Source organism: Bacteroidia bacterium (assembly GCA_033391075.1).
GTDB lineage: Bacteria > Bacteroidota > Bacteroidia > J057 > J057 > JAWPMV01.
Map to the genome: position 1 here is coordinate 2,478,119 of JAWPMV010000001.1, position 57,671 is coordinate 2,535,789.

Below are 57,671 nucleotides of genomic sequence, written 5' to 3' on the forward strand. Positions count from 1 at the left end.
AATACCCCCTACAAATCCCTGCAAATTTCCTATGCTTCTTTTCCGATGTGTCCAGTTTCCTGCCAGAAGATCATTTCCATTCAAAATGCTCTTTTTCCCAAGCTTGTCAGTGAGTACTTTTTTAGACTGAAGCTTTCCATTTATAAAGAGATCAACTGCATTTGCTTTTCCGCTGCCAGCATAACTCATGAATACATGGTTCCACCTGCCGCGTTTTACAGAAGCTTGAGTTTCTACATCTATTCTTTGGTCTCTTGCATTGTGAATCAAGGAAAGCTTGAGCTTTCCTTTGGGGCTGATCAGTAATTGATGGCCTCCTCTTTTTTGTTCTCCGTTTCGCTTTACTAAAATAGCTGCATCCTTCTCAGGATATTGATCCAGCTTTATCCAGGCTCCATAGGAGAAATGTTCGTAATATTCTTTATCAGCCAGGTCCCCTAGATTCAGGAAATTCTCTCCATCAAACTTCAAAGCTTTCCCTGATTTACCTGCTAAAATTTCAGGCTTGGCCACCTCGCCAATAAGGCCTGTATTCATATTAGCAAGCAAATTAGCATGCTCATTTGGACTACTTAGTTCATTGTATGTATCTAGTTTGAAATGAGCCTTTAATTCTTTATCGATATTACCTATATCGGATTCCTTTTCTATATTCCAGGTTTTGAACCCTTCTTTCCCTGCTATTTTGATTTGTTCCTGTTTTTCCTCCCAGGCTACGGTAAGTGAATCGATATATCGAAGTTTCTTTTCATATTCAGCATCCTGCATTTTTATATGAGGTTTGGGCGAAAGATCAAAGTAATTGACTTGCCCTCTTTCCTCTATGGTGTTGAAAAATGCAAATAGTTGGTAGTAGTCCTTTTGTGATAAGGGATCATATTTATGATCATGGCATCGAGCACATTCCATGGTGAGTCCCAAAAATGTCGTAGAAAAAGTCTGGGTTCTATCCGCTACATATTCGGTTACATATTCTTCATTGACAACTCCCCCTTCTTGTGTAATGGCATGGTTTCGGTTAAAGGCTGTTGCCAGTTTATCCTCATAGGCAGCATTTGGAAGCAGGTCTCCAGCTACTTGTTTGATGAGAAAGCTGTCATAAGGAAGATTGCGATTGAAGGCATCTATTACCCAATCTCTCCAGGGCCACATTGTTCGGGGTCTGTCATCCTGATAGCCATGAGAGTCCGCATAACGAGCTGCGTCCAACCAGATCGAAGCCATCCTTTCTCCATAAGCCGGAGAAGCTAATAATGCATCAATCCTTTTCTCAATCGCATCTTCTGACTCATCCTCCTCAAATGCCTGTATGTCCTCCCAGGAAGGAGGCAAGCCTGTAAGATCGAAACTCATCCTCCGCAATAGTTTAGCTCGACTGGCAGCTGTATTGGGAGAAAAGCCTTGTTCTTCCATTTTATTCAAACTGAAATAGTCGATTTCATTTTGAACCCAGGAATCTTTTCGATCAGCTAAATCCGCTTTCTTAGGAGGAGTGAAGGCCCAATGGGTTTTCCATTTAGCTCCCTGCTCCACCCATTTTCTCAATAATTTGATTTCATATTCGCTGAGGCTAAGATTTGATTCTGGTGGAGGCATAATGCTTTCACTACTGCTACTCTCTATCCTTCTGATCAATAAACTTTTGTCTGGATCTCCCGGTACCAGGGCAAAGCGTCCTTCCCCTTCCTCTAAAGCTGCAAATGCTCCTTCTTCTGTATCCAGACGTAAATTTGCTTCCCTGACTTTCTCATCCGGACCATGACAGGTATAGCATCTGTCTGAAAGAATGGGACGGATGTGCCAATTGAAGTCAACGACTTCCGGTAGTGCCTGGATTTGGGTATCAGAATCTTCTGTTCCGCAAGCATTGCTTAGGAATAAAAAGAAGATCAGGATAATACCTCCTGTGAATAACAAGCCTTTGTACATTGGCCTTATTTGAGGATAGGTTTAAGTACAATATCTTTATACATGACCTCTCCATGATCCCCTTGCAAATAAATGGGTCCCGGAGAGAACTCATCTGCAGTAAGGGCTCCACCTGTAACCCCCATGATGGCCTGATTGTCGATAATCTTCGTACCATTTAAAATGACTGTCAAATGCCGGTCGCAAAGGGTTATATCAAGTTCTTGCCATTTTCCTGGCTTTCTCTCGGCTGAAGCAGATGGAGTGATCCTACTATATAAGGCACCCATATGGTGGCTATCACGTTTTTTGCCATAGCTATCAAACACCTGAATCTCATAAATGCCTCGTAAATAAATCCCGCTATTGTTTCCTTCCGGAACATTCACTTTTAGGCTGAGATTGAAATCTTCAAAAGTATCATTTGTTCTAAGGTTTCCATAGTTGATATGTTTTTCTCCTTTATGCTGAACGGGCTTATTCATCAATACGCCTTTCTCCACAGACCAGGCACTCTTACTATTAGGGTCGACCAAGTGCCATCCTTCAGTGCTGTTATTGTCCAGTAAGTTGATGGATTTTCCATATTTGAGTTCTGCCAAATTGGGGGCTGCTGGTAGGTCGGGAATTCGAGTTGCGAGGAATACCGTAGTCTTTGCACCCTGACCATTAGGATCAGGCTGGACCATTTTACCAATCAACTCATCTCCGCTTCCCTCCAAAACCATTTGATAAACGGGCCTGTGCTTCCTCCCATTCTCTCTTTGAGCACTTCTCCAGGCCAATTGATTGAGGAAGAGTTTCCCTTCATGTTTATAAACGTGGTTGACTGGTACCACACTTCCTCCGTACCAAAGTATATCCGCATCGAGGTAGTCTCCTTCATCTCTGACTTCCAACCAACCCGCTCCATCAGGTAGATGAAGTGCCCAGCGCCCTAGATAGGGATTATCTTCGCTCGTCCTTATCTCTTGAGGAGGACTAAAGGCAAAAAGGGAGGAAATACTTAATAGTGCTGCTCCAATTAGCAGGCTTATTGAATAGGAATAATTAATTCTCATGATTCAGTAGTAGTTATAATAAATCTTAAGGTACAAAAGACCATTAACTGCTCAAAGCTAAGTCAGGATATCTTTGACGACATGGCCATGAACATCGGTAAGTCGATATCTGCGCCCCTGATGTTTGAAAGTAAGTCGTTCGTGATCTATCCCCAATAAATGTAAAAGGGTAGCTTGAAAATCATGGACATGGACCGGATTTTCGATTACATTATATCCAAAGTCATCAGTTTTTCCGTAGCTGATTCCTTTTTTTACTCCGCCACCAGCCATCCAAATTGAAAAACAACGAGGATGATGATCTCTTCCATAATTGTCTTTGGTCAGTTTTCCCTGTGAATAATTGGTCCTGCCAAATTCACCGCCCCAAACTACAAGCGTATCATCAAGTAAACCTCTTTGTTTAAGATCGATAATGAGAGCTGCAGATGCCTGATCGGTTTCTCTGGATTGGTGGCGGATGCCTGGAGGAAGATTTCCATGATGGTCCCATCCCTGGTGATAAAGCTGCACGAATTTTACATCTCTTTCAATGAGCCTGCGCGCCAACAGGCAATTGGCGGCATAGGTGCCGGGATTATTTGAATCTGGTCCATAGAGATCATAAATATGGTCGGGTTCACCTGAAACATCCATGACTTCAGGAACAGAACTTTGCATCTTGTAAGCCATTTCATATTGCGCTATCCTGGAATTGAGCTCAGGATCACCAGTGGTTTCCAACTGGATTTGATGCAATTCAATGAGTTTGTCGAGCATTTTCCTTCTGCTCTTTCCACTCACACCAGCCGGATTATTAAGATAAAGTACCGGATCTTTTCCTGATCTAAATTGAACTCCCTGATGAAGGGAAGGCAAAAAACCATTTCCCCACAAACGAGAATATAAAGGCTGCCCACCTTTATCTTTACTCACCAGTACACAAAAGGAAGGAAGATTTTCATTATCGCTCCCTAGCCCATAACTCAACCAGGAACCAATAGATGGACGACCTGCTTGTTGAGATCCCGTTTGAAAGAAAGTAATAGCAGGATCATGGTTGATGGCTTCTGTATGCATAGAATGGATGTAGCAAAGTTCATCCGAAATCTCTGCGATATGAGGCATCAGTTCACTCACCCATGCACCACTTTTGCCATGCCTTTTAAACCGAAAGAAGGAACCGGCCAGAGGGAAACTGGATTGATTGACCGACATACCCGTAAGTCTCTGTCCTTTTCTTACCGAATCTGGCAATTCTTCTCCATGCATTTTGTTGAGAAGCGGTTTGTGGTCGAAAAGATCCATTTGAGAAGGACCACCACTTTGAAAGAGGTAGATGATCCTTTTGACTTTTGCAGAGAAATGGGGTTTGCTTAGGATTCCTCCTTTTCCATTTCCACTGATACCTGAATTGGCGAACATGGAAACCGGATTCATAAGAGATGCTAAAGCCGCTCCTCCCAGACCCAGACTCATTTTTGAGAAAAAATGCCTACGGTTCATGAGTAGGCCGGGATTATATATTTGATCTTTCTTTTTCATGGGATTATCTCAGCATTATACTTTCATCAAAATTCATAATGGCATTTGCTATAACAGTAGCTGTTGCCAGTTGTAAAGGGTCAAGAGACTCATCTACGGAAGAATCACCTTCACTTAAGAGTTCATGCGCTGCCTCAGGCCTTTCCTTGAACTCTGTCAATTGTTCTGCATACATTTCGTTCAATACCTGGCTTTCCTCCGTGCTGGGCTGGCGACAAGTGAGCAGACTGAAAGCCATCCTGATTTGTTCCTCTGGTTTTTCAGAGGTATGTAACATCCTTTCCCCCAACTTCCGAGATGCTTCTACAAATTGCACATCATTGAGTAATACGAGTGCCTGTAAAGGAGTACTGGTCGACTGCCTTTTTACAATACAGATATTTCGATCCGTAGCATCGAAGGTCATCATATTAGGCGGAGGAGATGTTCGTTTCCAAAAAGTATACAGGCTTTTTCTATACAGACCATCTCCTTTGTCGGCCAGGTATATTTTTCCGGATTTTTCTTTCCAGAGGCCCTCCGGTTGGTAAGGCTTTACACTTGGCCCTCCTACTTTTTCCACTAATAAGCCTGAGGTCGCCAGGGCTTGATCTCGTAACATTTCTGCACTCAACCTGAAAGCAGGTCCTCTTGCCAAAAGAACATTATCAGGATCCTTCTCTCTTAATTCGGCAGATGCATAAGAATCTTGTTGATAGGTAGCAGAGCTCAGAATAAGTTTATGCAAAGCTTTGATGTCCCAACCAGATTCTATAAAGCGAACAGCCAGAAAGTCCAGCAATTCCGGATGAGAGGGTAAAGCTCCCTGGTTGCCAAAATCTTCTGGTGTAGAGACCAGACCTTTGCCAAAATGCATTTGCCATATTCGATTGACCATGACTCGTGCAGTTAAGGGATTTTCTGCATCAAATAACCAATCTGCAAGGCCCAATCTATTCGGAGGGAGTTCTTCTGAAAAGGCCAGAACTTTCGAAGGAGTTCCTGCATATACTTCTTCGCCTGGTTGATCATAAGCTCCTCGGTTGAGGACAAAGGTCGGACGAGCCTGAGGCAGGTCTTTCATAATCATGATTTCAGGAACGGTATCAATCAGACTTCTTTCTTCATCTCTGAGCTTTCTGATTTCCTTTTCCCATTGCTGAAAGTCGGCATCGATATTTCGCAGGTAAAATTCTTTGAGTAATTCTCTTTCCTTTGGGGAAAGTTCCGCCATATTCTTTGCAGCAAGTTGATTCGCCAATCTTTTGCCCGCCAGTTCAGAGACTTCCAATTGACTTAGGCATCGATCAAACACCTTGAATTCATCGACTATGCCATTCTTAAATCCCTTCCCCCTAAACCTATAACCAATAGCGAGATGGACCTTTACCCTTTCGTATAGAATGTCTTTAGTCAGGTTGTCCTTAATTATGTCCATTTCAGTCTTTTCCCCATTGATAAAAAGAGATAGACCTCTGGCCTGGGAAGAACCATCATAAGTCATAGTCAGGTGGACCCATTCATTTATGGGAAATGCTTTTTTGCTGAGTTTCCTAATTTCATTGTGAGGCCACATATGGGTTAGTGCCAGGCTGATTTTTCCCTGATCAATCATTAATTCATAGCCCCGGCTTCCTGCATCCAATACTGCCTGGGTTCTATGAACTATTACAGCTCTGTCCAGTTCCTCTTCTGCTTTGACCCAAATAGATAGACTGAATGGATCACTCCGGCTAAAAACTCCTAAATCTTTGAAAGAGAGCCCATTCTCTCCACTTAGCTTAAGCCCTTTATTCTTATGCCCGGAAACCAGAATGGGATCATCTACAATGCTTGCTGCAAAGCGGGGCCTGGCAGCATTTGCCAGTTTTTTATTGCTAATTCTGTCAAAGCTAAAATCACCCACTTTCCCTTTAGTTAAATTAGGCTTGATATTGCCTGAACGTGCTAACCAGTTCTTAAATCGTTCCTCACTTTGAGGAATTTGAGATTCCATTTTTTCTATACTGGCACGTATTTCGGCAGCTTTGCTATCTGTGTTCTGAGCTGTAAGTTTTAATGCTGGTACAGGGACTGCATCCGTAAAAAAGGAAGTTTGTCCTGATTCATCCACACTATTGAAAAAACTGAAGAGTTGATAGAATTCCTTTTGAGAAATGGGATCGTATTTATGATCATGGCAGCGGGCACATTCCATCGTGAGACCGAGAAAGGCCCGTGAGGTAGTGATGGTTCTGTCAGCCACATACTCAGCTCGAAACTCCTCTTCTACACTTCCTCCTTCTTCAGTCTGCATATGGTTGCGATTAAATCCGGTTGCCAGAATTTGCTCTCTGCTGGGATTAGGCATCAGATCTCCGGCTAGTTGCCAGCGGCTAAATTCGTCATAGGGCATGTTGTTGTTGAAAGCCTTAATTACCCAATCTCGCCAGGGCCACATACGCCTTTCTCTGTCGGCCTGGTAGCCATGGGTATCTGCATAGCGAGCAACATCCAACCAGTCAATGGCCATTCTTTCTCCATAAGCCTCCGAAGCCAACATTTCATCTATAACTTTCTCCAGAGCATCTTCAGAATCGTCCGCTTTAAAGGCTTCAAGCTCTTCAACTTGTGGAGGAATCCCTCTTAAGCCAAAACTGATCCTGCGCATCAGCCTTTCTTTTGATGCTTTATCTGTGAAACTAGTTCCTTCCTGTTCCAGGCGGGCTAGTACAAATTGATCGATCTCATTCTGGATTTTCCCCTCTTCTTTTACAGAAGGGAAATTGGATTTTTTGGGAGGAATAAAGGACCAATGTTCCTTCCATTCGGCTCCCTGGTCTATCCATTTTCCAATAAGGGCTATCTCCTGATTATTGAGGCTAAGATTGGATTCAGGGGGAGGCATGATGAATTCCTCATCTTTGGATATAATTCGGTGCCAGACTTCACTGGCATCCAGATTACCCGCTTTGATAGCAAATCTTTTTTCAACTTCTCCTAATGCAGTGAAGGCGCCTTCTTCGGTATCCAGACGCAAATCTGCAGAACGTGCTTCTTCATCCGGTCCATGGCAGGCGAAACATCGATCCGAAAGAATAGGCTTAATATGGAAGTTGAAATCCACCCGATCCGGCAGACTTTTGTCTGCTGCATATTGGGTGTAGGATCCATTTTGGCATGCAGAGAGCATGGCCCCTACAAGGATTAACAGTAGGCAGTAGTTATAGCAATTCATAAGTCCTTTAAATTAAAAAAAGACTGCCGAATAAGAAACCAAAAATTAAGCTATATCGAAGAACTTATTATTTTGATCTACGTAATTCCAAATACAACAAGCACCACCAAAGACAATTTATCTAATCTTGAATTAGTATGAATTACCTCTAAACGTCTTTGGTACCATGAAAAGAAACACCTATTTATTAATTTCCTTAATTTTCCTTTTTCAATCTTGTGTAAGTTTCAAACCTTATGCCCAGTCTGAACTGGATTTTCCTTTAAAGCCCGTAACAGAAGTTGAAGTTTTCTTTCCCGGAGAACTTTTGCCCTATAAAGAATATATAGAAATTGGCAGCCTCGCTACCAATATGAGTGGGGCTACGAATAATCAGGCCTACGTCAGCCGACTTCAAAAAATAGCACGAGAAAATGGCGTTGATGCCCTTATGGATATCCAGGAAGATCAGGGATATTATGGCGGACGGATTTTAACCGCTTTGGGCATAAAGTATATCAAAAATCTGGATTATCTGGATGAGTATGTGAAGAAGGAATCCTTTTATAAGCTGGACAGCCTGGGGAAAAATAAAGAGTTGGTTGCAGTGATTGAAAGAAGCCCTATTGGGCGAACCTTGAGTAGTCGTTTTAGCAGTGATGAAGAAAAAGACTTTTATGAAACCTATATCCAAAATTATAGAGATCATCACCTAAGGGAAGAAAGAGATAATTGGACTTATAGAAAACATGCAAATACAGGGATGATTATTTCCCGGCAGTATTCCCGTTCGTCTCAATGGGTTGTCAAGACTTGTAGATTTAAATATGGAGAACAGGGATTGGAGAGAATTAAGATTTTCTACGAGGATGATTTTCGGCAAGAAGAAATCTTGTATATGTATGATGAAAAATCTCGTATCTCCGGACGGCAATTGGATCTACCTTTCGGTCGCCAATTAATTGAGGGCTATAAATACGATACAGAAGGCAAGCTGTCCCAAAAACTTTTCATCCTAAAAGTTCCCAATAAGGTTCAACCGCTGCAGTATGTGTCCGAGTTTGAGTATTATAAAAAGGAAGACATTCACGATTTCCTGACTCAGGAATAAGGGACAAGAATTGCTTCTATTTTAGGCAAGAAAAAATGTCTATTTTTAAGTAGAAATAGTCTCGAAAAAAGTTTGTGATCCGAAAACTACTCCTACTACTACTTTGCCTTTGGCCTATAATATCTCTGGGCCAAAGCCCTTCCTTTAATCTCGAATGGAAGGAATTAAGTCCTCTGATTCCTCCTCCGGAAGCAGCCAGACAAGCCGGTTTGGCGGGGCCTTTTGGCGGAGTTGTGGAAGAGTCGGTGATACTTGCAGGAGGAGCCAATTTTCCAGATGGCCCAGCCTGGGAGGGGGGGCAGAAAGTCTATCATCAGGACATCTATCTGCTGAATGATTCCCAATGGGAATTGTTGAATATTCAATTGCCCTATCCTATAGCTTATGGATTGAGCCTTTCTGGTCTGGATGCTATGTATTGGATAGGAGGGATGAATGGAGACTCTCTATGCCGAGCAGTTTTTAAAATAAAGCATAAAAAAAAGAAAGAGGATATTCAGATTGAATCTCTGCCTGCTTTGCCTATTGCTCTTGCAAATACGAGTGGAGGTATAATTGGCAATCAATTGTATGTCTTTGGGAGTAGGGAAGACTTAGGAGAAAGCTATTTCTTTAGGTTAAATCTGGCAGAAATAGAGAAAGGCTGGATAGCTTTGGCCGATTTGCCTGCTAGTCCCAGAACTCATGCCTATGGCAGTATCCAAAATGGGGGAGAAGGTCCAGCTTTTTATTTGTTCAAAGGACGTTGGAAAGGAGGAGGAGCACTGACCAAATTTCTTTCTGATGCCTGGGTTTATGAACCGCTGAAGGATGAATGGAAAGAACTCAAGCAAGACCAGGATTTTCCACTCGCTGCCGGAGGTGTCCTGGAGCTGGGAGCCAATCAAATTTTAATTTTTGGTGGGGATAGTGGAGAGAACTTTAACAGGATAGAGGAACTCAATCATAGGATAATTGAAACAGAAGCTGAGGGAAAGGAAAACTTGATCAAAGCGAGGGATTCCCTCATGAAGTTTCATCCTGGCTTCAGCTCTGAGATCTGGTCCTTTCATACCATCACTCAAAGTTGGCACTTACTTTCACAAATGCCAGCTTCCAGGGCATTGACTACACCCGTTTTTTACAGAGGAAAGGATATCATAATCCCCTCAGGAGAAGTTTCTCCTTGCATTCGAACGGATCAAGTTTGGAAAGGGGAAATAAGAGAAGAAAATTCTATTTCATCTTTGAACATTTGGGTACTCGCAAGCTATTTCATCTTGTTGTTGGGATTGGGGATTTATTTTTCTGTCCGCCAGAAAAGCACGGATGACTTCTTTATGGCGGGGAGGCGAATTCCAGCCTGGGCAGCGGGTATGAGTATCTTTGGCACACAACTAAGCGCCATAACCTTTATGGCCATTCCAGCTAAGACCTTTGCTACAGATTGGCTCTATGTCGTGCTAAATCTTTGCATCATTCTGGTTGCCCCCTTTATCATTCGAATTTTCCTTCCCTTTTACCGGAGGTTCAAATTGCGAACTGCCTATGAGTATCTGGAATTGCGTTTCAATTTAGCGACTCGTCTTGCTGGATCCCTGATGTATATCTTCCTTCAAATTGGTCGACTGGGAATCGTCTTGTTATTGCCTTCTTTGGCCCTATCTGTCTTGACGGGAATAGGGGTAGAGTGGTGCATTCTTTCTATGGGAATTCTGAGTATCCTGTATACCGTATTAGGAGGAATAGAAGCCGTAATCTGGACAGATGTATTGCAAGTATTTGTTCTATTGGGAGGAGCACTGCTATGCTTTGTTTTACTATTTCTCGATTTGGGGATGGGAGAAATCCTGCGAGTCGCTGGCGATTTTGACAAACTGAGGATGTTGGATGCAAGCCTGGATATTACGGAACCTACACTCTGGGTATTGCTCTTCGGGGGATTTGCCGTAAACTTCATTCAATATGGAAGTGATCAGACTGTAATCCAAAGATACCTGACCACCAAAGACGAAGCTGCTGCTGCCAAAAGTATAAGAATAGGTGCCTGGATGAGTCTTCCTGCAACGCTAATCTTCTTTTCATTGGGCACTTTATTGTTTGTCTTTTTCCGAAGCCAACCGGAAGCCATGCAGCCAACTTTAGCAAGTACCGATAGTATTTTCCCCTGGTACATCGTATCGCAATTGCCGGATGGAGTTTCAGGTCTTTTGCTGGCAGCTATCTTTGCAGCTTCTATGTCCAGTTTGGATAGTAGTATGAACTCCGTTTCTACGGTGATTAGTGTTGATTTTGTGGAAAGACTTATGCCGTTGAAAAATTCAGCTCAATATCTGAGCCTGGCAAGAATAGTTACGGTAATTATTGGAGGATTGGGAACAGCTCTTGCCTGGTTCATGGCCAGTTGGGGAATCAGTTCCTTATGGGATCAATTCAATATGATAATTGGACTATTCGCCGGAGGTCTGGGAGGAATTTTTCTTGCAGGAATTCTTATCCCCAAAGTCAATGGGCAAGCTGCAATTCTTGCCCTCATACTGAGTGGTATGATTCAGTATTTGGTGAAAAGCTTTACAAACATTCATTTGCTTTTATATACGTTTACCGGTATGCTTTCTGCCATATTATTGAGCGTCCTGTTCAGCCGGTTTTTCGGCCAAAACAAAGATTCATCTCAAGCATATACCTTTCGTCAACTTCCTCATCAATAACTCTCATGACTACCAGAACATTTAAGGGTCTTATCGCAGCTCCTATTAGCCCAATGAAGAAGAATGGAGAAATTGACCTGGCACGGGTTGAAAATCTGGCAAAGCTCTATCGAAAAAATGGGGTTAATGGAGCCTTTATCTGCGGTACAACCGGGGAGGGAAGTTCTCTGAGTGTTGAAGAAGTAAAAGCCTATGCTCAAGAATGGAAAAGAGTAGGAGAGGGCTTGACTAAAATTCTGTGTGTAGGAGGGGATAATGTGCAGGAAATGCAGGAGTTGGCTGCTTATGGAGGAGAGCTGGACCTGGATGGAATTTCTATGCTGAGTCCTTATTATTTCAAACCTAAATCAGAAGAGGATTTACTCGGACTTTGCAAAAGTGTTTCAGAAGCTGCTCCTGAAACTCCCTTATATTATTATCATATTCCGACTTTAACGGCTGGGTATTTTTCCATGAGAAAGTTTTTGGGCCTGGCAAATACAGAATTACCTCAATTGAAAGGGATTAAATTTACTTTCAATGATCTGTATGATTTTTACCGATGCAGAGCCTTTGAAGGGGAAAAGTATGAGATGTATTGGGGAACGGACGAAGTGCTTCTCTCTGCTTTGGTGGCAGGAGCAAATGGAGCGGTAGGTAGCACTTATAATTATGCTGCACCTTTATACAATCGAATCATCACTGCTTTTCAGAAAGGTGATATGGACAAAGCCAGAGAGTTGCAGGATAAAGCAGTTGAGATGGTTGAACTCCTAATTGCATATGGAGGCACGGGAGCGACCAAATCATTTATGAAGATCATAGGCCTGGATTGCGGAGAATACAGAGCACCCATTTCCAATCCCAATTCAAATGAGATCAAAGAACTAGAAGGGAAATTGAAGAAGATCGGATTCTTTGATTTCTGTAGTTCACCCACCTAAAACAAAAAAGGCCAGGCAATATTCTGCCTGACCTTTTATAAATGAGTATTATCTTTTTATATAGTCTTCAATTCTGAAACCAGTTTAGATAAACTGTCTTTGGCATCTCCAAAGAGCATGCGGGTTCCATTGGCAAAGAAAAGTTCATTTTCAATTCCAGCATAGCCTTTTCCCATACTTCTTTTCATGATGATGACATTCTTGGCATTGTGAACCTGAATGATAGGCATGCCATAAATCGAGCTACTGGGATCATTTTCTGCTGCAGGATTTACAACATCATTTGCTCCCACAACTATCGCTACATCTGTTGATCCCAGACTTTCATTTGCATCTTCCAGTTCTACCAGTTTGTCATAGGAAACATCCGCTTCGGCCAACAATACATTCATATGTCCGGGCATACGACCAGCAACCGGATGAATGGCATAGGTAACTTCCACTCCTCTATCCGTTAGTAGTTTATCGAAATCATTGCAAACATGCTGTGCCTGTGCGACAGCTAATCCATAGCCGGGAACTACACATACACGATTGGCATAAGCACAGAGGATAGCGGCATCTGATAAAGCAATTTCTTTGACTACCTTTTCCGCAGCATCTCCTTTTGAACCACTTGAAACCGTACTAAATGATCCAAAAATAACATTAGCCAAAGAGCGATTCATTGCCTGGCACATGAGTATGGTAAGGATGGTCCCTGCGGACCCAACGAGAATACCTCCCGTAAGCATCACTTGATTGTCATAGAGGAATCCTCCAAAAGCTGCTGCAACTCCGGTGAAGGAGTTAAGTAAAGAAATCACAACCGGCATATCTGCCCCACCGATGGGCATCACAAAGGTGATTCCATAAACGAGAGAAATGCCAAGTAGAAGCCATAGCAATCCATTGTCAAACAATTCAGGATTCATGACCCCATAAATTGTAAGCCCTGTAAGGGTCAAGGCAAATATCCCATTGATGATGGGCATGAGGTTATTGTAGATATCCTTGATCCTTCCTTCCAGTTTGCCATAGGCAATCATTGATCCACTAAAGGAAACGGAACCAATAATTAAACTCACAGCTACTACAGATAGGAAACCTGCTTCGTGGGAAGGATGGGTGTCAAATTCTATCAATGCAATCAGGGCTGCACAGGCACCTCCCATTCCATTGAAAAAAGAAACCATTTGAGGCATGGCAGTCATCTGGACTTTTACTGCCATGAGATAGCCAATCACAGTTCCCACTGCCATTGCTAATATGATCCAGACATGGTTTTGGATGCCATTTCCGGCATCGTCTTTATGAAAAAGTATAGTCGCTACAATGGCCAGGCCCATACCAAAAGCTGCAAGCAGATTTCCTTTTCTTGCACTTTCAGGGCTACCCAGCATTTTCAATCCCAAAATGAAGGTGATCGAAGCGACCAGATATGAGAGTTCTAATGTAAATTCCATAGCGATCAATCTTTCTTTTTAAACATTTCCAACATACGATTGGTGACCACGAAGCCGCCAACCACATTGAGGGTACCTAAAACCACAGCTAAAAAGCCCAAAACCAGGGCAAGAATATTATCCGGAGCAGCATGACCCATCACAATGATGGCTCCTATAATCACAACTCCGTGAATGGCATTGGCACCTGACATGAGCGGTGTATGCAGGATCGCTGGAACATTGGAGATGACTTCCACCCCCAGAAAAATGGAAAGAATGATTACATAAATGAATTCTTTATGCGCTAGAAATAGTTGAAATAGATCAGACATAGCAAGGGGGTTAAGAGGCGACAGAAGAAAATTTATCTAATACACGGGGACTAATGATGGCTCCGCCATGCGACACACAGGTGTGTTGTATGATTTCATTTTCGAAATCAAAACTGATCGCTCCATCGTTTATAACCTCCTTGAAAAAGTTGATCAGATTCTTCCCATACATCTTGGATGAATCCAAAGGTATACTGGAAGCCAGACTGGAGTCGCCTATAATGCTCACTCCATTTACAACTACGGTTTCATTATTTTTGGAGAACGCACAATTTCCTCCGCTGGAGGCAGCAAGATCTACCACCACAGAACCCGCTTTCATTTTATGAAGGGTTTCTTCCTGGATAAGCAGGGGGGCTTTACGACCCGGTATTTGTGCTGTACAAATAATAACATCGGACTTGGCTGCATGCTCCTGAATAAGGGCTGCTTGTCTCTGTTTATATTCTTCAGTTTGTTCAACTGCATATCCTCCCGCAGAAGTATCGTCAGTTGCTCCTTCCACTTCAACAAATTTAGCCCCTAAACTCAGGACCTCTTCTTTTGCTGCAGCTCGTACATCAAAAGCCTCGACGACAGCCCCCAACCTTTTTGCTGTTGAGATCGCCTGCAAGCCTGCTACACCTGCACCCAGGATCAAGACTTTAGCTGGTATAATCGTTCCAGCTGCCGTCATGAACATAGGGAAGAATTTGGGAAGATGAATTGCTGCTTGTAAAACTGCTTTGTATCCTGCCGAAGTCGCCATAGAAGAAAGGACATCCATAGCCTGGGCCTTGGTGGTACGAGGTACCATGTCCATACTAAAAACAGAAACTCCTTTTTTTGCAAAATCCTGAGCGGTTTGAGGATTGCTCAGGGGATTCATTTGAGTAATCAGAATTTTCTCCGGAGAGATTTCGGATTGGTTCGGGGTCTGGATGCAGAGAATTACCTGAGCATCTGCAAGAATGTCTTTTCTTGACTTAATTGAGGCTCCGGCATCTGAATAATTGCTGTCCTCTTGAAATGAAGCTTTGCCTGCACTAGTCTCCATCCATACTTCCGAATAACCAAGGTCCATGAGCTTTTTTACGTGCTCTGGAAGTATAGACACTCTTCGCTCAGGCTCTGCTTCTTTGAGTACGCCTAAGATCATGGTGCGATAGTATTTTTAGTCTATAAAATTTCTTTAAGGCAAAAGTTATAACTACCTGAAGCTCTGGTTGATATCTTCCAGTGCTTCAAGGCTTGGTGTTAGTTCTTTTTCCGTTAATTGATTCAATGCTGTATCCGATGTGTTCAGGATGTTGTGTAAATCCTGGGTTTTGGGATCCATATGGATTAAACCTGTAATAATTTCCCCTCTACTTTTTGCATCAAGTAGTTTATGCATGGCAGAATTCCTGTCATGAGGATCCCAACCCTGAACGGGTTTGCTTAGGCGAATTTTTGAGCCATCATGAAGTTCTACCTCTATACTGCTATCATCTTCATAGTCTACCAGGATTTCCTCTCTTTTGGGTACAAAGTCCATCTTGGAAGTAGCGGTCATATATTCCCGGGTAAATTCATAAGATTTGGTTGAACCTGCATTATTGTTAAAAGTAACACAAGGTGAAATCACATCTATGAAAGCGAAACCCGGATGAGCCATTGCGGCTTTGATTAGAGGGACCAATTGGGTTTTATCTCCCGAAAAGCTGCGAGCTACGAAACCAGCTCCTAATTCCAGAGCCAGACCAATAAGGTCAATGGCCTGATACATATTTTTGGAACCCGATTTACTTATTGAACCAAAATCTGCAGTAGCAGAGTCTTGTCCTTTGGTTAGGCCATAGCAGCCATTATTCATGACGATATAGGTCATGTTGAGGTTTCTCCTAATCGCATGAACATATTGTCCCATGCCTATTGAGGCAGTATCTCCATCCCCGGAAACTCCCAGATAAATGAGATGTTTATTGGCAAGATTGGCTCCCGTAGCAACGGAAGGCATACGTCCGTGAACCGAATTAAAGCCATGCGAATTGCTTAGGAAATAAGTCGGAGTTTTGGAGGAACAACCTATACCAGAAAGCTTAGCCAGTCTGTGTGGCTCAATGTTCATTTCATAGCAGGCCTGAACGATAGATCCACTAATGGAATCATGTCCACATCCTGCACAAAGGGTAGAAATTGCTCCTTCATAGTCAGCTTTTCTATAGCCGACCTCATTTTTGGGGAGCAGGGGGTGGCTGAATGTTGGTTTATAAAAACTCATGATGCATCCATTTTGGGATTTAACTCGGTCAGGTTATGCCTAACAGTCTTGAAAATTTTATCTGCAGTAATCGGCATGCCATCATAATTCAATACGGATAGCATCTTTTCTGGCCTAATGCCTAATTCCTGAATCAAAACAGAACGCATTTGTGCATCTCTGTTTTGTTCAACCACAAATACATAAGTATGTTGGTGGATAAAGTCCTCCACTTCATTATTAAATGGGAAGGCTCGAAGCCTCATTGAGTCCACACCGATTCCTTCTCCTTGCAATAAATCCATAGCTTCCAATGCCGCATAAGTTGTGGTTCCAAAGAAGAGCATTCCATAACTGGATTGATTCTTCTTGCCATAGAATTGAGGACTGGGAACCATGCTTTTTGCTGTCTCGAATTTGCGGCTAAGCCTATCTACATTTCTCACGTAGGCATCACCTTGTTCAGTATATCGAGCATATTCATCTCTGGAGGTACCTCTGGTAAAAAAGGAACCTTTTGTTGGGTGTGTACCTGGATAGGTTCTGTATGGAATACCATCCCCATCTACATCGAGGTATCTACCAAATTCTTTTACTTCCTCAAGGTCTTGAGCTGATAGAACTTTTCCTCTGTCATATTTTTTGCCTTCTTCCCATTTCAGGGGAGGAGAAACATGCTCATTCATCCCTATATCCAGGTCTGACATCAGGATGACAGGCGTTTGTAATCTATCTGCTAAATCCAGGGCTTTCGCTCCGAATTCAAAACACTCTGCAGGCGTACTTGGAAATAATAAAACATGTTTGGTATCGCCATGTGAAGCATAGGCCGATGATATAATGTCAGCCTGCTGAGTCCTGGTAGGCATGCCGGTAGAAGGGCCTCCTCTTTGTACATTGACCAGGGTAACGGGTATTTCCGCAAAATAGGCAAGGCCAATAAATTCATTCATCAAAGAAACTCCTGCTCCACTTGTAGCCGTAAATGCTCTTGCTCCATTCCAACAAGCACCGATAACCATACCGATAGCAGCCAGTTCATCTTCTGCCTGTACAATGGCGACATTCTTTTTACCAGTCTCCGGATCTACTCTTAGTTTCTTGGCATAATCTTCAAATGCCTTAGCAACAGATGTCGAAGGAGTAATGGGATACCAGGCAGCTACCGAGGCCCCACCATAGAGAAGTCCTAATGCCGTTGCAGTATTGCCATCCAGCATGATACTGTCTCCAATCTTGTCCCTTCTTTCTACTCGGATGTCCAGGGGGCAATCAAAGTGCTCTCTGGCATACTTTGCGCCCATATCCAGGGCCTCAAAGTTGGGAGGAACTAATTTAGGCTTTCTGGCAAATTGATCAGAGATGATTCCTTTAATCACTTCCATTTCGATATCCAAAAGAGCAGCAAGGGCACCCACATATACAACATTTTTGAATAGCTGTTGTTGACGGGGATTGCTATAGTGCTCCATACACATCTGCATCATCGGTATGCCGATGAAATTGATATCTTCTCTCAAGAAAGAATCATGGAGTTTCTTGGAATTATCATATACCAGGTAACCGCCGCTTTTTACACTGGCTATATCCTGTTTAAGGCTCTGGGGATTTACGGCAACCAGGATGTCAATTCCTTCGCGCCTTCCGAGATAAGCGTTTTCATTTACCCTTACTTCATACCAGGTAGGTAGGCCCTGGATGTTTGAAGGGAAAATATTCTTAGGTGAAATAGGAAGCCCCATTCTGAATAGAGCTTTGGCAAAGATACCATTTGCACTTGCCGATCCTGTCCCGTTAACGTTTGCAAATCGAACGACGAAATCGTTCACTCCACTCCCTAATGGCATACTTTAGTTGCTTTTGTGACACTGTAAAAGAATTGTTTCATATCCCAGGCGCTGGTTGGGCACCTTTCTGAACAAAGCCCGCAATGCAAACAAACATTTTCATCTTTGATCATTACCCGGCTAGTCGGGAGGGTATCTGAAACATAAAGATCCTGACTTTCTTCAGGAGCTGGGGCATTTAATCGCGACCGAAGGTCCTCTTCTTCTCCATTATCAGTGAAGGTGATACAGGAGGTTGGACAGACATCCACACAGGCATCACATTCAATACACAGATTGGTTGTGAAGACGGTTTGCACATCGCAATTAAGGCATCTTTGTGCCTCCTTAAATCCCAGCTGCTGGTCAAAGCCAAGTTCAACTTCTATTTTTCTATCCTTAAGGGATATTTCATTCTTTTCATGAGGCACCTGATATCGTTCATCCGAAACAACATCACTGTCATACATCCATTCATGTATGCCCATTTTCATGCTGGCGAGGTTGGTCATGGGATCAGGTCTTTCCATCAAATCTTTTCCACTGAGGTAAAGGTCTATGGAAATTGCTGCCTGATGTGCCTGAGCTACCGCAGTAATGATGTTTTCCGGACCAAATGCTGCATCTCCTGCAAAGAAAACTTTTGGAAGGCTGGATTGGAAAGTGGTTTTATCTAAAACCGGTAAATCCCATTTCCCAAACTCAATTCCTAAATCGCGTTCGATCCAGGGGAAAGCATTGTCCTGACCAATCGCAATGATTACGTCATCTGCTTCAATAAACTCATCCGGCTCACCGGTAGGAATCAATGAACGTCTTCCATTCTCATCATATTCGGCTCGAACTTTTTGAAATAATACCCCTTTGAGTTTGCCGTTTTCAACAACAAATTCTTTGGGGGGCATATTATTATGGATGGGAATTCCTTCCCTTTGAGCATCCTCTATTTCCCAGGGAGAAGCCTTCATGTTTTCAAAAGGACTTCGTACAACTACATGTACTTCTTCTCCGCCTATTCTCTTGGAGGTCCGACAGCAATCCATTGCGGTATTTCCCCCACCAAGAATTATGACCTTTTTCCCAATAGAATCTCTGTGCTCAAAAGCCACAGATTCCAGCCATTCAATCCCGATATGTACATTGGCATCCGCCTCCTGACGGCCAGGAAGTTTGCTTAGGTCTCTTCCTTTAGGAGCTCCAGTGCCTACGAGTACGGCATCATACTCCATTTCAAGAATCTCCTTCATGCTATTCACACGAGTCTTGAAATGGGTGTGAATTCCGAGATCAATGATGTAGTTGACCTCTTCATCCAGGACCTCTTCAGGAAGTCGGAAAGCAGGGATTTGTGTCCGCATCATTCCTCCTCCTTTATGCCATTCATCGTAGAGATGAATTTCATATCCCAATGGAGCCAGATCTCTCGCTACGGTTAGGGAAGCAGGGCCTCCACCAATAAGCGCAATCTTTTTGCCATTAGAAGGAAAAGGTCCCTGCGGCATACGACTTTTTACATTGTCGCCGGTTTTATTATCGGCGGCAACGCGTTTTAGTCGGCATATGGCAACGGGTTCTTCTTCTTCCAGTCGACCTCTTCGGCAGGCAGGCTCACAAGGGCGGTCACAGGTTCTCCCCAGAATACCAGGAAAAACATTGGACTCCCAATTGACCATATAGGCATCGTCATACCTTCCTGCGGCAATAAGGCGGATATATTCGGGAACGGGCGTATGAGCCGGGCAAGCATACTGGCAATCCACAACTTTGTGGAAGTATTCCGGATCGTTAATATTTGTAGGTTTCAACGTAGCAGCTTTAAAATGGAACCGTGTACCAATATAAAAATGTTTTTTAATTTAACCTTGACTCATATTTAGAAATGAAAATATTCTATTATGAGTGGATTATTATATCACTTGTAAAGGATCTGAATTTAGCTACCAAAATCTACAAAATACCCATTATGTTTAGTCGAAGAAGATTTTTAAGAAGATCTGTGGGGATGGGGTCTGCATTTGCTTTCTTGTCAAAGACTTATGCCAATCCGATTCCTCAAGATTTGCCTGCTGATTTGGGAACTTCCAGCGAAAAATACTGGAGATCCGTAAAATCCATGTTCCCCATGCCGATGGATGAGGCCTATTTCAATACAGGCACTATGGGCGCTCAACCAACTATGGTCTTGAATAAAGTGATTGAAAATCTTCGGTGGAATGCCGAGGCGATTGCTAGCTGTGATTATCAGGGGAATGGACCGCTTTTATTATCCGGCTATGAAGCATATCCTGAAATAAGGAAAAAGATTGCCAGTTTGGTGGGAGCTGATTTCAAAGAAATAGCTTTAACTCAAAATGCTACCGCTGGCATGAACTATATTTCCAATGGGCTGGATCTCAAGCCGGGAGATGAAATTGTAAATACCGATCAGGAACATGGGGGAGGAAGAGCAGGATGGCAAGTAGCGGCCAAGCGATATGGACTGGTCTATAAACAAGCCAAAATCGAAATTCCTGCCAATGATCCCCAAAAAGTAATTGATAGCATTTTTAAGGAAGTAACGGCCAAAACCCGGGTGATCGCAGTTCCACATTTAAGTTCTGTTTATGGGATTGTATTGCCGGTAAAGGAAATTTGTGCAGAAGCTCGTAAAAGAGGAATCTTTACGATATTGGATGGAGCACAGACCATTGGCCAAATTTCGGTGAACGTAAAAGAAATCGGATGCGATGCCTACTTTTCCAGTTTGCATAAATGGTTGCTGGCTCCTGCGGGCAATGGAATGCTCTACATCAACAAAGATTCCATTTCGGATATATGGACCACCCTGGCTAGTTATGCCTGGGAGAATGAAGAGGATCCGGGTTACAGGCTCACCCAAAGAGGAACAGGGAATCATTCTTTAGTAGTAGGCCTGGATGCTGCGCTTGATTTTCATCAGCAAGTAGGAGCAGGGCAGGTTGTAAGCCGAATCAAGGAATTGGGAGATTACCTCCGGGCAGGATTAAAAGAGATACCCGGAGTTAGCATCTATTCTTCCGTCCATCCGGATATGTGTGCAGGGATTACGACTTATGGAATAGAGGGCGTAAGTGGGAAAGACTTACAGAATACAATGTGGAAACGTAAAAAATTACAGCCACGAGCGGTTGGGGAACATATGATCCGACACAGTGTGCATATTTACAATCTAAAAAGCGAAATTGCAGCCGCTTTAGAAATTGTAAAAGAGCTCGCTGAGAGCTAACTGCATGGAATTAGTTTATAGCCTCGACCTGATCGGAACCTTTGTATTTGCCATTAGTGGTGCTTTGGCAGCCTCTGAAAAGAAGTTTGACATTTTTGGAGCCGCTATATTAGCCTTACTTACTGCAGTGGGGGGAGGTACTCTGCGTGATGTATTGATAGGAAGTACGCCTGTTGCCTGGCTGCAAGATCTCAACTACCTAATCCTGATCGCGATTGCTGTTCCAACAAGTTATTTCTTCAAAAGAATCATATTAAAGCTACGCCGAACCATGTTTCTTTTTGATACTATAGGAATTGGCTTGTTTACCATCATGGGTTTACAAAAAACCCTGAGTCTGGGACTTTCTCCAATAATAGCCGTCATGATGGGAGCGGTTTCTGCGGTTTTTGGGGGAGTCCTGAGGGATGTTTTTTCAAATGAAGTTCCTCTTATTTTTCGGAAAGAGATTTATGCTACCGCTTGCCTTTCTGGAGGTGCCCTTTTCATATTGCTTGAAAGCTTTCACGACTGGCAAGTCTTCAATATGATATTTTCTATCCTTTTTATTGTAGGAATCAGAATATTGGCGGTTTTGAAAAAGTGGTCCCTGCCTGTTCTCAAATGAGCATATTCATCGTTTAATGAATATTTTAAGCACATACCTAATGGTATTTAAATTCGAAATTATCAAGTCTTAATTTTCCTCAACAATTAATGTTTGTTCTACTTTTTTATCCCCCCATTCTAATACAAGCCGATAAGTTCCTGTCTCTATAAATTGGTCATAGTGGACGAAATATGGTTTAAGACTTTCTTCCTTTTTTGTGATAAGGTCCCATCGATATTGATTCAGGCCTTTCCTTCCCAGAAGTTCCTTTCTCCACATAATTCCATCTCTTTCATCTCTGATACTTAAACTTATTTCCCCTGCTTCCGGGAGGAAATAAGTAAAGCTTGTGGGTTCCAAACTTTTATAATCAATGTCTCTGTGTGTATCATTAAGCTTGGGACGGATCAAAGTTGCCGGATGAAATACTTGAGGGGCATTTCTATTTTTGCTTTCCAGGAATTCATATAGGGAGGAAAGATTTGTTTTGTAGATGCCTCGTCCATGCGTTGCTATGATCAGATCAGAACTTTCCTCCTGAATAATCATATCTGCTATGGCCATCGCCGCCAGATTATGCCCCATTAACTGCCAGCTTTTCCCTCTATCGATAGATATGTAGACTCCTCTGTATAAACCGGCATACAAAACATTTTCAAATCGGGGATCCTCTAGAATCACATTGGCTGTCTCATTGGGTAGGTTTGATCTAATGGATTTCCACTTCTTCCCATAATTATCCGAGACAAAAAGATATCCATTTAAGTCATCATAATTCATCCCATTTAGTGCAAGATAAAGTCGGGATTTTTTATGCCGGGAAGGATAAATGCTTCTGATGTATGCATTGGGAAGGCCTTCTGAAAATTCCCTCCAGTTTTCTCCATCGTCTTTACTGTTCCAAAAAGAACCTTTATCAGTCCCTACATACAAGAGACCTTCCTCAAGATGGGATTCCGCTATTGCGCCTGCAGCCAGAGCTTTCTTATCTGGAATAGCCGAAAGCGAAATATCTGGACTAATTCTTTTCCAATTATCTCCTCGATCCTCACTTTTCCAAAGATAATTCCCCCCTAAATACATTCTTTTTGAATTATGCGGAGATAGCAGATAAGGTGCTACGAAATTAAAATCCAGTTCCTCCTCAGATTCCTCGGGAAGTTTAGGGCGAATAGATACAGACTTATCGGCTTTCATATCCTTTCTTCTTAGGGCTCCATGCTGCATACTAAAGTAGACCGTATTAGGATCCTCGGGATCAACTTGGGTGTAACACCCATCTCCTCCGCTCCAGGCATCGATCCATAGATATTTCCAATGACCCTGAAAAGCCGGATTCCATTCCCTGGCTGTCCCCATTACCGTAGCATCATCTTGTGTGCCTGCGTAAATATTGTAAGGCTCTTGTTTGTCGACGGTTAGCTGGTAAAATTCACCGGTGGGGATATTGTTGAAATGGAACCAGCTCTTTCCTTTATCAAAACTTTGGTAGAGTCCTCCATCATTTCCCAAAAGTAGATGCTCTGGATTTTGAGGGTTGATCCAAAGCTCACAGTGGTCCAGATGTAAATGATCAGCTGCGCTGGGAAACATATGAAAAACATCTCCGCCCAGGTAGCTAAAATTTCTTCCTCCATCTGTACTATGTGCCAATCTGACGCCCAATGCAAATATCTCTTCATCATCTTTCGGATTGACATATATATCGGTGAAATACCATCCTATTCCTGGAAAAAAGAGCAATTCTTCTTCATGCATCTTTCTCCAGCTTTTTCCTCCATCTTCTGTACGATATACTTCTGCAGATCTTTGTTTATTCTTATTCAGGTTATCAATGAGCGCATAGGCTTTTTGGGGATTCTGATAAGAAACAGCTAAACCAGTTCTTCCGGTTTGTAATCCTTCAGGAAGTCCTATTGTGCATTTTTCCCAGTTTTTTCCTCCATCAGTACTACTATAAATGCCTGTGTTAGGTCCATATATGCCTGGATTGTTTTCCCACATACTGGCATACACATAATTGGGATCTGATGGGGAAATGACAATATCATTTGCAGCGGTTTTTTCATCAAGGTAAAGCACTTGCTCCCAATTTTCCCCACCATCCTCTGTTCGATAAATGCCTCTATTTTTATTCGTGGACCAAAAATGTCCCATTACGGCTACGAGCACGATATCCGGATTTTTGGGATGAACACTAATCTCTCCAATATGCCAGGAATCTGAAAGACCCAAATGCTTCCAGCTTTCGCCCCCATCACCTGACCGATACATACCTGTTCCCGGCATGGTAAAGTTTCTGGCCTTCTTCAAACTTTCCCCACTTCCTAGATAAATGATGTTCGGCTCAGAAGGGGCCAGAGCGATATCCCCAATTCCCAGGGCGGCCTGGTCCTCGAATATGGGATCCCAGTGATTTCCATTATTCGTGCTCTTCCATAGGTTACCAGAACCAAAAGCAGCATAGAGGGTGCCAGGCCTATTTGGGTCGGCCTGGACGGATTCGACTCTGGCAGAATTTACCACTGGGCCCAAAGAAATCCATTCTATTCCGAATTCAGTCTCTGCTTTCATTTCTTTATAGCGCTCAAATGACTTCAATAGAGGAGAGGGAGCCATTTCGGAAGATTGACTAAAACATTTTAGACAGAAAAAGGAAATTAATAGAAAAGATAAAGTGGCGAATTTGATAGTAGCTGAATGGCCGGGTATCTTGGCTAGGAACATAGGAGTGAAATTTTACCTAATATCCATTTTCAAGAAGAAATAAAAAAATGAGCATGAAAGCTGAACTTCTTTTGCATGTGCCTGATACAAAACTGGCTGAGGGACCTGTTTGGGATCATCGCTCTGGTCTTTTGCATTGGGTAGATATCCCAAATGGGCGCTTGCATACTTATGATCCTTCAAATGGAGAAAACCAATGGATTGAATTTGACCAGATGATTGGAGCTGCCGTCCCGTCTGAAAAGGGAGGATTTATTCTGGCCTTACAGCATGGGTTTTACAAGTTGAAGGAAGGAGGAGAATTAATGGCTTTGATGGATCCTGAAGCCAATGAACCCTTGAATCGATTTAATGATGGTAAATGTGATCCTGCGGGAAGATTCTGGGCGGGGAGTATGAGAATAGAGCTTCCACGCTTGCCGGTTTCAGCTTTGTATTGTTTGGATGAAAGAATGGGAGTAGAGAAAAAAGTAGCGGGAGTTCAGCTAAGCAATGGAATGGCCTGGACCCGGGATCATAGAACAATGTATTATATAGATACCCATTTATTGAGATTGGATGCTTTTGATTTTGAGTTGACAAGTGGAAAAATTGATAATAGAAGGACAGTTTTGGAATTCGCAGAAGATGAATTTCCTGATGGGATGTGTATAGATGAAGAAGATCATGTGTGGATTGCTTTTTATGGAAAAGGTAAGGTGGTATGTTTTGATGTAGAAAGGAAGGAAAGACTCCTGGAGATCGAAGTCCCGGCAGCACGAACTACTTCCTGTTGTTTTGGGGGAAGAGCATTCGATACCTTATTCATTACAACTGCTTCGGGAGATGGTAAACCTTATGAGGGAGCTTTATTTTACGTAAAACCGGGAGTAAAAGGCCGGCCTGCAAATTTTTTCAAAGCTTGATTTGATCCCGGTATCTTTCTGGAATGAATCCTGCTTCATATTCAGGATTCAAACTGTCCGGAACAGGAGCATTCATTTTGACTCTCCAGGCTTCCAACAGATCAAGTAGTTCCTGGGTTTTTGCTGGATTGCTTTCAGCCAAATTATTTCTTTCCCCTAAATCTTCTTCAAGATTATATAACTCCAAACCTCCATCTTCAAAGTATTGATGCAGTTTCCAGTTTCCACTTCTGATAACTGAACCGGGCCGAGTTCTAAATAAAGGGTCTCTGCCATCATCATCAAGAGGCCTGTAGGCTTGCAAATAGATAGGGAAATGCCAGTAGAAATTCCTTTCCGGGATATTTTTGCCTTTTAGTAAAGGGAAGATATTTTTCCCATCCAGTTCTCCATCTTTGACTTCTTTTCCTAAAATATGAGCCAGACTTGGGAAGATATCGAGGTTGACTATAGGGGTATTGCATTTGCTTGACTTAGCGATCTTCCCAGGCCAGGAAAATATATATGGAACTCGAATCCCTCCTTCATAATAAGAACCTTTCCCTGCCCTCAATGGGTCCTGATTTGAAATAGATCGAATCCCTCCATTATCCGAAGTAAAAATAATCAGGGTATTCTCTCTAAGTCTTAATTGATCCAATGTGGATAGGATACGCCCTATTTGAGTATCCATATTTTCTACCATTGCGGCATAAACGGGATTCTTTTGACCCTTAGATCCTGCTTTGTTTTGATATTTTTTGAGCAAACTATCCTTGGCAATCAGGGGAGTATGGACGGTGAAGTAGGGCAAATAGAGAAAGAATTTTTCAGCAGCATGGCTTTTTAAAAAATGGATTGCTTCAGTAGTAAGTCGATCCGTTAGGTATTCGCCTTCTGGAGCTTCTTTTAGACCGGGCAGATTGTTATAGGGAGCCAAGTAGCCTTCTCTGCCGGGCGAGCCGGCTTTGGTGCCCCCAAAATTTATATCGAAACCATCTCTTAAAGGATCTTCACTAATATGCCATTTGCCGAAAGTCGCAGTTTTATAGCCTTCAGCTTTTAAGAGCTCTGCCAGGGTAAATTCAGAGTCTTTGATGTGGAGGGTATTGCGAGTGGGAATGATCTTCCTCGTTTTTACATTTCCTCTTTCAGAAGCTGCGACCGTATAAACTCCATGTGCAGGGGTATTTTTTCCTGTCATAAGGCAGGCTCTACTTGGAGCGCAATTAGCCGCACCTGCATATCCCTGAGTGAAAATCATCCCACTGGCCGCCAGAGCATCCAGGTTTGGGGTTTCGTAGTAGTCACTGCCCATAAAAGCCAGATCTTTATATCCCAGATCATCTATTTGTATATAGACAATATTGGGTTTTTCGATCGCAGCCTTTTTTGATGCCTTTTCAGATTCGCAGGCAAGAAGGTTCAGGGATAAAAGCAATACTATAATTCTGTTCATGCTATTTCCTTAATTCATGGAATGATTCTTTATCTGCATATCTGCCCAGTGCTCCCAATCTCTACCATCATACCACCTGGGAGGAGCAAGACCAGACTCCCAGTTCTCCAAAGCTTGCAGGAGTTCATCTCTAATTTCCGGATGGGAGCTAGCATAGTTTCTTTCTTCGGCAGGATCTTCTTTCAGGTTTACCAGAATCAAAGGTGCCAGCAGTTCTCTTCCATTTTGTAAAGGGTCTTCGGCAATTCGTATCAATTTCCAATCTCCCTTTCTAACAGCTGCTGCTCTCCAAAGTCTCCAAAATAGATAAGGCCTTTCTTTTGCGACCTCATTGTCGTCTGCGAGTGCAAACAGATCACGACCATCCAAATTGTCCGGGATGTCTTCTGCACCTGCAGCCTGCAGGAAGCTGGGCATTAGGTCGAGGGTACTAATGGGAGTATGGATATCAGCAGCCTTGATTTTTTTGGGCCAATGGAGGAAAAAGGGAATGCGTATTCCCCCTTCCCAATAACTGCCTTTAAAACCTTTTAATGGGCTGTTTTGAGAAGCATTATTCCCGGCACCTCCATTGTCATTGATAAAAGCGATGAGAGTGTTATCCAATAAATTTATCGATTCAAGGTATTGGACAAGTTTCCCGACATTCTCATCCATATTCTGGGTCATTGCTGCATAAATTTTTCGCTTCTCTGATCCTTCAATAGATTGCTGTTCTATATCCTCTTCTTTCGCATGCATGGGAGTATGAACTGCATTATAGGATAGATAAATGAAAAAGGGATTTTCCTTGTTTTTTTCTATGAAATGAATGCTCTCCTCAGTGAGGTCATCGGTGAGGTATTGAATCTCCTTACTTTCATTTACTAAGTCCCGATTTCTATAAATTTTATGAGGCCTCGCGGGATCTTCCAGGGGCCAATAACTTCTGGATCCTCCCAGAAAGCCATAAAATTCGTCAAACCCTCGATCGAGGGGATGATATTTTGGCGCCAAACCCAAATGCCATTTCCCTGCAAGGAAAGTCTTATATCCCTGCTGCTGCAAAAGATTGCCCATTGTTTGCTCGTCTACATCCATTCCCAGATCTTGTTTGCTATAACCAGGTGTAGGAATAGTAGGTACATTGCATTCTGCCCCAAAACGTTGTTGATAGCGGCCACTCATAAGGCCCATGCGAGAGGGACAACAAACAGATGCTGTAACGTAGGCCTGTTTGTAATTCCATCCATTTTCGGCAAGTTGATCCAGATTAGGGGTATTCATTTCCTGACTACCCGTAAAACCAAAATCGGCATAGCCAGCATCATCTGAAATGATTAAGATGATATTAGGCTGTGGGGCATTTTTAACTTCCTGTATATCAGCTGCGGATTTACAGGAGCTCAGGATAGACAGCAATGCGAAAATTCTCAGAAGTTGCTTCATTGGGATTTTGCTTTGATCCTTTTTTGCCAATGCTCTAATGCCTGCTTCAAGTCTTCAGCCTGCTGACTTTCTACTTCACTATAATCTTCTTTTTCTCCTACATCTTCTTGTAAATTTCTCAAGTAGGCTCCCAGTTCCAGTTCTACCATTTCATAGATGGCACTTCTGTCATTGCTTGCTTCATGCCATTTCCAGTTCGAAGTTTTAATGGCTCTTTCGTGTCCGGTATCGAAGAAAAGGGTATCATGACCAATGCTCATATCTTCCCCCTTCAACAAAGGATAAAGGTCCAAACCGTCCAGAATCTTTGGCTTTTCGATACCTGTAAAACTGCAAATACTGGGAAGGATATCCATCGCACTCACCCAATTGGAAAGTACCTGATCTGCTGCTATTTGGCCCGGATAAGAAACAATCAACGGCACTTTAATTCCTCCTTCGTACAAAACATACTTAGAACCTCTCAGGGGAGTATTATTGGCATAGATTGGAGTAGAACCTCCATTATCAGCAATATAAATTACCAGGGTTTCTTCTCTCAGACCCAAGTCCTCGAGACTTTGCATTAGTTTGCCTATCTCCTGATCTAGATAGTATAATTGACCTAAATATTGTTCTCTTCCTTCTGGATTATTAGGATAGCGCCCTTTTTGGTACCAGTCATAATACTCTTCAGTATTTGGATCCCAGTCATGATAACCCTTTAGCCCTTTTTCTGCTAGATAGGATGCTGGGAGTTGATGGGTGAAATTGTGAACGGCATTAAAAGAGACCTGGAGAAAGAAAGGATCTTCCTGATGCTTTTCAATAAAGGCTCTGGCTTCATTGCCAATCATTTGGGTGCTGAAACTCATGGTATCTACCTTCTTTTTGTTTCTCCAAAATGATTGTTTTCTCAAGGTCTGTCCTTGACGGTTTAGTTCTTCTTTCAGCGCAATAAATGCCTCTTCCTCTTCATCACTATGTCGCAGATAATGTTTCCGGGCTGAAGTATGCCCAAAGAAATAATCGAAACCATGATTTAGGGGAAAATTCCTATGCTCAGGATCGGCATCAAATTGGCCGCTGCCGTAATGGACCTTTCCTATATAGCCGCTTGCATATCCTTTGGTTTTCAACAATTCTGCGATGGTGGGATATTGTTCATCATGGATGCCTTTCCCTCCATACCAATAGGTACCAAATCGCTGATGATGGACTCCTGTCATGATTGCCATGCGAGAAGGACTGCAGATAGGGGAACTTGCATGAGCTTCTGTAAAACGGATTCCACTTTGTGCAAGTTCATCCAAATGGGGCGTTTGAACATCAGCTAATCTTCCTAAAGAACTCATGTCAGCAGAACCATGATCGTCAGAAACAATCAAAAGGATATTAGGAGTAGAGTTCTGTTTTTGCTCTTGTTGTGAGCAGGATGAGATGAGGAAACAAAAGGAAAAAATCCACAAGAGACTTCTGAAAGCTTTCATTTGAAATGTTAGTAGTTAGTAGTAATTACAAATAAGGAAGCCTTTGTGCTTCTTCCAAATGCCAGGGCAAGTATCTTTCTCTGCATTTCCCTGATAGCCCATACTATTTATGGAATAATATGAAATTCTTACATTTGCTGGGAAACCTACACAAACGTATGCGAAAACTACTAGGACTCCTTTTTATAGCTTCGGTAATTTACCCATTGCAGCCAATTCAGGCCCAACAGAATGATCCTATTTCAGGTCTAAGTCAAAGGCCAGTTGTCAAAGCCCATGAAATCCAGGAGATTCCATTGATTGACGGGAATGTTTTAGAGGATGAGATTTGGCAAAATGTGCCTGCTTTTGATGAGCTGATACAACTTAGGCCCAATGCCGGAGAAAAATCTTCAGAACGAACGGAAATCCGAATCGCCTTAACTGCCACTACCTTTTACATGGCCGTCGTATGCCATGATGCGAATCCTGAGAAGTTGGTCGTTACTGATGCCCGTAGAGATGCTTCTTTGGACAATACAGATGCGGTCCTTTTTATTCTGGATACCTACCATGATGGGCAAAATGGGTTTGTATTTGGGACCAATTCGGTTGGGGTGCAATATGATGCTCAGGTAGATAATGAAGGGCAGGGAAATTTCAATCAGAATCGTCAGCAAGGAGGAATGATTGGAGGCTTCAATCTGAACTGGGATGCTTCCTGGAAAGTAGAGACGGAAGTAGGCAGCTATGGATGGAGTGCAGAATTTGAAATCCCTCTCAGAACCTTAAGATTCAAATCGGGTGAAAACCAAACCTGGGGATTTAACTTTCGCCGCAATATTCGCAAAACCAATGAGATAGTTTATTGGGCGCCGCTACCGATCCAATTTACCCTGAACAGACTTTCCCTGGCAGGAGATCTTACCGGATTAAAGCTGAAAAAACCAGGTAATCTTAAATTGATTCCCTATGTATTAGGGCAGGCTAGTTCAAATCATGAAGTGGATCCCACAGAAAATTCATTGCGAGGAGATGCCGGGGTGGACCTGAAATATAGTATCACTCCTGCTATTACCCTTGACTTAACCTATAATACAGACTTTGCCCAGGTTGAAGTTGATGACCAGCAGGTTAACCTTGATAGATTCAATCTTTTCTTTCCTGAGAAAAGGCCTTTCTTTTTGGAAAATGCAGGCCTCTTCAGCGTGGGAAGTCCCGGAGAAGTTGATCTCTTTTTTAGTAGGCGAATCGGAATTGGAGAGGGAGGAAAGGTAGTGCCTATAATTGGAGGAGGCAGAGTTTCTGGTAAAGTAAATCAAACCAATATCGGCTTCCTCAGCATGTTTACTGAAGGAATCGATGGAGAAGTTGATCCCAATAATTTTACCGTAGCCCGTGTCAACCATCAATTCAAGGGTACTCGATCAGCTTTAGGGGGAGCCTTCATTTCGCGGACAGCTACCAATGGAGAAGCTGATAATTACAATCGAGTTTTTGCTGCAGACGGTAGATGGGGCATTGGAAAGAAAGCCCAGGTCTTTGGGTTCTTTGCTAAATCCGAAACTCCAGGCATAGAAAGTGGGGATCACTCCTTTCATTTGAAGTCTGCCTATGAGTGGGATGGACTCATTTTGCAAGGAGCCTACACGGAAGTTGGAGAAGGCTTTAATCCGGAAGTTGGATTTCTTCAGAGAACCGCTTTCCGCAAACCTGAATTCTTAGTCCTGCAAAGAATAAGACCTAAAAATATGGGAGGTATCCTGGAACTCCGCCCTCACATATCCTATAGAGGCTACTGGGACTTCGAAGGCTTCAATGTAACCAGCTTCCTCCATATTGATAATCACTGGGAATGGAAAAATGGAATTGAATTGCATACCGGGATAAACTTTACCCGAGAGGGAGTAGTTCAGGATTTTGACATTGTTGATGATGTGACGGTCCCGGCCGGAACCTATGATCATAAGGAAGCGCAAATCGTATTTTTTACCAATCCCAGCAAGGCAGTATCTATTAGTATGCGTTCGGTTATGGGGGGATTTTTCGGAGGAAATAGATTGGCCAATTCCGGTACCCTTAGCCTTCGATTTGGAGATAAGTTCAATTCTTCTTTTACCCTCTTGAGGAATGATATCAGCTTTCCTACGGGGCCTCAGACTAATCCGGAGAATATTAAATTTAACACCAATGTCTTCATAGGTCGGGTAGCTTATGCATTCAAACCCAATATTTTCACCCAAAGCCTGATTCAATACAATAATGTGATTGATTTATGGTCCGCCAATATTCGTTTTGGTTGGCTACAAAAAGCAAATACAGGACTTTTTCTGGTTTACAATGAAAATAGAGGCTCGGGTGCACTCAGCAATCGGAGCTTTACCATCAAATATTCCTATGTGTTTGATATCCTGAAATAGAATTAGAGATGTTGGAATTGATTCAAAGAGCCTATAGCCATCCCACAGCTACGGCCATTATAGATACAAAGGGAAGTTACACCTATAGGGAGTTGTTGGATGCCTCAGCTTCTGTGGCGAATGAACTACTGGCAGGCAAAAAAGATCTGGAGGAGTCAAGAGTAGCATTTTTAGTTCCTCCAGGTTTCGACTATGTAAAGATTCAATGGGGAATTTGGCAGGCCGGAGGTATAGCTGTTCCTCTCTGCACCCTACATCCTTTGCCCTCCCTTACCTATGTGATAGAAAACAGCCGGGCGGATATGCTTATCCTTGCACCTGAATTCGAATCTCTGCTTGGCGAGTATGCCAATAAAAATGAGATTCGGTTAATTCGGACAGAAGAGATTAGGCATAATACAACTATCGATTTTCCTGAAATTGATATTTCTCGAAGAGCCATGATTCTCTACACCAGTGGGACAACCAATTTGCCCAAAGGAGTAGTTACAACTCATGCAAATATCCAGGCTCAAATTACAACCTTAGTAAAAGCCTGGGAATGGAGTTCAGCAGATCATATTCTTTGCATCCTGCCCCTACATCATGTGCATGGGATTATTAATGTAGTAGCTTGTGCTTTATGGTCAGGTGCAAAAGTTGAATTCTTGCCGAAATTTGAGGCGAAAGCGGTATACCAACTTTTTCTCAAAGGAGATATCAATCTCTTCATGGCCGTTCCGACCATTTATTACAAACTGATTTCCTATTGGGAAGGCCTGGGAGAAGATCAGCAGCAAGCTATTTCTGAAAGTTTGAAAGCTTTTCGTTTAATGGTTTCTGGTTCTGCCGCTCTACCTATTTCGGTGCTGGAAAAATGGAGAAGCATTAGTGGCCAAACCTTATTGGAAAGATATGGAATGACGGAAATAGGAATGGCAGTTTCAAATTCCTACAAGGGTGAAAGAAGAGCCGGGCATATTGGTCTTCCATTGCCGGGAGTCGAGCTGAGATTGGTGGATGAAGAGGATCGATTGATCGCTGATGGGGAACAAGGCGAAATACAGGTGAAGGGACCTAATATTTTTCTGGAATATTGGGAGAAACCAGAAGCTTCAGAGCATGCATTTACTCAGGATGGGTGGTTCCGAACGGGAGATATGGCGATTTACAATACAGGGAGCTACCGAATTTTGGGAAGAAACTCTGTAGATATCATCAAAAGTGGAGGCTACAAAATATCAGCCCTCGAGATCGAAGAAGTTTTGCGCAAACATCCCCTGATCAGAGATTGTGGAGTAGTGGGAATAGCCGATGAAGAATGGGGAGAAATTGTGGCCGCCAGTCTCATCGTCGAAGAGGAAAAACCGGATCTAGATGAACTGGGCAATTGGCTGAAAGAACGGATGCCTGCATACCGCATCCCCCGCAAATATATTTTTCAGGATGACTTGCCAAGAAATACCCTAGGCAAGGTTACCAAGAATGAACTCAAGAAATTGTTTTAAACTTCTCCTTCATATCCCGCCCAGGCTACATGGGATTCTCCCAGTGTAACATAGATTTTTCCTGAGAAAAAACCGGATACCTTTGCCGCAACTTTGTCAAAAATGTATTTGGCCAAAAACTCTGTAGTAGTCAGTTTTCCCTGCATCTCCGGATGCTCATCAAGATTTTGATAGGATAGAGGAGCAAGTACCTCTTTAGCTACTTCATGTGCTTTACCAATGTCGATCACTACATTATGGGGATCTAATTCCTTTGAAGAAAATTGGACATCTACCACATAGGTTGCTCCGTGCATATTTTGTGCAGGGCCGAAAAAAGGATGTGGCAATGAATGGGCGATCATAATATGATCTCGAATCTTGACGTGAAACATAAAGTTTATGAATGATAATCAATCAACCAGTTTAAGCCGGGGCCAATAGCTGATTTTCTAAGTTTTTCAAAAAAGAGGGGACTATCCGAAAAGGGAATTCTATGTGAAAGGAGTTCATCATATGCAGGATGCCTGAGGTAATTAATCGCCAGGTCTTTCCTTGTAGCATAATTATATTCTTCCTGCATATGAGTAGGAATCAGGGAAACCTGAGAGCTAATGATGGATTTGCGACCATAATGAAAAGAGTCCCCCAGACTTAGCTCGACTTTTTTATTTCCATACCAACTCAATTCTATTACTTTCCCTTCAATCCCACATACATCAATTGCTTGCTGAAGGCCTTCCTGGCTGGCAGTGGTATGAAAAACACAGTCAAAATCTCCTTTGCCTTTCCATAGATTCAAGCCCATACCCTGTATTTTATCCTGTTTCCATTCATCCAAATCCCAGACTTCAAATTCCAGATCAAAATGCAGTTTAAGGGTGATTGTTAATAAAGAACCTATAGCTCCAAATCCCATAATCAGAACTTTTGAATTTGCGTTCAATCGAGCATCCCAGAGGGCATTGATCACCGTTTCCATATTGGAGATAAGGCATGCGCGATCTGCAGGTAAGCTTTCCGGAATAGGGGTTAGCTTGCCAGGATCAATCAGGCATTGACTTTGATGGGGATGCATGAGATGAAAGTACTGAGCTGGATCAGCAGCTTTCGCTCCAATAAGGCTGTATCCATACTTCACGGGTAATTCAAAACAACCTTCCATATACGGAACAGCCATTTTGTCCAGGAAGCGATCATCACAACAAGCACTTGCTACCGTTTTTTCTGTACCCAGGCTAATCAGGGAAAAGCGTGAAACAAGTAAAATCTGTTCAGAATCATCTTCTGTTAGAGTTACTTCACGCAATTCTGATTGTGAAGCATTGATATGCCATAAAGCCTGGGACATAAGCTTGGTATCTGAAGTTTACGATAAATCCAGGTAATGTCCCATCAAATCCTGTTTGGTTTTCAGATAATCCAGATTTTCTTCTTTTGGTTTTATCAGTAGGGGAACTCTTTCAACAATCCGGATGGGGCTATCATTGAAAGCTTCTACTTTGAGGGGATTGTTTGTGAGGAGTTTGATTTGATAAAGTCCTAAATCAGATAAAATCCGAATAGCGGCTTCATAACTTCTTGCATCACTCTCAAATCCCAAAACATGATTGGCAGCTACCGTGTCGTAGCCTTCATCTTGTTTTTGATAGGCATGCAGTTTATTGATGATACCTATTCCCCGTCCTTCCTGTCGCAGGTAAATCAGGACTCCGCCTTCTTTGGAAATGAGTTCCATTGAACGCTTGAGCTGTTCTCCACATTCGCATCTGTGAGAAGAAAAAAGATCTCCCGTCAGGCACTCAGAATGAATGCGTACCAAAACGGGAGCATGGGTCAAGGTGTTTTCTTTTAGTAGGGCGAAGTGAGGCATCCGATCAGCATGATGGGTTGAATAACTGATCATGTTGAATTTTCCCCAATCAGTCGGCATTATCGCTTCGCTTTGTTTTCGTAGAGTAGAGACTTGCTCTTCTTTCATCCAGGAGATCATGACTTTTTATCTTTTAATTCACAATCATTGGATAAGCGAGGAAATGTTCGGTTACAGAAAAAATCAGGATTTTTGAAGACCTTCTTTCATCTGAAATAGCATGCGCCATTGCTTTCTGAAAAGAAAAAGGATAAGGCTAAGTAAGAGGGCAAATTGCAAGGGCGATCTGAATCTCCACTCAAGGACTTCCCAGCTGCTGGCTATCAAAAAGATAGCTCCACTAATGAGTAAAATATCGAGGGCAGGAAAAGCGGGAATATCTGCTGATCTGTAGACATTGCTTCGATAGGCAAAAAGTAGGAGGGAAAGTAAATTGCTCGCAGCGATTGAGGCGATGGCTCCCATTATTCCATGCGCCGGAACCCAAAAATAAAAGCCTGCCAGGAGGACTATCAAATTGAGAAATCCCAAACTTGATATTTCATAGGCCTTTTTTACAAATACCAATTGAAGATTATAAACCCGGATGAGAATTCCTGGTAAAAGGGCCAGGGCACCCCAGCTGAAATAAGGAATGACCTCCAGGAAGTCAGTTTTATCTGTCAATAGAGGAAGAAAGGCAGATAACATAAGGATAGCAGACAGAAAAAGACAAGATACAGCTACATAATATCGAAGCAGAATATGGGCCTCTTTTAATGATTCCGCATCTCCCGCTTTTAACCTGCTAAATAAAAATGGACGTATAGCATTATCCATGGCATTCAGAAGGATACGCGAAAAACCCAGGATCGCCATAAGCAAGGCATATTTACCTACTTCCTTAAGTTCGCTGAATTGCTCGAAGAGGATGCGATCTCCCCGGATAATCATCCAGTTCATGAGAATAAATGGAATGATTCCCAGAGAATACCTTAAGGAAGGTCTGAGGAAATCTAATTCGATTTTCCACTTCAGTAGCCTGAAATTTAATAGGAAAAACAAAAGAAAAATGAAAGCCTGTGCTATCAAACTTCCCAAAAGAGCACCTTCCACTCCTTTTCCCAAAACCAGAATGAAATAGGCTTGCAAGGCAAAGATTAAGGAAAATTCCCCCAGATTGTAAAAGGCAAATTCCTTGAGCCTGATCTGATTTTTTAAGAAGATCATATAGGGACTTTTGGCCAGGGAAAGGAAGCTTGCGGCAAGCGCATAGAAGCCAAATGGATAAAAACTCAATGCTTCCGAACGGAAAATGAAGCCAAACAGGAAAGGACCGATTATCAGCATCAATCCAAAAAAGAAGATGAGGAGGATCAAGCCAAAACTAAATATCTGACTCAGGTAATTATTAAGTTTTTCTGGCTCCTGTTCATAGTCAAAATAGAAAGTCCGCATGGCGGCATCTAGTTTTAAATTACCGAGCATAGCAGCAAATCCGGCAAAAATTATGACCAGATTCATAATTGCATATTCCTCACTACTAAGTTGATTGAGGTATAAAGGCAATAAAAAAATCCCAGCCAATGCAGGAATAAATCCCAAAGCGGTTAGTACAAGACTTGATATGAAGGGACTTTTAGGCATCTACATATTTTCGAAATTCCTTCAACATCAACTTTGCGGATTTTTCCCAATTAAATGCTTCGTATCTGGAGGGATGAAATGAGAATGAATATTCGCCCGCTTTAATCTTCCATAATTCTTGCAGCATTTCGTCCACATCAAAAGGAGGGATCAAGATACCCGTTTTTCCATGATCTACGACTTCCGCAATGCCGCCTACTTCATAACTCAAAACCGGGGTGTGATTTTGTAAAGCTTCCAGCATAGAGATGGGGAGATTTTCGATGAAAGAGCAGGAAAGCAGGAGATGATAGTTTCTCAAGTCTATATCAGCCTGAAAACCTTTGAGCTGAACGAAGGGGAATTCTTCTAAAGCAGCTTCAATTTCTGGATCAACACTATGTCCATAAATATGCACTTCCAGATTTGAAGCTGCCGGTATTTTTCGGAACAATTCGATCGCATAGTGATATTTGCGCTTGTCGAGATTGCCCATCATGAGCAGCTTGAAATTGCTTCCTGCTTTTCTTTTTGTTTGAGAAAAAGCATGTATGGGATGAAAAGCTCCATTTCGGATCAATACATGTCGAGCCGTAGCTTTTTGGATGAATCTTCGCTTAAACTCGCTTACCGAAAAAACCTGGATAGCAGCTGAAAATATCTCTTGATAAGAAGCAATCCTTTCTTGCGCCATCAATTGAGAGGCTTCATCCAGGTCTTGTTGCTCCGGCCAATTGTCATGGTAGGTGAAAAAGAAAGGGAGATGGCTATCGACCAGAAGCTTTGCGTCTACGAAATCTCCATAAAAAATGCTGTCAGCTGAGGAAAGTTTGAGCAGTTCCTGCTGGGCCTGCTTTTCATTTTCCCAATAAATCAGGTTTACATTCTTTCGAAAAGGCAAAGCTCCTAATTCCCGACAAACAATATATACCTCATCGAAGTATGGAACTATATGTTGAAAGAGTAAGACGGTAGCATTGCTGCCACCGGAAAAATTCAATCCGATTCGTGTTCCAAAAAGTATGAGTCTGCCTGAGGGATGCATCAAACGAAATTAAATAAATTTGAGATGGAGAAATAAAGCCAATGCAACGCTTTGTATTTTCAACCATCTAATGGAAGCGAAATATTTCTGAAATCTCTTTTCTTTTTATGGCAAAACATCTCGATCCTTCTTTCATCATTATGGGTGGCGTAAAATGCGGTACTTCTTCATTGTACCGATATCTGAATGCCCATCCGCTGGTGTTGCCCTGCAAAAGTAAAGAGCCCAATTATTTTTCCTTTCGTCCCTGGTATCAGATTCCTTTCAGCTATGGGCGTTACAAAAAAATGTTTCCCTTGAAAAATGCTGAAGGAGAGATAAAGGCGGATTGGTTAGATTTGGGAGAGGACGAAAAAATGCATGCTTCACATTTCGTTAAAATTGCTGAAACAGGAAAAAACTATATTACAGGTGAAGCAACGGCCACGACCTTTTTCGCGGCAAGTCCAAGGCTCATCAAGTTCCTTTTGCCGAATTTGAAATTGATCATGCTTATGCGTGATCCCATTGAAAGATATGTGTCTCATTATCGCATGTATCAGCGCTTTAAGCAGGAAGGAAGACAGGGATATGATTTTAAACCTTTGCCTGAATATATAGATGATGAAATCGAAGCTTTTCATCAAGGAAAGAAAACCCGGATTCTGCATCAGGGTTTATACACGACTTATCTGCAGAAATGGGAAGAGGTATTTGGTCGAGAAAAGCTGCTTTTGCTAAGGACGCTGGATTTTGAAGAAGTTGGGCTGGCTCAGCATGAGATGGAGAAGGTCTGTGAATTCCTGGGATTGACCGAATATAATTTCAGAGAAGCTCTGGGGGAAAGGTATAATCAGGCACAAACTCAGGAGATTGCTCCGAAGGTCTCAGAAAAGCTCAGGAAATTTTATGCAGATTCTTTAGAAGAATTAAGATTGAGATACCAAATCAAGCTCTAAGATGACTCGAATTAAGATTGAACACATCCTGAAATGGAGCGAAAGACATACTTATGTGCTTCTGCTGGGGATTGGTCTTTTTCTTTTTTATGGAATATTATGGCCAATGATCAGCCTGGCATTGCTGTCTTTCATTTTCTATATCCGCCAACACCTCGACTATCTAAAAGGCCTGAGTCCTTTTGGAGGCTATGCAAACTGGGTAACTTTTTTTCGACTGTTGCTGGTTAGCTTTGGGGGCTATTCTTATCAAGTCTGGCCGGATCCCTATCTATTTGCAATTTTTACGCTGGCAGTATTACTGGATGTCCTGGATGGATATTTGGCAAGAAGATTTGAGCAAAGCAGTGATTTTGGATTGTACCTGGACATGGAAAGTGATGCCTTTTTTGTAGCACTCATTGCCAGCCTGCTGTATGCAAAAGGCCTATTGGAAGCCTGGTTATTATTTCCGGCTTATTTACGCTATTTGTATATGATTTTTCTGAAAGTCCTGCCAGGCGAACCTAAAAAAGAGCCCAAGCGTTCCTATGCCAGTATAATTGCAGGCTGTTTTTTTGTGGCTCTTTTGCTTCCTTTTATCCTACCCTTTGAATTGTATAGTTGGCCACTGAGAATTTGTGGAGCTTTGATTGTCATTTCTTTTGGGATTTCCTTCTGGTATCAACTATTCAGTCCCGTTTCTCAAACTGAAATAGCCGATATCTAAAATGACCTTTGGCATATAAATAATCCATCCAAAGTCCTCCTTCATAAATTCGGATCAAATGTTTCCATTTTTCTTTTCGACTCAGGAAAGCCAATAGGCGGGAAATGCTGGCCAGAAACTTACTGAGGAAGGCAGATTTTTGGGGTAAAGCCTGATCCAGCTCATAACTTTTGATCAAATGGAGTTGATTAGATTGGCTTGCTGTGAGGAATTCTTTTTCAGTATAAAGCTCTGGTACTGACCAGAGTTCCTGAAACCTTCTTCCGACCTTTGGCGGGAGCTTTGGCCCTGCATAATCTTCCAATACAAAAAAACTGCCACCTACTTTTAAATGGGCGGCCAGATTCTTAAAGCTATTTCTCCAGGAAGGAGCATGTTTGAGGGATTCCATGCTAAAGATTGCATCGAAGGGACCTCCCAAATCATCATCAAAACTTAATTCCCTAAACTGCAATTGGTGGCCCAGCTTCTTTTTGTCCCGACTTTCTCTTGCCTTCTCTAACTCTTTTTTACTCAGGCTAATTCCTAATCCACTATGTCCACTTTGGGAACAGATTTGGATTAAACTATAGCCAACCCCGCATCCCGCATCCAGAATTTTCAAAGCTTCCGCTGATGGTAGCAATTGGAAGATGAGTTCGGTAATATCATCCATGCCTTCAGCTCCTTTTATTTGCTGAAAGTCCAGTTTTTTATGAATAGGGTATGCCTCTCCGGATCGTTTTTCCTTCTCAAACTCAAAGAGTCGATCGTAGATTTGGCTTACCTGGTTCAAATTTCTGGACTAGCTAAGGCCTAAATGGAAAATGAATTCATAGGCAAATTTTATAGAATCATCAGCTTCCTCTTTTCTCTTATAATCAACGGGAAACAATCTGCCTCCCAGAGAGAACCAATGTGCCCATCTTCGAGAGGGCCATATATCCGGATAAACCGCCTTGAGCTTGAAACCTGCATCCTCGAAGATTTCCTGCCATTGCTCTAGGGTGTTGGCGCCTTGATGACCTTTCTTGTTGATAATGCCTAAATGCTCTTTCACCAACTTCCAACTGGCGCGATTTGAATTTCTCACCATAAAACAAACTTCGGCATCAGCTTTACTTACTCTTCGAATTTCTTGCAATACCTTCTGGAGCTGAAGCATTCGTTCCAGGGAACCTATGCAAGTAATATATTCAAAGCTGTTATTGGCAAAAGGCAATTGTTCGGCATTGGCAACTCTCAGGTCTGCATCCGGCAAAGCTTCTTTTGCCATCTGGATTCCTATGTCCGAAATGTCTACTCCATGGAGGTCCAGTTCGTACTCCTTTGCAATCTTTAATAATTGTCCGGGACCACAAGCCACATCCAGGATGGAAGCTCCTTTTCTGACTTTTAGAATCTCCAGGAAAACATAATAGGCTTCCCTGGGTCTTAGATAACTAAGGCCTCTGTTTTGGTAGGTTTTATTAAACCATTCCCTTACGCTTTGTTGTTCTACTATATTTGTAACCATATGTATTTGATCTCATCCATATACTTGGATACTCGTTCCGCTTTTTGGTTACCAAAAAAATAATTTTCCTGGTAGATGTACCGAATTCATGCTTCATATCACAAATGCCTGACCCAATACTATATGCGTATCATGCGCAAGGTCTTCAATTGGCTACCCGGAAAGGAAGCTTATCGGCATTTCGAAAGCATCGAAGGCGTCTTTTATAACAACTTGCATCGCTACAAGGTTTTATCAACCAACAATTTTCGAATAGAGCCAGAACGAATAGATGGAGACTTTCGAATTTCGCGCTTCATTCGTGATCCTCGTGACCTGATTGTCTCTGGATATTTTTATCACAAAAGAGGAGCAGAGCCCTGGTTTAGAATGAAAAACCCTAGTCCAAAATATTGGGAAGCTCTCAATGGAAATGTTCCTCAGGGGCAGCCGACTGATCTTTCTTATGCCGAGTATCTGGAAAGTCTGGATAAGGAAACAGGACTTCTGGCAGAAATTGAATGGCGGAAATACCATTTGGAATCCATGAGAAACTGGCTGGAGGACGAACGGGTGAAACTCTTTAAATACGAAGATATCCTGGGAAATGAGGTAGCGGTATTTGAAGAGATCATGGAGCATTACGGATTTCATGGATTGACTTTGAGTCGAGTTAAGTATCTGGCAGAGAAGTATCGATTCAAATCAGGTGGGCGTAAGGACAAACACATTCGCAATCCTAAACCTCAACAATGGAAGGAACATTTCACCCCCAGAGTTGAAGCAGTTTTTATGGAACAATACGGAGACATCCTGGAGTTATACGATTATCCAACATAGATAGATCATTTTAGAAACATCATGAATCAGGTACAGACATTTTGGGCCTTCTTTTTTCTGATCAATCTCCTGCTTTTTTTGCCAGGATACTTCTTTGATCTGAAGACTTCTTCTTTACTTCCGATTAGAAAGTTGTTTAGACAGAAAAGCCTTAAACAAAAGATCAATTACTTTTTCGTGCGTGAAAATCAGGACCCCTTCAAGCTCAATGGAGATCTGATTACAGCTATTGCATTTATGCTGCTGGTTTCTGCTTTTCTGGGGGAAAGTATACCGGGGCTAATCTTAGGCCTGGTCTCTGCAATGAGTTTCCTTTATCTGATCTATTACTATGCAATGGTCAATGTCTATCAGACCGTTCCGGTTCTATACAATGATCTGCAATTTGCTAAAGTAGGTTGGAGTATCGCTACGCAGAGATTCCCGCTTCTTTTTGCTGTAGGCATATTGGGACTGATAGCTGTACTTGCTCTTTTCTTTTGGTTAGGTCAATCTTTAGCTGGCTTTTTATCGGCTATTGAACTCTCTTCTTTTTCAGGAGTACTGCTTTGCATATTGGGAGTCTATAATGTGTATAGGGGAATGAGGCAGAAATATGTGATCATCCACAAAAAACTCATGGTCGCTCCTTTGATCCATTTCATAAAAAACATCAAAGTAAGTATAGAAAGTCGGGCGAAAATGAAGGCCTGGAAGCCTGAGTTTTTCAATAGCCTGAACATTTATAAGGATTCTCAACTCAATCAAAGACCAAATATCATCATCGCATCTCTTGAGTCTTATGGTGCTATCATCCATGAACTCCCGGAACTGCGAGAATTCTTTGGGCCGAAACTCATAGAGGAAGGGAAATTATTGGAAGAGTCGGGATGGCATAGCAGTACCATTCTCAGCAAAGCTCCACGTATATCCGGAGGTAGCTGGCTGAGCCATTCTTCTTTTTTATATGGGATTTTTATCAATGAATTTGCCATCTATGAATCCCTGATGAACAATCCGGTATTCGAGAAGTATCAGTCACTTCTGCATGTCTTGAAAGATAAAGGTTACGCCAATTACTATGTCAATCCATTGGGAGGCTATGATATGAGTCGGATTAATTGGGACCAAATCCAGCGTATGTTCGCCGCAGATGAAATCATCAATGATGAAGCCATCAATTACCAGGGGAAAAGGACCGGCTCTATGGGCGATTCTGCTCCGGATCAGTATGGTTTTCGCTTTGCTTTCGACCGCATCCAAAAAGAAGAGACCGATCCCTGGTCTATGTTTTTCATCAGCAATAATTCCCATTATTCCTGGTTGAGTCCGAAAAATGTGGAAGAAGATTGGCGCAGGTTAAACCGGGATAAACATAGCTATGAAGAAACAGAAGCCGGTTCAACAGGATTACTGGAAAAGTACAAAGACTCGATCAATTATCAATTAGATATTTTTCTCCAATTTATTCAGCAAGAAGATCCGGAAAATACAGTATTGGTGCTCTTTGGCGATCATCAACCCCCAGCCATTACGACTAAAGATTCAACTTTTCATTCGCCTATACACATCATTTCCCGGGATAAAAGATTTGTGAACGGCTTTGAAAAATATGGCTTCAAAAAGGGCTTACTTCATGATGATCCTTTTGAAGGAATTGCTCATCAGTCTTTCTTCTCGCTCTTTATGAAAGAGATGATTGAGACCTATGGCGTGCAAGGAATAGAGGATTTGAAATACTTACCAAATGGGCATCAGATTTTGGGATAAAGACTATTAGCCCTAATTTGAGCTATGCCGTTCAAAAACTCGCTCAAAAAGGAAGTCTTTTTCCCACCTTTCATATTTCTGCTGATAGCTACTGCCTATAGTGTCATCGATCAAGATGGATTTTTAGAAAGTGCCAAAAGCATCAATAATTGGATATTACAGCACTTTGACTGGTTGTTTTCCTGGAGTACCTTTCTCTTTTTACTCCTTCTCATTTTTATCTATTTCTCTCCCCTGGCAAAAATCAGAATAGGAGGGAAGGATGCAAAGCCTATTTTAACGAAATGGAAGTGGTTTGCTATTACCTTGTGCACAACTGTTGCTACGGGTATCCTCTTTTGGGGAAGTGCCGAACCCCTCTTTCATTTGCATCAACCTCCCCTGGGAGGTGGAGCAGCTTCTGCTGAAGCCAAAGAGTTTGCCATGTCCACCATGTTTATGCATTGGACATTTACGCCTTATGGGATTTATACCACAGCGGCTCTTCTCTTTGCGCTGACCTATTATAATATGAAGCAGCCTTTCAGTCTGGCGAGTTTGTTGTATCCCTTGATTGGCAAACGGGCCTATGGAGGAATAGGAGTTGCCACAGATGTTATTTGTCTTTTTGCTTTGGTAGCGGGAATGGCCGCTTCTTTGGGAACGGGAATTCTGACCCTATCCGGAGGTTTACACAAAGTATTTGGCCTAACGGAAAGCAACTTCCTGACAGCCATAATTGCCTTGACGATAGTATGTGTTTTTATTGCTTCAGCTGCCAGTGGACTGCAGAAAGGAATTCGACTTTTATCGGATATCAATATCCGCGCGTTTTTTGTGATAGCGGGCTTTGTATTGATCTTTGGTCCGACCATGGATATGTTGAAAACTGGAGGGATCGGCTTATTGGATTATTTCCAGAACTTCTTTCAAAGAAGTACAGGTATAGGCTCTGATATTCCGGATAGCTGGAGCCATAGTTGGACGGTATTTTATTGGGCGAATTGGATGGCCTGGACGCCTATTACAGCTTTATTCCTTGGGAGATTGGGAGTAGGATATACCGTAAGAGATTTTATCCATTTCAATCTGGTATTTCCATCCATATTCGGCGGTTTCTGGATGGTGATATTTAGCGGAGCGGCTATGAATCTTGATTTGGGGGGAACTGAATTTCCCTTGTATGAAATTTTGCAAGCACAAGGAGAGCAAAATGTGATCTTCGAACTATTCTCTAAACTCCCCTTAAGCAATATCATCAGTATGTTTTTCGTGCTGACCATTTTCATTTCTTATGTAACTGCTGCTGATTCCAATACTTCTGCTATGAGTGGGATAAGTGCCAAAGGAATCAATCCCGAAAATCCTGAAGCACCTTTATTGATCAAAATCGCCTGGGGACTGATGATCGGTATTGTCTCTTACATCATGATCAGTTTTGCCGGAGTGGATGGGATACGGATGACTTCGAATCTTGGAGGATTTCCAGCTTTATTCCTCGTGATTTTTGTTGCGATTGGTTTGGTTAGGATGCTGCTCAGGCGGGAAGAGATGTTGGGGGAATAGACGGAGCAAATACTGTCAAAATTCTAAATCCATCTCAAAAATCCACTTATTACCTCAAATTTTGATGGACGTCAACACCTATAGATTCCTTTGGAAGCTATGTTAAATTGAAATGCCTTCAAGAATCTTTTCAAAATACTCACTTCCCAATTTCTGTGCGTGCTCGATATTTCTTTGGGGAATGGCCTCTGTATTGGGGTGCAATTGGATGGCTTTTTCGACGCTTTCTTCTCTCAGGAGATGGAGCATAGGGTAGGGGGAGCGGTTGGTGTAATTGGAGGCATCTGATTTTTCAGCGCCTTCAAATTGATAGTGAGGGTGAAAGCTGGCGATTTGAAAGACGCCCTCGTATCCCTGTTCTTCAGAAAGCTCCATAGCCATAGCCAGGAAATCGAGGTAGTCTTCAAATGCTTCCAAAGCCTGAGGAAAAATCAGAAGACTGGTCTCAATTTCTTCATGTTGATCCAAATGCTCAAGTTCTCTAACAAGTATTTCCAAATGCTCTTCCTGATCTATTCCTTTAAGCACCCAATAACGTATTTTATCCTGCTCAAAAGGTACTTTGGCAAAAGGGCAGAATTGCTCAGCAATTACGACTTGTTCGATCCAGTCTTTGGATTGGGAAATGGCAGCTTCTTCTTTGGACATGACGCAAGTACGTAAAAAGCGGGGAATATTCTTGCTGTCTAAGCCAAACAGCTCTGTCATTGCGAGTCCTTATTAAGGACGAAGCAATCTCCTTGACTCTATAAGATTTTTTGATTCAAGGGGATTGCTTCGCTCAAATCTTGAGCTCGCAATGACAGTTTGTTTTGCTTAATAAAATCCCGACCTTTTTTCAAAGACCGGGACGACACGATTATGCTTGAAATGTAAGTCTTCTTTAGCTGATTTGTGGCTTGAGTTTCTCTCGCTTTCGTAAACTTAATCCTATCAATACCATCACAAACAGTCCCAGTAAAATATAAGGAACCCATTTGAACCAATTAGGAAGAACGGGAAGGATAAATTCTCCTTTGTCTTCTTTTTCTGGTAAGGGCTCCAGATAGCCCCAATCTATGATGTGATGATCATATTCTTCGATATAATCCTGATATCCGATAGCGGGCCAGTCAGTTAAGGATTCCAGAGATTTTACTTCTTCTATTCTCCTTTTTCTTAAGCTTTTCAAGTAGGTCTGTGCTGCATCGCAATTATAAAGTCCAGTCGTAGATTTGCCCGGATACCTGAGCACATATCTTCCCTGAAAGTTTTCCCAATTAGGGGTTTCCTGGAAAGTCAGATCCTGAGGGAAGGTCTCTCGATTGTAGCGCACATGCATGCGGCTGATATAAAGTTTTCCGGAATAATTGAAATTGTTCCTGCTATTTAGCCAATCCACTCCTGCATCTACCAATTGAGGGTAGGTAAGGGCTGGAGTAGGACAAGGATCGCATTTGACAGGATTGCTACCTGTAATGTTCCATCCGTATTCAAACATGACTCCGTCTTTTCCTTTTTCTGCCCAGGACTTATCGAAAAGTGAGCTGTAAAAATTGTCGAATAATCCTGCTACGGCTAAGGGGACGTCCATATTGCTGGGAATTTCATGGGTCTGATAATTGGTGCATTCGATTCTTCCCTTCTTGGAAAAAGCATAGACGATCATATCCTGATCTCCTTTTGCATTGGCCATGCCTAGTCGGATGGGAAGCATAAATCGCTCCGAATTATAAGTGATTTGAAGAGGGTGCAGGTATTTATTCCGCTGCTTTTCGAAGGCTTTCTCATTGACTTTTACCACAAAGAATTTCATTCCGCTTTTGATATAAGGTTCCAAAACCTCGGAGGCTCCTTTCGGAATTTGATAGTCATGATCTTTTAGCCATTCTTCAAGGCCCTTTGATTTTTTAGCCGAAAGTATGAGGATGTCATATCCTCCGATGGTGTATTTTTTTTGAACTTTGACCTTATATTTTTTCCTTTTACCTGCTACTACCACTTCATCCAGACTGGTGACGGCCATACTCAGTTGTCTATGCTCTCTAATTGATTCCCCAACTATGGTTATTTCATTTTCTGCATTGGGTAAGGGACAATAGAAGTTAGGGTCATGGTACTTCACCAATCTTGGACCTGTATAATCGTTGAGTCGGGTGAAAATATCTTTCTCTATGACTTTGATCTGCTCTTTTTGCAGCACTTCCGGAACGGGAACTACCATGGCGAAATCCTTGATATCTCCGTGGAAATCGCTGTACATGGTTACTGTCATCTTATTCCCATCCTTTACCAGTATGACCTGTGAGGCATGGTTGAATAGATCCAGAGAAGCTTTTGCTACGTAAAATCCGCAAAAAGCCTGGCTGTGCTGGAATCCAAATAGGACCAGCAGAATCGCTAGTATGTTTTTCATGTCAGGTAAAATTAAAATGGGCAAGGACAGGACGCCCTTGCCCGATTATGTTTAGCTTAGTTGGAAATTTCTTTGTCTATTCCTGATCAGAATTCCCGTTAGCAGGATGCTCAGGATACTAAGCACAATGAGTGCCCAGAAGAGGGCCCCTTGAGAAGCCGGGCCAAATAGGAAGAAGAAGCCGCCTTTTCCATTGTTCTTTTTCTCGGGCAATGGTTGGAGATAGGGGCTATTCCCATTTTTCATCATCTTATCATACTCACGAATATAGCCTTGATATTCTGCTATGCTCCAATTGGTCAGATCAGCAAGGTTTTTCACTTCCTGAACTCTGCGATCATGAAGATTTTGTAGATAATTCTGACCAGCACTACAGCTCAAATCTCCCTTGGCAGGATGTCTCATGATGTAGCGTCCCTGGAAATTCTCTTTGTTAGGCGTTATCTGAAACATCAGGTCTTGAGGAAATGTCTTGCGATTGTATCTCACATGCAGGCGCGTCATAAATACATCTCCGGTATAATTGCTTCCCGCAGTTCTTTGATTGTTTACCCAGAAGACTCCTGCTTCTCTCAAATCTGCATATTGGGGAGGAGTGCCTACACAGGGATCACATTTTACATAATTTCTGGAGCTTAGGTCCCAGGCGTATTCCAGCATCAGGGCATTCTTTCCAGCATCTGCCCAGGCTTTATCGAAAAGTGACTTATAAAAGGGGCCGAATTTGGGTTGGATAGCCAAAGGAATTTCAATATTTGAGGGGATTTCAAGGGTACGGTAATTGGTGGACTCAATCCGACCTTTTTGGGAGAAAGAATAGACAATCATGTCTTGATCTCCATTGGCATTGGCCATACCCAAACGGATAGGTAGCATGAATTTCTCTGAACGGAAAGTCATTTGAATGGGACGAAGATTTTCTAATCCCTGGCTCTGAAAATTTTCCAGATTAACTTTCACCACGAAAAACTTCATGTCGCTTTTGATGTAGGGTTCTAAAACAGAAGCGGCTTTCTCAGGGATTTTGTATCCATTTTTCGTTAGCCATCTTTCCAGCCCATTAGATTCTTCTGCTGAAAGGATGAGGATGTCATATTCCCCTATGGTATAGGTTTCCAGAATAGTAACTCCATCATCTTTAGCTTCTTCCATCATCATTTCCATTTCCATATCTTCAACCGGTGCAGCTGCCATTTCCATGCTTGTACTTTTATTATAATACACTCGCTGACAGGGATTGGGATCATAATATTCTACCAATCTTGGACCGCTATAGGCATCGAGGATATCGAATATGCTTTGCTTGCTTATCCTGATTTGGTTTCTCTGCAAAACTTCAGCTACTGGAACTACCATAGCGAAATCTTTTACATCTCCTTCAAAGTCGCTGGACATGGTAATGGCCACTTGTGTTCCATCACGGGCAATGATTACCTGAGAAGTCTTGTTGAATAATTTTGCATCTGCTTTTGCTACATAGAAGCCACAGAAAGCGAAGCTTTGTATTGCGTGAGCAAAAAAGAACAATGATGTTAATACGGTTGTACGCATGCTTAATGATTATTTGTTGTATGATTTAGACGATTGTTTGATCCAGTGAAAACTCTTTCCTCCGTATTTCTTATTGAGGAAAACGGTGAGTGGACTTACGATAATGAGGGCCCAAATGGGCGCATCAAAAGTGTAAAACCAGCTGCTGAGGATATAGGTAAAAACTCCGATGATTACAGCCCAGATGATGCGGGCTTTGGGAGCCTTTGGAGTTGTTTTGGGGTCGGTGATCATGAAGAAGGTGAACAGTAAGAGGGTTCCGCTACTCATGCTGTGAAAAAAATGATCCAAAGGCCAACCCTTATAGATCACCTGTTCGATAAATATGAGTCCACCAAAACTGAATAGGAATCCCAGGCTTGTATCTATTCTTCCGACCTTGAGCAAGACGATCAAGGCTGCTGCTCCCATCATAAAGAGAAGGACAACATCACTGCCCCATTGTCCGGGAGAAACCCAGGCTTTCCCCGTAAGTAAGATCGCTCCAATGATGCCGATATTGGCGGGATTGAACAGATGGGAATCCTTGTAACGAATCAAGAATTTGGAACTGATGGCAATGAAAGCAGCCAGGCCCAATACCCATAAATCAGAAGATTTGCAGAGAAGGCATAAACCCAGAGCGGTAATCATGGCACTCTTGAGTCCCTGCATGCTGAGTTTATGCTTCTTGAGGAATACAAATTGCGTGAAAAGAGAGACTGATATGAGCAGCGCATAGGCGGCCAGATTTGCCTGCCAACCCAGAGCAAATATGCCATAAAGCAAAAATCCTCCCAGGTATATAATCTGAAAATGCCGGGCATCTTTCAGCAAGTGAAAGTTGGGAACTTTTGGCAAAGTAAGGCTCAGTGAACTCATATCTTATCGTGTTTATGGATAGGATATGTTCTCTGGACTTATTCCATAAAATTATTTTTTATCAGGCGAGATTTTAGGCAAAAAACAAGCCTGGAAAATCAGCTAAGAAACCAAGCTAGGAAGCTGATAAAGAGGTATTTGTGAAGAATGCTGTACAAAAAAAGGCAAAGCCTAAAAATTAGGTCTTTGCCGTTAATATTTTAACAGTAAAATACGATTAGTTGTATCTTCCTGTATGTTTTTCTATGGTTTTTTGGCTTGGAAAAAGGGCAAGCAAAATGCCGGTAAAGAAAGCTCCTAATCCCATAAAGGATCTCCAGTTCCACTGATAATAATCCATATTATTTAAGGAGACTTCATACCCATTAATGTTCTGTTCAATTACTTCTCCTCCAATTCCCATTCCCCAAAGGGTAACAAATAGGCCTATGATGATCAGGCTTAAAGCGATTGAGTTTTTTGCGTCAAGATTTGGCATGTCGAGTGACTTTGTTTTTGATTTCGCTGGCGAAGTTAGGAAAGGAAAAGCAGCTTAGCAAGGCTTTTCCTATGCTTTTAAGTAGTTATTAAACATAGTTAAAAGCGCCAGAAATTGTTCAGGTCCCGAGAAAGGCTTTTTGCCTGAAAATAGTACCTATTGTTGGGATCGCTTTTGATTCGCTGAAGATGGCTTTGGCTTATCTCGCTTTCTCCTTTTGCTAAATATGCCAAAGATAAATACCAGTCTTTGAGCTCAGAAGCAAAACCATCCAATTGACTATTCTCCAGAACTTCGCTTGCGTCTTCATAATCCCCATTGCTAAAAGCAGCCATTGCGAAGCGAAATCTATCGGCCTCATGCAGGGAATTAAGATCCTGCTTACTTATGCCAAACACTTCTGTAGGTCCATGAAATGAATCGAAATATTTATCAAATAAATGCTGATCGCTGTACTTTTTGCTTTGAACAGCTGAAAAAGCCAGAAAGGCTCCCAGGATCAGGCTGAGAAGTGCGGGACTGATAAAGCGATTGTATTTGCTGAGGTAGTCGCTTATGCTCCAGCTGGAGTTTCGCTTCATGAGACTTTGCATAGAGCTGTTTAACATATTATGGCTCCATAGAAAGCGCAGCTTTTCCTGAAGTTTTTGATCCTCCGGATACAGGGCCGCTTCATGTATGCTTTTCTGAATTTGTTTTTGTTGATAAGCTTGCGAACCTGGAGGTACTTCCGTTTCCTCCAAAAGCTCAAGAATGGCTTGTCTGGCAAGCTCTTCGGTTTGTGGATCAAGTTCCTTTAGCAAGTCTTTTTTAAGCTGCAAAGGAGCTTCTCCGCTTTGCATCCAGGGGATACGACTGAGTTTAAGGAGCTTGTCATAAGAAACCAGTTTATTGGCATCTGTTTCCAGACCGGATGCTTTATCAAGGGCTTTTCCGATTTTCAAGGTCATGGCCCAGGAAGGTTCGGCCGAAAGCATGCTTGCGGTTACCCATTTGTATAAAGCATCTCCCAGATAATCTTGTAGATCTTCTTTGGATTCAAAATCATAATCCTCCAGCGGGGGTTTAGCATTACTGCTAGCCAGTGCTTCCGATTTCATGCTCTCGAAATCCTGAATATCATCAGCTAATAAGGCTTCCAGGATTCCTTCCTGTTGACTAAGGTTTGCTTCCAGGACCTTGAATTGTCCCTGCAATTCCCTTTCTCTAAATCCCCAGGAATTGATAGGCTCTGGAGTGAGAATTACTTTTTCAGACCAGGCTTCAAAACTGCTTTCCGCCCAATCAGCCAATTGATGAGTCTTAAGATCTATCAAGTAAGAAGCTTTACTGAAAATCAACAACCTATCTGCCCGTATCTTTTTATCTATTAAGTCTAGTTCTATGCCTTCCGGAAAGTCTTCGTTATAGCAAAAACGAGGATCATTTCGGAAACGGAAACTGACAATGGGAACCTCTTCTTTTTTCAAGAGGAGCATCAATTGCTCAAATAATTCAGCCAGATGGTCCGAAGGTCCACTTTCGTCTATCAAAACCAGGTATTCACAACTCTCTTTTTCTGCCTCATAGACCAAAGCCGGAAATCCTCCGCTCCGAACCGTTTCATAAAGGGTATGCTTGATGTCCAGTTGCAAGTTTTCGGAGGCCCTCCTTTTTTTGAGTTTCTCGGCCAAACTATACATGCCAGCTTCTGCTTGCAATTCTTCTTCCCAATCCGGATAAGGAAGGCTGTAAGGAGCTTCTGAACCTGATTGGAAAAATTGCTTGAAATGGAAGCTGTATTGATTATGTTTCAGACTTTCAAGGTAGGACTCTACGCCAATAATCAACACAAGCGCCAAGAGAAAAACAGACCATTTGATCATCGTTAATTTGTCGACTTGCTCCTGAAGTTGCTGATTGTTGTAGGCAATATGATCTACTGCTAAATCATACACAGGCAGACTCATTATTTTACTTTCGTCTCCTATGCTAAGTCTTACAGTATAGATGCCCGGATCTTTATAAAGATGTTTGGGTTTCAAGAGTTGGGAAGAGGTATTGTCTCCAAAATCCCAGCGTAGCTCATATTGACTTAGGTCTTGTGGGCTTTCTATGATGAAATCAAAAGCTTCAGAAGCAATTACATGTCTAGGGCCGGGATGAAAGTCAAATTCTACTAATTTATCAGACTTTTCCTTACTGCTTTGGGTAGCTAACTGATCTGAAGAAGTTTCTTCCTGTCTTTTTATGATGTTTAGGTTTTCAGAAGCATTTTCCAGTATGTTTACGATTTCATTGCTTTCACTTGGTGGAAGAGGAGCTACATAATCGGAAGGAGTTTGTTGGTAGAGGAGAAAAGCATAGGTTCCAATCAGAAATAAAACAGCCAGTGCATACAGTCCGATTCGCTTTTTATTGAGCTCTTTTTTTATGACTTCTTTATCCGGAAACTCCCAATCCTCCGTAGCGACTGGAGCAAGTTCTTTCAATTCTGTATGATAAGCCTTAAAAGCATGTTTGAACTTTTCCTGTTCTTCTACATTCTTTGCAATAACAGGACTCAGGATTTGACTTAATTTTTCGGCTTGGCCCAGGTAATCGGCTCCCAGTTTTTGTAGAACTTCCTGTACCTTCAATTGCTCTGAGGGGCTTAGGTGAATGCCATATTGCTCGAGCTTGGTAAGGAGGCTACTGAGTGGGAGTTTCATGGGACTTATAGATTTTGGATACGATTTAGGTCTTCCTTGTTCTTAGCTAATACGGAATAACTGAGCTTAAGGATGCTTTTCTGTCGGGGACTCAACCGTCTAAAATTGAGGCCTTCTTTCAGAAATTCGTTTAACTCTAATATACGCAACCAGGCAATAAGTTCGGCGGTTGCCGGTTTTTTCTTTTTCACCAGTTCTCTGATCTTTTCAAAATGCAGGATGAGGTCTTCATCTGCATAGTCCGATCTTTTCCCTAATTGACTTAAGGCTATTTCTGTTAATTGTTTTCTTTTGGGGAAAGGGATATGGTAAAACACACATCTTCGCAAAAAGGGTTCTGGCAGATTCTTTTCAGAATTGCTGGTCATGATGACAATGATCTTCCCTTTATTCCCTTTTCGGATGATGTGATTATTGGATTCCTTGATCTCAAAACTATTGTTCTCAATCTCGTGGAGAATGTCATTGGGGAAATCTCTGGGAGCTTTATCGATCTCGTCAATTAAAACAACAGAACTTTTAGGGGCTTTCTCTGATATAAAAGTACCCTTCTTTATCTCATCTGCATTACTAAGGGCAATGGCTTTTCCCATAGCTCTAAGGTCAATATAATTTGAACTCTCAGGAGCTTCTGTTCCAGCCGCTTTGCTGAGGTTCGCATCATGGAAATGCCGAAGCGCATCGTAATTGTAGAAAAGATCCTGGGCCTTGGAAGCTGTTTTCGTATGGAAGACGAGGGGTTCTGGTAAAAAATTCTCATGATCCCTTGAAAGATCCCAGGCAATCTTATGGGCAAGACGAGTTTTTCCTGTTCCGGGTTCTCCCGTCAATAGCAGAGGTTGTCCCAAAGCTACTGCAACTTCCACGGCTGCAGCTAAATCTACGTGGAGGATGTAGTTCTCAGGATTGTGAGCATACTGCTGGAATGCCTTGTCTCCAAGATCCAGATTGATTTTGGCCATACTATATGATGAAGAAAAGAACCAGGGAGAAGCAAATGGCTACTACCATTTCCAAAAGGCCTGCTCCTATATTTTGATCCTGAGCTATTTCTGTATTCAGGTCAGAGTTGCGCAGGATAAATTTGTCGAATATAAATCTGACAGCAATCAGGTAAACAAAAACCACCAGAACTTCTACCGCAAGCAAGCTAAGGTCTTCTACCCATCCGCTGAAGTTGCCGGAGACTGCTTGCATAACAATGATACCGATAGAGATCAATCCCCCGGCAAATCCCAATCCCGCAGCAAGATTATCTTTCTCTATTTCGTCATGGACTGAATAAGGAGTAAGCTTTGCATAGATCCTCGCAAAGAGAATAAGACACAATTGACCGAGAATAAAGAAAACGAGAGAAATAAAGAGATTACTCCCTTCCCCATGTAGGGCTCCAGCTATAATTAAACCTGAGGCTATATATGAGGCAGCTTCAACTACGCCCGTTCCGGGATTCTGGTCCTTAATGATCTCTTTATCAACTGAAAACTCTGTCAGAATCAGTTTGCGATTGACAAGCCTGGCTCCATGCAGTAAGAGGATACCTGCTATGGCTATTCCCACCGAAAGGGAAAGATCCAGAAAAGTATCCATATCGAAGGCAGATATATTGGGACTGATAGCGGCTCTTTCAGCCAGGGTAAGATTAGGGGCTGGATCAACAATGGCTCCTATAAATACAGCTGTGACCCCCACAAAATAACCTGCGGTACTTACAGATACAGCATTATTGTCATAGTGGGTAAGTTGTTCATCCAAATTATAACTCGAGAATGCTCCTTTCAGCCATTTGGCAAAAAAGAATAAGCCGATGTAGGATAGGATGAATAAAGTATTGACAATTATCGTAGTAGGTTCGGGCAGAAAGTCCGGCATATTGTGTGAATTTTCCTGAAAATAAGGAGAAAAATACTGAAAAAAGAAATCTAAAGCCTTGAGAAAAGGCTTATTGCTGTTTGGCTTCTTTTTGAGGGAGGTTAAATCCTTCTACATATTTAAGTAGGATCACGAGAGCACCCAATGCAATTACGCTTGCAAATACCCAACAAAGGACTGGCTGAAATCCCAAAAAGCCAAAAAGCTCATTGCTGGATACCCATACAGCCAGGCAAATACCATAGCCGTATATGCTTAGTTCCCGATTACTCAGTTGTTTGCTTCGGGTATACATAAAATAGCCCGCGGATAAGAGGGCAAGTGCCATCACAAAATGCAGAAAAACAGGAGCCAGTAAAAAAACAACTGCAGCATTGATAACAAAAAGTGCAAGCCATACATAGGCAAGGCTCATGGCACTTTTCTCTTCTATGTCTTTTTCTTTTTTATGTTGCTTGATAATTTCAAATAGAGGACTGGAATTGGGATTGATGGCTATTTTTTCTGGCTCAGTCTTATTAGGAATTGCTTTTCTGACTACTTTTTCTCCAAATGCCTCCAGACGCTGGGCAGCTAAATTTGAAAATTTTCCTGCAGGAAATTTTTCCAGAAAATCCCGATAGGCGAGTGCTGTATTTAATTTGTCTGCTCGTTCCCAATTTTGCAATTCTATTTCCAGAAATCGGTATTGAACAGCCAGGCGAGATTCCAGCTGGTGCATGCGCTCCCGAATTTGCTTTCCATAAGCACTATGAGGGAAACTTTTCAGGAAATGATTATAGGCAGCTATGCTGTCAAGGTTGGTGGCTTCTTCCAGAGCCAACTCCTCCAGTTGAATTTCTGCTGAATTGCCGGTTTCTTCCTGAGGCTTCTTTAATTGATTTTTCTCAAGTTTGATGATTCGTTTCCCCGCGAGTTTTGCGAATTTACCATTGGGGTAATCATCCAGGAATTTTTCATAGGTGTAAATCCGGTCGCTTCTTTGAGCTATTCGCCAGGCCCTTTCTTCCTCGAGTTCTTCTCTTCTCTGGATCGCGGATTCTCGGTAATTACTATTTGGGAATTGGGATAGGAACCTCAGGTATGCGGTAAGGGTATCTTGCTCACACGCATTTAACCAGGCATCATGTTCGTGCCTTTCTTTAATGTTAGAGGTTTCGTTCATTGGCTATTTCCCAATCCAATCCTATATACTTGCAATATACGAATTCTATTCCTGATTTGGAGAGGCTTTCTGGGATTACTTACTTTATGTTTCATGAGCAATGGTCGTACCAAATATCTCTGGATTGGAATGATTCTTATCCATTTCTGCTTTCTCCTTTACCAGGGATTCGAAGGGGGCTACTTTTTAGTCGATTCTGAGGACTATATACAAGCCAGTAAAAACCTATGGGAAAAGCAAAGTCTATATTCCGCTGAAATGGATGAAGGGAATTTGTATGAAGGGAATTTTAGCCGTAGACCTCCCCTATATCCTGCCTTCTTACTCCCTGCATATATCTTAAATGAAAGCTGGATAATCGGCCTTATTCTGCAAAATCTTATCAGTTTGCTCTCTATCGGGCTTTTTTTAAAGATTTACCAACTCTTGTATCCCGATAAAAATATCCCTTATCTGCTTATTGCATGCCTTTTCTTTTACCCTGCCCAATTTATTTATGCCAACTTGATCATGAGTGAAAGCCTCTTTCAGCTTTTGCTAACGGCTAGTTTATTTTATTTGTTGAAAGGAGAAAAAGAAGATTCAAAAAAATATTTTCTCTTGCATGCATGTTGTTTGGCGGCAGCCCTATTAACAAAGCCTGTACTATATTTATTCATTCCTGTCCATGCTTTGTATTTTTTGTTTCGTGGAGTTAGAAAAAGAAAAAGTTATTTTTTTCTAACAGCCCTTATTCCCCTGATTGTTCTCTTTTCCTATTCATGGAGAAATTATTTACAGACAGATTACCTACACGTTTCAAGTGTTCAGAATATCAATTTGTTGCAATATCCCGTTACTTATATCCTTTCACAGGAGATGGAAGTAGAAAAAGCGGATAGTCTCATCGATCATTTTCATGTTGAAGCTCGAAAAAAGGAGAGTTTTAAAGAAGAACAAAAGTATTGGAGCGAAAAAAACAGGGAAGTCCTCTTTCGCTATCCGGGAACTTTTATAAAACTTCAAGTGCGGGGCATGC

Annotated in this window: 44 protein-coding genes (2 of these 44 running past the window's edge); 14 read left to right on the forward strand and 30 right to left on the reverse strand. The window is 42.2% G+C overall.

Annotated elements, in window-relative coordinates; all coding sequences use genetic code 11:
- The 4 genes in view from R8P61_10070 to R8P61_10085 are tightly spaced (at most 57 nt apart) and all read right to left on the reverse strand, a layout consistent with a single transcriptional unit that may run on beyond the window.
- Window positions 1–1,929: the 5' portion of a DUF1553 domain-containing protein gene (locus R8P61_10070; protein ID MDW3647400.1), read on the reverse strand. It extends 1,263 nt beyond the left edge of the window; only the first 1,929 of its 3,192 coding nucleotides appear in the window; it begins with the start codon at window positions 1,927–1,929; its stop codon lies off the left edge, out of view.
- 5 nt (window positions 1,930–1,934) lie between these two features.
- Window positions 1,935–2,969 (reverse strand): DUF1080 domain-containing protein, encoded by a 1,035-nt coding sequence (locus tag R8P61_10075; protein MDW3647401.1) that lies wholly within the window; start codon window positions 2,967–2,969, stop codon window positions 1,935–1,937.
- Between the two features lie 57 nt (window positions 2,970–3,026).
- On the reverse strand, window positions 3,027–4,493 hold the full coding sequence (locus tag R8P61_10080; GenBank protein ID MDW3647402.1) for a DUF1501 domain-containing protein: 1,467 nt from the start codon (window positions 4,491–4,493) through the stop codon (window positions 3,027–3,029).
- A gap of 4 nt (window positions 4,494–4,497) precedes the next feature.
- A complete protein-coding gene (locus tag R8P61_10085) occupies window positions 4,498–7,689 on the reverse strand; it encodes a DUF1553 domain-containing protein (protein ID MDW3647403.1) in 3,192 nt (1,063 codons plus the stop codon).
- 166 nt (window positions 7,690–7,855) lie between these two features.
- Between R8P61_10085 and R8P61_10090 the strand changes: the two genes are divergently transcribed.
- The 3 genes from R8P61_10090 (at window position 7,856) to R8P61_10100 (ending at window position 12,392) form a co-directional block, all read left to right on the forward strand.
- Window positions 7,856–8,779 (forward strand): hypothetical protein, encoded by a 924-nt coding sequence (locus R8P61_10090; protein ID MDW3647404.1) that lies wholly within the window; start codon window positions 7,856–7,858, stop codon window positions 8,777–8,779.
- A gap of 74 nt (window positions 8,780–8,853) precedes the next feature.
- Entirely contained in the window at window positions 8,854–11,469 is a 2,616-nt protein-coding gene (locus R8P61_10095) for a sodium/solute symporter (protein ID MDW3647405.1), read from the forward strand.
- A gap of 5 nt (window positions 11,470–11,474) precedes the next feature.
- Complete coding sequence (locus R8P61_10100; protein ID MDW3647406.1) at window positions 11,475–12,392, forward strand: dihydrodipicolinate synthase family protein; 918 nt, start codon at window positions 11,475–11,477, stop codon at window positions 12,390–12,392.
- Window positions 12,393–12,448: 56 nt separating this feature from the next.
- On the opposite strand, the gene R8P61_10105 is transcribed toward R8P61_10100, so the two are convergent.
- Genes R8P61_10105 through R8P61_10130 form a run of 6 tightly spaced genes read right to left on the reverse strand, consistent with a single transcriptional unit; the run spans window position 12,449 to window position 20,003 of the window.
- Window positions 12,449–13,837 carry an NAD(P)(+) transhydrogenase (Re/Si-specific) subunit beta gene (locus tag R8P61_10105; protein ID MDW3647407.1) on the reverse strand — a complete coding sequence of 463 codons (1,389 nt, stop codon included), beginning with the start codon at window positions 13,835–13,837 and terminating at the stop codon, window positions 12,449–12,451.
- A 5-nt stretch (window positions 13,838–13,842) separates the two neighbouring features.
- The gene (locus R8P61_10110) at window positions 13,843–14,151 is read right to left on the reverse strand and encodes an NAD(P) transhydrogenase subunit alpha (GenBank protein ID MDW3647408.1); all 309 of its coding nucleotides are present in this window, start codon (window positions 14,149–14,151) and stop codon (window positions 13,843–13,845) included.
- A 10-nt stretch (window positions 14,152–14,161) separates the two neighbouring features.
- Window positions 14,162–15,289, reverse strand: a complete 1,128-nt coding sequence (locus R8P61_10115) for a Re/Si-specific NAD(P)(+) transhydrogenase subunit alpha (protein MDW3647409.1) — start codon at window positions 15,287–15,289, stop codon at window positions 14,162–14,164.
- Window positions 15,290–15,340: 51 nt separating this feature from the next.
- The gene (locus R8P61_10120; protein MDW3647410.1) at window positions 15,341–16,393 is read right to left on the reverse strand and encodes a 2-oxoacid:ferredoxin oxidoreductase subunit beta; all 1,053 of its coding nucleotides are present in this window, start codon (window positions 16,391–16,393) and stop codon (window positions 15,341–15,343) included.
- Window positions 16,390–18,219 carry a 2-oxoacid:acceptor oxidoreductase subunit alpha gene (locus R8P61_10125; GenBank protein ID MDW3647411.1) on the reverse strand — a complete coding sequence of 610 codons (1,830 nt, stop codon included), beginning with the start codon at window positions 18,217–18,219 and terminating at the stop codon, window positions 16,390–16,392. The genes R8P61_10120 and R8P61_10125 overlap by 4 nt, the downstream gene beginning before the upstream one ends.
- Complete coding sequence (locus tag R8P61_10130; protein MDW3647412.1) at window positions 18,210–20,003, reverse strand: FAD-dependent oxidoreductase; 1,794 nt, start codon at window positions 20,001–20,003, stop codon at window positions 18,210–18,212. The genes R8P61_10125 and R8P61_10130 overlap by 10 nt, the downstream gene beginning before the upstream one ends.
- A gap of 158 nt (window positions 20,004–20,161) precedes the next feature.
- On the opposite strand from R8P61_10130, the gene R8P61_10135 reads away from it, so the two are divergent.
- Both R8P61_10135 and R8P61_10140 read left to right on the forward strand, forming a co-directional pair.
- The gene (locus R8P61_10135; GenBank protein ID MDW3647413.1) at window positions 20,162–21,442 is read left to right on the forward strand and encodes an aminotransferase class V-fold PLP-dependent enzyme; all 1,281 of its coding nucleotides are present in this window, start codon (window positions 20,162–20,164) and stop codon (window positions 21,440–21,442) included.
- A 4-nt stretch (window positions 21,443–21,446) separates the two neighbouring features.
- Window positions 21,447–22,049: a trimeric intracellular cation channel family protein gene (locus R8P61_10140; GenBank protein MDW3647414.1), complete on the forward strand. Its 603-nt coding sequence runs from the start codon at window positions 21,447–21,449 to the stop codon at window positions 22,047–22,049.
- A gap of 69 nt (window positions 22,050–22,118) precedes the next feature.
- Here the strand turns inward: R8P61_10140 and R8P61_10145 are convergent, their stop codons facing one another.
- A complete protein-coding gene (locus R8P61_10145; GenBank protein ID MDW3647415.1) occupies window positions 22,119–24,650 on the reverse strand; it encodes a hypothetical protein in 2,532 nt (843 codons plus the stop codon).
- Between the two features lie 161 nt (window positions 24,651–24,811).
- Between R8P61_10145 and R8P61_10150 the strand changes: the two genes are divergently transcribed.
- Window positions 24,812–25,663 carry an SMP-30/gluconolactonase/LRE family protein gene (locus R8P61_10150; GenBank protein MDW3647416.1) on the forward strand — a complete coding sequence of 284 codons (852 nt, stop codon included), beginning with the start codon at window positions 24,812–24,814 and terminating at the stop codon, window positions 25,661–25,663.
- On the opposite strand, the gene R8P61_10155 is transcribed toward R8P61_10150, so the two are convergent.
- Genes R8P61_10155 through R8P61_10165 form a run of 3 tightly spaced genes read right to left on the reverse strand, consistent with a single transcriptional unit; the run spans window position 25,653 to window position 29,998 of the window.
- The gene (locus tag R8P61_10155; GenBank protein MDW3647417.1) at window positions 25,653–27,101 is read right to left on the reverse strand and encodes a sulfatase; all 1,449 of its coding nucleotides are present in this window, start codon (window positions 27,099–27,101) and stop codon (window positions 25,653–25,655) included. The genes R8P61_10150 and R8P61_10155 overlap by 11 nt on opposite strands.
- Before the next feature lie 9 nt (window positions 27,102–27,110).
- Window positions 27,111–28,529, reverse strand: coding sequence for a sulfatase-like hydrolase/transferase (locus R8P61_10160; protein ID MDW3647418.1), 1,419 nt, complete (start codon window positions 28,527–28,529; stop codon window positions 27,111–27,113).
- Entirely contained in the window at window positions 28,526–29,998 is a 1,473-nt protein-coding gene (locus R8P61_10165) for a sulfatase-like hydrolase/transferase (GenBank protein MDW3647419.1), read from the reverse strand. The genes R8P61_10160 and R8P61_10165 overlap by 4 nt, the downstream gene beginning before the upstream one ends.
- A gap of 158 nt (window positions 29,999–30,156) precedes the next feature.
- Between R8P61_10165 and R8P61_10170 the strand changes: the two genes are divergently transcribed.
- Together R8P61_10170 and R8P61_10175 are read left to right on the forward strand one after the other, a co-directional pair.
- A complete protein-coding gene (locus R8P61_10170; protein MDW3647420.1) occupies window positions 30,157–32,397 on the forward strand; it encodes a DUF5916 domain-containing protein in 2,241 nt (746 codons plus the stop codon).
- An 8-nt stretch (window positions 32,398–32,405) separates the two neighbouring features.
- Entirely contained in the window at window positions 32,406–33,884 is a 1,479-nt protein-coding gene (locus R8P61_10175; GenBank protein ID MDW3647421.1) for an acyl-CoA synthetase, read from the forward strand.
- Here the strand turns inward: R8P61_10175 and R8P61_10180 are convergent.
- From R8P61_10180 to R8P61_10200, 5 genes are all read right to left on the reverse strand, one after another.
- Window positions 33,881–34,258: a 6-carboxytetrahydropterin synthase gene (locus R8P61_10180; GenBank protein ID MDW3647422.1), complete on the reverse strand. Its 378-nt coding sequence runs from the start codon at window positions 34,256–34,258 to the stop codon at window positions 33,881–33,883. The genes R8P61_10175 and R8P61_10180 overlap by 4 nt on opposite strands.
- Window positions 34,259–34,263: 5 nt before the next feature.
- Entirely contained in the window at window positions 34,264–35,214 is a 951-nt protein-coding gene (locus R8P61_10185) for a zinc-binding alcohol dehydrogenase (protein ID MDW3647423.1), read from the reverse strand.
- 18 nt (window positions 35,215–35,232) lie between these two features.
- Window positions 35,233–35,856: a GTP cyclohydrolase II gene (ribA, locus tag R8P61_10190; GenBank protein MDW3647424.1), complete on the reverse strand. Its 624-nt coding sequence runs from the start codon at window positions 35,854–35,856 to the stop codon at window positions 35,233–35,235.
- 63 nt (window positions 35,857–35,919) lie between these two features.
- Window positions 35,920–37,362, reverse strand: coding sequence for an oligosaccharide flippase family protein (locus R8P61_10195; GenBank protein MDW3647425.1), 1,443 nt, complete (start codon window positions 37,360–37,362; stop codon window positions 35,920–35,922).
- On the reverse strand, window positions 37,355–38,386 hold the full coding sequence (locus tag R8P61_10200) for a glycosyltransferase family 4 protein (protein ID MDW3647426.1): 1,032 nt from the start codon (window positions 38,384–38,386) through the stop codon (window positions 37,355–37,357). The genes R8P61_10195 and R8P61_10200 overlap by 8 nt, the downstream gene beginning before the upstream one ends.
- 107 nt (window positions 38,387–38,493) lie before the next feature.
- On the opposite strand from R8P61_10200, the gene R8P61_10205 reads away from it, so the two are divergent.
- Window positions 38,494–39,324 (forward strand): sulfotransferase, encoded by an 831-nt coding sequence (locus R8P61_10205; protein ID MDW3647427.1) that lies wholly within the window; start codon window positions 38,494–38,496, stop codon window positions 39,322–39,324.
- Window position 39,325: 1 nt separating this feature from the next.
- Complete coding sequence (locus R8P61_10210; GenBank protein MDW3647428.1) at window positions 39,326–40,033, forward strand: CDP-alcohol phosphatidyltransferase family protein; 708 nt, start codon at window positions 39,326–39,328, stop codon at window positions 40,031–40,033.
- On the opposite strand, the gene R8P61_10215 is transcribed toward R8P61_10210, so the two are convergent.
- Both R8P61_10215 and R8P61_10220 read right to left on the reverse strand, forming a co-directional pair.
- Window positions 39,996–40,808 (reverse strand): class I SAM-dependent methyltransferase, encoded by an 813-nt coding sequence (locus tag R8P61_10215; GenBank protein MDW3647429.1) that lies wholly within the window; start codon window positions 40,806–40,808, stop codon window positions 39,996–39,998. The two genes, R8P61_10210 and R8P61_10215, sit on opposite strands and share 38 nt — an antisense overlap.
- A 9-nt stretch (window positions 40,809–40,817) precedes the next feature.
- Window positions 40,818–41,528, reverse strand: a complete 711-nt coding sequence (locus R8P61_10220) for a class I SAM-dependent methyltransferase (GenBank protein MDW3647430.1) — start codon at window positions 41,526–41,528, stop codon at window positions 40,818–40,820.
- Between the two features lie 75 nt (window positions 41,529–41,603).
- Between R8P61_10220 and R8P61_10225 the strand changes: the two genes are divergently transcribed.
- The 3 genes from R8P61_10225 to R8P61_10235 are packed head-to-tail and all read left to right on the forward strand — an operon-like array spanning window position 41,604 to window position 45,641.
- Window positions 41,604–42,347 (forward strand): sulfotransferase domain-containing protein, encoded by a 744-nt coding sequence (locus R8P61_10225; GenBank protein MDW3647431.1) that lies wholly within the window; start codon window positions 41,604–41,606, stop codon window positions 42,345–42,347.
- 21 nt (window positions 42,348–42,368) lie between these two features.
- Complete coding sequence (locus R8P61_10230; GenBank protein MDW3647432.1) at window positions 42,369–44,096, forward strand: hypothetical protein; 1,728 nt, start codon at window positions 42,369–42,371, stop codon at window positions 44,094–44,096.
- A 24-nt stretch (window positions 44,097–44,120) separates the two neighbouring features.
- Complete coding sequence (locus tag R8P61_10235; GenBank protein MDW3647433.1) at window positions 44,121–45,641, forward strand: BCCT family transporter; 1,521 nt, start codon at window positions 44,121–44,123, stop codon at window positions 45,639–45,641.
- Window positions 45,642–45,743: 102 nt separating this feature from the next.
- Here R8P61_10235 and R8P61_10240 read toward each other — a convergent pair whose 3' ends face one another.
- The 9 genes from R8P61_10240 to R8P61_10280 all read right to left on the reverse strand — a co-directional run bounded on the left by R8P61_10240 (window position 45,744) and on the right by R8P61_10280 (window position 56,653).
- Window positions 45,744–46,349: a DUF1415 domain-containing protein gene (locus R8P61_10240; protein ID MDW3647434.1), complete on the reverse strand. Its 606-nt coding sequence runs from the start codon at window positions 46,347–46,349 to the stop codon at window positions 45,744–45,746.
- A gap of 175 nt (window positions 46,350–46,524) precedes the next feature.
- Entirely contained in the window at window positions 46,525–48,036 is a 1,512-nt protein-coding gene (locus tag R8P61_10245) for a DUF2330 domain-containing protein (GenBank protein MDW3647435.1), read from the reverse strand.
- A 51-nt stretch (window positions 48,037–48,087) separates the two neighbouring features.
- Window positions 48,088–49,587, reverse strand: a complete 1,500-nt coding sequence (locus R8P61_10250; GenBank protein ID MDW3647436.1) for a DUF2330 domain-containing protein — start codon at window positions 49,585–49,587, stop codon at window positions 48,088–48,090.
- A 9-nt stretch (window positions 49,588–49,596) separates the two neighbouring features.
- Window positions 49,597–50,448 (reverse strand): RnfABCDGE type electron transport complex subunit D, encoded by an 852-nt coding sequence (locus tag R8P61_10255; protein ID MDW3647437.1) that lies wholly within the window; start codon window positions 50,446–50,448, stop codon window positions 49,597–49,599.
- 217 nt (window positions 50,449–50,665) lie between these two features.
- Window positions 50,666–50,926: a hypothetical protein gene (locus tag R8P61_10260; protein MDW3647438.1), complete on the reverse strand. Its 261-nt coding sequence runs from the start codon at window positions 50,924–50,926 to the stop codon at window positions 50,666–50,668.
- A gap of 98 nt (window positions 50,927–51,024) precedes the next feature.
- Window positions 51,025–53,616, reverse strand: a complete 2,592-nt coding sequence (locus R8P61_10265) for a PKD domain-containing protein (GenBank protein ID MDW3647439.1) — start codon at window positions 53,614–53,616, stop codon at window positions 51,025–51,027.
- Window positions 53,617–53,621: 5 nt separating this feature from the next.
- Window positions 53,622–54,578, reverse strand: a complete 957-nt coding sequence (locus R8P61_10270) for a MoxR family ATPase (protein MDW3647440.1) — start codon at window positions 54,576–54,578, stop codon at window positions 53,622–53,624.
- Between the two features lies 1 nt (window position 54,579).
- Window positions 54,580–55,488 (reverse strand): DUF350 domain-containing protein, encoded by a 909-nt coding sequence (locus R8P61_10275; protein MDW3647441.1) that lies wholly within the window; start codon window positions 55,486–55,488, stop codon window positions 54,580–54,582.
- Window positions 55,489–55,558: 70 nt separating this feature from the next.
- A complete protein-coding gene (locus tag R8P61_10280; GenBank protein MDW3647442.1) occupies window positions 55,559–56,653 on the reverse strand; it encodes a hypothetical protein in 1,095 nt (364 codons plus the stop codon).
- 93 nt (window positions 56,654–56,746) lie between these two features.
- Here R8P61_10280 and R8P61_10285 point away from each other — a divergent pair, with 93 nt between their 5' ends.
- Window positions 56,747–57,671: the 5' portion of a glycosyltransferase family 39 protein gene (locus R8P61_10285; GenBank protein MDW3647443.1), read on the forward strand. It continues 398 nt past the right edge of the window; only the first 925 of its 1,323 coding nucleotides appear in the window; it begins with the start codon at window positions 56,747–56,749; the stop codon falls past the right edge of the window.

Bases quoted from the DNA above. Each gene is read 5' to 3' on its own strand.
- R8P61_10075 (MDW3647401.1), bottom strand. From the start codon at position 2,969: ATGAGAATTAATTATTCCTATTCAATAAGCCTGCTAATTGGAGCAGCA.
- R8P61_10080 (MDW3647402.1), bottom strand. From the start codon at position 4,493: ATGAAAAAGAAAGATCAAATATATAATCCCGGCCTACTCATGAACCGT.
- R8P61_10085 (MDW3647403.1), bottom strand. From the start codon at position 7,689: ATGAATTGCTATAACTACTGCCTACTGTTAATCCTTGTAGGGGCCATG.
- R8P61_10090 (MDW3647404.1), top strand. From the start codon at position 7,856: ATGAAAAGAAACACCTATTTATTAATTTCCTTAATTTTCCTTTTTCAA.
- R8P61_10100 (MDW3647406.1), top strand. From the start codon at position 11,475: ATGACTACCAGAACATTTAAGGGTCTTATCGCAGCTCCTATTAGCCCA.
- R8P61_10105 (MDW3647407.1), bottom strand. From the start codon at position 13,837: ATGGAATTTACATTAGAACTCTCATATCTGGTCGCTTCGATCACCTTC.
- R8P61_10110 (MDW3647408.1), bottom strand. From the start codon at position 14,151: ATGTCTGATCTATTTCAACTATTTCTAGCGCATAAAGAATTCATTTAT.
- R8P61_10115 (MDW3647409.1), bottom strand. From the start codon at position 15,289: ATGATCTTAGGCGTACTCAAAGAAGCAGAGCCTGAGCGAAGAGTGTCT.
- R8P61_10120 (MDW3647410.1), bottom strand. From the start codon at position 16,393: ATGAGTTTTTATAAACCAACATTCAGCCACCCCCTGCTCCCCAAAAAT.
- R8P61_10125 (MDW3647411.1), bottom strand. From the start codon at position 18,219: ATGCCATTAGGGAGTGGAGTGAACGATTTCGTCGTTCGATTTGCAAAC.
- R8P61_10135 (MDW3647413.1), top strand. From the start codon at position 20,162: ATGTTTAGTCGAAGAAGATTTTTAAGAAGATCTGTGGGGATGGGGTCT.
- R8P61_10140 (MDW3647414.1), top strand. From the start codon at position 21,447: ATGGAATTAGTTTATAGCCTCGACCTGATCGGAACCTTTGTATTTGCC.
- R8P61_10145 (MDW3647415.1), bottom strand. From the start codon at position 24,650: ATGGCTCCCTCTCCTCTATTGAAGTCATTTGAGCGCTATAAAGAAATG.
- R8P61_10150 (MDW3647416.1), top strand. From the start codon at position 24,812: ATGAAAGCTGAACTTCTTTTGCATGTGCCTGATACAAAACTGGCTGAG.
- R8P61_10155 (MDW3647417.1), bottom strand. From the start codon at position 27,101: ATGAACAGAATTATAGTATTGCTTTTATCCCTGAACCTTCTTGCCTGC.
- R8P61_10160 (MDW3647418.1), bottom strand. From the start codon at position 28,529: ATGAAGCAACTTCTGAGAATTTTCGCATTGCTGTCTATCCTGAGCTCC.
- R8P61_10165 (MDW3647419.1), bottom strand. From the start codon at position 29,998: ATGAAAGCTTTCAGAAGTCTCTTGTGGATTTTTTCCTTTTGTTTCCTC.
- R8P61_10170 (MDW3647420.1), top strand. From the start codon at position 30,157: ATGCGAAAACTACTAGGACTCCTTTTTATAGCTTCGGTAATTTACCCA.
- R8P61_10175 (MDW3647421.1), top strand. From the start codon at position 32,406: ATGTTGGAATTGATTCAAAGAGCCTATAGCCATCCCACAGCTACGGCC.
- R8P61_10180 (MDW3647422.1), bottom strand. From the start codon at position 34,258: ATGTTTCACGTCAAGATTCGAGATCATATTATGATCGCCCATTCATTG.
- R8P61_10185 (MDW3647423.1), bottom strand. From the start codon at position 35,214: ATGTCCCAGGCTTTATGGCATATCAATGCTTCACAATCAGAATTGCGT.
- ribA (MDW3647424.1), bottom strand. From the start codon at position 35,856: ATGATCTCCTGGATGAAAGAAGAGCAAGTCTCTACTCTACGAAAACAA.
- R8P61_10195 (MDW3647425.1), bottom strand. From the start codon at position 37,362: ATGCCTAAAAGTCCCTTCATATCAAGTCTTGTACTAACCGCTTTGGGA.
- R8P61_10200 (MDW3647426.1), bottom strand. From the start codon at position 38,386: ATGCATCCCTCAGGCAGACTCATACTTTTTGGAACACGAATCGGATTG.
- R8P61_10205 (MDW3647427.1), top strand. From the start codon at position 38,494: ATGGCAAAACATCTCGATCCTTCTTTCATCATTATGGGTGGCGTAAAA.
- R8P61_10210 (MDW3647428.1), top strand. From the start codon at position 39,326: ATGACTCGAATTAAGATTGAACACATCCTGAAATGGAGCGAAAGACAT.
- R8P61_10220 (MDW3647430.1), bottom strand. From the start codon at position 41,528: ATGGTTACAAATATAGTAGAACAACAAAGCGTAAGGGAATGGTTTAAT.
- R8P61_10225 (MDW3647431.1), top strand. From the start codon at position 41,604: ATGTACCGAATTCATGCTTCATATCACAAATGCCTGACCCAATACTAT.
- R8P61_10230 (MDW3647432.1), top strand. From the start codon at position 42,369: ATGAATCAGGTACAGACATTTTGGGCCTTCTTTTTTCTGATCAATCTC.
- R8P61_10235 (MDW3647433.1), top strand. From the start codon at position 44,121: ATGCCGTTCAAAAACTCGCTCAAAAAGGAAGTCTTTTTCCCACCTTTC.
- R8P61_10240 (MDW3647434.1), bottom strand. From the start codon at position 46,349: ATGACAGAGCTGTTTGGCTTAGACAGCAAGAATATTCCCCGCTTTTTA.
- R8P61_10245 (MDW3647435.1), bottom strand. From the start codon at position 48,036: ATGAAAAACATACTAGCGATTCTGCTGGTCCTATTTGGATTCCAGCAC.
- R8P61_10250 (MDW3647436.1), bottom strand. From the start codon at position 49,587: ATGCGTACAACCGTATTAACATCATTGTTCTTTTTTGCTCACGCAATA.
- R8P61_10255 (MDW3647437.1), bottom strand. From the start codon at position 50,448: ATGAGTTCACTGAGCCTTACTTTGCCAAAAGTTCCCAACTTTCACTTG.
- R8P61_10260 (MDW3647438.1), bottom strand. From the start codon at position 50,926: ATGCCAAATCTTGACGCAAAAAACTCAATCGCTTTAAGCCTGATCATC.
- R8P61_10265 (MDW3647439.1), bottom strand. From the start codon at position 53,616: ATGAAACTCCCACTCAGTAGCCTCCTTACCAAGCTCGAGCAATATGGC.
- R8P61_10270 (MDW3647440.1), bottom strand. From the start codon at position 54,578: ATGGCCAAAATCAATCTGGATCTTGGAGACAAGGCATTCCAGCAGTAT.
- R8P61_10275 (MDW3647441.1), bottom strand. From the start codon at position 55,488: ATGCCGGACTTTCTGCCCGAACCTACTACGATAATTGTCAATACTTTA.
- R8P61_10280 (MDW3647442.1), bottom strand. From the start codon at position 56,653: ATGAACGAAACCTCTAACATTAAAGAAAGGCACGAACATGATGCCTGG.